General features: G+C 71.2%; 49 protein-coding genes, 2 pseudogenes and 1 riboswitch (2 of these 52 cut by a window edge). Of the genes and pseudogenes, 7 read left to right on the top strand and 44 right to left on the bottom strand.

Annotation, left to right across the window (positions count from 1 at the left end):
* The 10 genes from ACWEFL_RS11125 to ribD all read right to left on the bottom strand — a co-directional run.
* Positions 1-257 carry the beginning of a hemolysin family protein gene (locus tag ACWEFL_RS11125; protein WP_451710360.1) on the bottom strand. 886 nt of this gene lie to the left of the window's left edge, so only the first 257 of its 1,143 coding nucleotides appear in the window; its start codon is at positions 255-257; its stop codon lies beyond the left edge, outside the window.
* Positions 254-1,780 carry a hemolysin family protein gene (locus ACWEFL_RS11120; RefSeq protein WP_451710358.1) on the bottom strand — a complete coding sequence of 509 codons (1,527 nt, stop codon included), beginning with the start codon at positions 1,778-1,780 and terminating at the stop codon, positions 254-256. The genes ACWEFL_RS11125 and ACWEFL_RS11120 overlap by 4 nt, the downstream gene beginning before the upstream one ends.
* A 211-nt stretch (positions 1,781-1,991) precedes the next feature.
* Entirely contained in the window at positions 1,992-2,495 is a 504-nt protein-coding gene (locus ACWEFL_RS11115; RefSeq protein ID WP_451710442.1) for a PH domain-containing protein, read from the bottom strand.
* Positions 2,496-2,540: 45 nt separating this feature from the next.
* Positions 2,541-3,389, bottom strand: coding sequence for an ATP phosphoribosyltransferase (gene hisG / locus ACWEFL_RS11110; RefSeq protein ID WP_451710356.1), 849 nt, complete (start codon positions 3,387-3,389; stop codon positions 2,541-2,543).
* A 73-nt stretch (positions 3,390-3,462) separates the two neighbouring features.
* Positions 3,463-3,744, bottom strand: a complete 282-nt coding sequence (locus ACWEFL_RS11105) for a phosphoribosyl-ATP diphosphatase (RefSeq protein ID WP_451710355.1) — start codon at positions 3,742-3,744, stop codon at positions 3,463-3,465.
* A gap of 33 nt (positions 3,745-3,777) precedes the next feature.
* A complete protein-coding gene (gene ribH, locus ACWEFL_RS11100; RefSeq protein ID WP_451710353.1) occupies positions 3,778-4,263 on the bottom strand; it encodes a 6,7-dimethyl-8-ribityllumazine synthase in 486 nt (161 codons plus the stop codon).
* 174 nt (positions 4,264-4,437) lie between these two features.
* Positions 4,438-5,766, bottom strand: a complete 1,329-nt coding sequence (locus tag ACWEFL_RS11095; RefSeq protein ID WP_451710351.1) for a bifunctional 3,4-dihydroxy-2-butanone-4-phosphate synthase/GTP cyclohydrolase II — start codon at positions 5,764-5,766, stop codon at positions 4,438-4,440.
* Entirely contained in the window at positions 5,763-6,407 is a 645-nt protein-coding gene (locus ACWEFL_RS11090) for a nicotinamide mononucleotide transporter family protein (protein WP_451710350.1), read from the bottom strand. The genes ACWEFL_RS11095 and ACWEFL_RS11090 overlap by 4 nt, the downstream gene beginning before the upstream one ends.
* Positions 6,404-7,012, bottom strand: coding sequence for a riboflavin synthase (locus ACWEFL_RS11085; protein ID WP_451710348.1), 609 nt, complete (start codon positions 7,010-7,012; stop codon positions 6,404-6,406). The genes ACWEFL_RS11090 and ACWEFL_RS11085 overlap by 4 nt, the downstream gene beginning before the upstream one ends.
* Positions 7,013-8,104 carry a bifunctional diaminohydroxyphosphoribosylaminopyrimidine deaminase/5-amino-6-(5-phosphoribosylamino)uracil reductase RibD gene (gene ribD, locus ACWEFL_RS11080; protein ID WP_451710346.1) on the bottom strand — a complete coding sequence of 364 codons (1,092 nt, stop codon included), beginning with the start codon at positions 8,102-8,104 and terminating at the stop codon, positions 7,013-7,015.
* 156 nt (positions 8,105-8,260) lie between these two features.
* Positions 8,261-8,391, bottom strand: a riboswitch (FMN riboswitch).
* A gap of 822 nt (positions 8,392-9,213) precedes the next feature.
* On the opposite strand from ribD, the gene ACWEFL_RS11075 reads away from it, so the two are divergent.
* Both ACWEFL_RS11075 and ACWEFL_RS11070 read left to right on the top strand, forming a co-directional pair.
* The gene (locus tag ACWEFL_RS11075; RefSeq protein ID WP_451710344.1) at positions 9,214-9,861 is read left to right on the top strand and encodes an SDR family oxidoreductase; all 648 of its coding nucleotides are present in this window, start codon (positions 9,214-9,216) and stop codon (positions 9,859-9,861) included.
* A 72-nt stretch (positions 9,862-9,933) separates the two neighbouring features.
* A pseudogene (locus ACWEFL_RS11070) lies at positions 9,934-10,141 on the top strand (nucleoside-diphosphate sugar epimerase); the annotation flags it as partial.
* Between the two features lie 62 nt (positions 10,142-10,203).
* Here the strand turns inward: ACWEFL_RS11070 and ACWEFL_RS11065 are convergent.
* The gene (locus tag ACWEFL_RS11065) at positions 10,204-11,166 is read right to left on the bottom strand and encodes a D-2-hydroxyacid dehydrogenase family protein (protein WP_451710342.1); all 963 of its coding nucleotides are present in this window, start codon (positions 11,164-11,166) and stop codon (positions 10,204-10,206) included.
* Between the two features lie 538 nt (positions 11,167-11,704).
* Positions 11,705-12,871 (bottom strand): ROK family transcriptional regulator, encoded by a 1,167-nt coding sequence (locus ACWEFL_RS11060; RefSeq protein WP_451710340.1) that lies wholly within the window; start codon positions 12,869-12,871, stop codon positions 11,705-11,707.
* Between the two features lie 113 nt (positions 12,872-12,984).
* Between ACWEFL_RS11060 and ACWEFL_RS11055 the strand changes: the two genes are divergently transcribed.
* The gene (locus ACWEFL_RS11055; RefSeq protein ID WP_451710338.1) at positions 12,985-14,205 is read left to right on the top strand and encodes an MFS transporter; all 1,221 of its coding nucleotides are present in this window, start codon (positions 12,985-12,987) and stop codon (positions 14,203-14,205) included.
* Positions 14,206-14,478: 273 nt separating this feature from the next.
* Positions 14,479-15,255: a DUF5995 family protein gene (locus tag ACWEFL_RS11050; RefSeq protein ID WP_451710336.1), complete on the top strand. Its 777-nt coding sequence runs from the start codon at positions 14,479-14,481 to the stop codon at positions 15,253-15,255.
* A gap of 140 nt (positions 15,256-15,395) precedes the next feature.
* Here the strand turns inward: ACWEFL_RS11050 and ACWEFL_RS11045 are convergent.
* The 5 genes and pseudogenes from ACWEFL_RS11045 to ACWEFL_RS11025 form a co-directional block, all read right to left on the bottom strand.
* A pseudogene (locus ACWEFL_RS11045) lies at positions 15,396-15,476 on the bottom strand (oxidoreductase); the annotation flags it as partial.
* 13 nt (positions 15,477-15,489) lie between these two features.
* Positions 15,490-17,196, bottom strand: a complete 1,707-nt coding sequence (locus ACWEFL_RS11040) for a flavin monoamine oxidase family protein (RefSeq protein ID WP_451710334.1) — start codon at positions 17,194-17,196, stop codon at positions 15,490-15,492.
* A 495-nt stretch (positions 17,197-17,691) separates the two neighbouring features.
* Positions 17,692-18,165 (bottom strand): Lrp/AsnC family transcriptional regulator, encoded by a 474-nt coding sequence (locus ACWEFL_RS11035; protein ID WP_451710332.1) that lies wholly within the window; start codon positions 18,163-18,165, stop codon positions 17,692-17,694.
* 116 nt (positions 18,166-18,281) lie between these two features.
* A complete protein-coding gene (locus tag ACWEFL_RS11030) occupies positions 18,282-18,701 on the bottom strand; it encodes a roadblock/LC7 domain-containing protein (protein ID WP_451710330.1) in 420 nt (139 codons plus the stop codon).
* Positions 18,694-21,210, bottom strand: a complete 2,517-nt coding sequence (locus tag ACWEFL_RS11025) for a sensor histidine kinase (protein WP_451710328.1) — start codon at positions 21,208-21,210, stop codon at positions 18,694-18,696. The genes ACWEFL_RS11030 and ACWEFL_RS11025 overlap by 8 nt, the downstream gene beginning before the upstream one ends.
* Before the next feature lie 310 nt (positions 21,211-21,520).
* Between ACWEFL_RS11025 and ACWEFL_RS11020 the strand changes: the two genes are divergently transcribed.
* Positions 21,521-21,700: a hypothetical protein gene (locus ACWEFL_RS11020; RefSeq protein WP_451710326.1), complete on the top strand. Its 180-nt coding sequence runs from the start codon at positions 21,521-21,523 to the stop codon at positions 21,698-21,700.
* 316 nt (positions 21,701-22,016) lie between these two features.
* Here the strand turns inward: ACWEFL_RS11020 and ACWEFL_RS11015 are convergent, their stop codons facing one another.
* The 3 genes from ACWEFL_RS11015 to rpe form a co-directional block, all read right to left on the bottom strand.
* On the bottom strand, positions 22,017-23,459 hold the full coding sequence (locus ACWEFL_RS11015) for a GuaB1 family IMP dehydrogenase-related protein (protein WP_451710324.1): 1,443 nt from the start codon (positions 23,457-23,459) through the stop codon (positions 22,017-22,019).
* Between the two features lie 517 nt (positions 23,460-23,976).
* A complete protein-coding gene (locus ACWEFL_RS11010) occupies positions 23,977-25,020 on the bottom strand; it encodes a sugar-binding transcriptional regulator (protein WP_451710322.1) in 1,044 nt (347 codons plus the stop codon).
* 134 nt (positions 25,021-25,154) lie between these two features.
* Complete coding sequence (gene rpe, locus ACWEFL_RS11005; RefSeq protein ID WP_451710320.1) at positions 25,155-25,841, bottom strand: ribulose-phosphate 3-epimerase; 687 nt, start codon at positions 25,839-25,841, stop codon at positions 25,155-25,157.
* Positions 25,842-26,317: 476 nt separating this feature from the next.
* Here rpe and ACWEFL_RS11000 point away from each other — a divergent pair, with 476 nt between their 5' ends.
* Positions 26,318-26,665: a hypothetical protein gene (locus tag ACWEFL_RS11000; protein ID WP_451710319.1), complete on the top strand. Its 348-nt coding sequence runs from the start codon at positions 26,318-26,320 to the stop codon at positions 26,663-26,665.
* Between the two features lie 36 nt (positions 26,666-26,701).
* On the opposite strand, the gene ACWEFL_RS10995 is transcribed toward ACWEFL_RS11000, so the two are convergent.
* The 12 genes from ACWEFL_RS10995 to fmt all read right to left on the bottom strand — a co-directional run bounded on the left by ACWEFL_RS10995 (position 26,702) and on the right by fmt (position 41,981).
* Positions 26,702-27,565 carry a hypothetical protein gene (locus ACWEFL_RS10995; RefSeq protein WP_451710318.1) on the bottom strand — a complete coding sequence of 288 codons (864 nt, stop codon included), beginning with the start codon at positions 27,563-27,565 and terminating at the stop codon, positions 26,702-26,704.
* 38 nt (positions 27,566-27,603) lie between these two features.
* A complete protein-coding gene (locus ACWEFL_RS10990; RefSeq protein WP_451710316.1) occupies positions 27,604-28,206 on the bottom strand; it encodes a DUF6445 family protein in 603 nt (200 codons plus the stop codon).
* Positions 28,203-29,126 (bottom strand): MsnO8 family LLM class oxidoreductase, encoded by a 924-nt coding sequence (locus ACWEFL_RS10985; RefSeq protein ID WP_451710314.1) that lies wholly within the window; start codon positions 29,124-29,126, stop codon positions 28,203-28,205. The genes ACWEFL_RS10990 and ACWEFL_RS10985 overlap by 4 nt, the downstream gene beginning before the upstream one ends.
* Entirely contained in the window at positions 29,119-30,477 is a 1,359-nt protein-coding gene (locus ACWEFL_RS10980) for a TfuA-like protein (protein WP_451710312.1), read from the bottom strand. The genes ACWEFL_RS10985 and ACWEFL_RS10980 overlap by 8 nt, the downstream gene beginning before the upstream one ends.
* The gene (locus ACWEFL_RS10975; RefSeq protein ID WP_451710310.1) at positions 30,474-31,718 is read right to left on the bottom strand and encodes a YcaO-like family protein; all 1,245 of its coding nucleotides are present in this window, start codon (positions 31,716-31,718) and stop codon (positions 30,474-30,476) included. Before ACWEFL_RS10975 ends, ACWEFL_RS10980 begins: the two co-directional genes overlap by 4 nt.
* 26 nt (positions 31,719-31,744) lie before the next feature.
* Entirely contained in the window at positions 31,745-32,470 is a 726-nt protein-coding gene (locus ACWEFL_RS10970) for a thiopeptide-type bacteriocin biosynthesis protein (RefSeq protein WP_451710308.1), read from the bottom strand.
* Entirely contained in the window at positions 32,454-34,811 is a 2,358-nt protein-coding gene (locus ACWEFL_RS10965) for a lantibiotic dehydratase (protein ID WP_451710306.1), read from the bottom strand. The genes ACWEFL_RS10970 and ACWEFL_RS10965 overlap by 17 nt, the downstream gene beginning before the upstream one ends.
* Positions 34,808-36,619, bottom strand: a complete 1,812-nt coding sequence (locus tag ACWEFL_RS10960; protein WP_451710304.1) for an MBL fold metallo-hydrolase — start codon at positions 36,617-36,619, stop codon at positions 34,808-34,810. The genes ACWEFL_RS10965 and ACWEFL_RS10960 overlap by 4 nt, the downstream gene beginning before the upstream one ends.
* Before the next feature lie 45 nt (positions 36,620-36,664).
* Positions 36,665-37,825 (bottom strand): cupin domain-containing protein, encoded by a 1,161-nt coding sequence (locus ACWEFL_RS10955; protein WP_451710302.1) that lies wholly within the window; start codon positions 37,823-37,825, stop codon positions 36,665-36,667.
* Positions 37,826-37,851: 26 nt separating this feature from the next.
* Entirely contained in the window at positions 37,852-39,291 is a 1,440-nt protein-coding gene (locus tag ACWEFL_RS10950) for an MBL fold metallo-hydrolase (RefSeq protein ID WP_451710300.1), read from the bottom strand.
* 254 nt (positions 39,292-39,545) lie between these two features.
* Positions 39,546-40,982, bottom strand: coding sequence for an RsmB/NOP family class I SAM-dependent RNA methyltransferase (locus tag ACWEFL_RS10945; RefSeq protein WP_451710298.1), 1,437 nt, complete (start codon positions 40,980-40,982; stop codon positions 39,546-39,548).
* Between the two features lie 54 nt (positions 40,983-41,036).
* Positions 41,037-41,981 carry a methionyl-tRNA formyltransferase gene (gene fmt, locus ACWEFL_RS10940; RefSeq protein WP_451710296.1) on the bottom strand — a complete coding sequence of 315 codons (945 nt, stop codon included), beginning with the start codon at positions 41,979-41,981 and terminating at the stop codon, positions 41,037-41,039.
* Between the two features lie 272 nt (positions 41,982-42,253).
* Between fmt and ACWEFL_RS10935 the strand changes: the two genes are divergently transcribed.
* Complete coding sequence (locus tag ACWEFL_RS10935) at positions 42,254-42,790, top strand: hypothetical protein (protein WP_451710294.1); 537 nt, start codon at positions 42,254-42,256, stop codon at positions 42,788-42,790.
* Between the two features lie 192 nt (positions 42,791-42,982).
* Here ACWEFL_RS10935 and ACWEFL_RS10930 read toward each other — a convergent pair whose 3' ends face one another.
* The 12 genes from ACWEFL_RS10930 to ACWEFL_RS10875 form a co-directional block, all read right to left on the bottom strand.
* Positions 42,983-45,127, bottom strand: a complete 2,145-nt coding sequence (locus ACWEFL_RS10930; protein WP_451710292.1) for a primosomal protein N' — start codon at positions 45,125-45,127, stop codon at positions 42,983-42,985.
* 154 nt (positions 45,128-45,281) lie between these two features.
* Complete coding sequence (gene metK / locus ACWEFL_RS10925; RefSeq protein WP_451710291.1) at positions 45,282-46,499, bottom strand: methionine adenosyltransferase; 1,218 nt, start codon at positions 46,497-46,499, stop codon at positions 45,282-45,284.
* A gap of 265 nt (positions 46,500-46,764) precedes the next feature.
* The gene (coaBC, locus tag ACWEFL_RS10920) at positions 46,765-47,967 is read right to left on the bottom strand and encodes a bifunctional phosphopantothenoylcysteine decarboxylase/phosphopantothenate--cysteine ligase CoaBC (protein WP_451710289.1); all 1,203 of its coding nucleotides are present in this window, start codon (positions 47,965-47,967) and stop codon (positions 46,765-46,767) included.
* Positions 47,968-48,141: 174 nt separating this feature from the next.
* Positions 48,142-48,414 carry a DNA-directed RNA polymerase subunit omega gene (gene rpoZ, locus ACWEFL_RS10915; protein ID WP_005319902.1) on the bottom strand — a complete coding sequence of 91 codons (273 nt, stop codon included), beginning with the start codon at positions 48,412-48,414 and terminating at the stop codon, positions 48,142-48,144.
* Between the two features lie 80 nt (positions 48,415-48,494).
* The gene (gene gmk, locus ACWEFL_RS10910) at positions 48,495-49,067 is read right to left on the bottom strand and encodes a guanylate kinase (protein ID WP_451710287.1); all 573 of its coding nucleotides are present in this window, start codon (positions 49,065-49,067) and stop codon (positions 48,495-48,497) included.
* Positions 49,068-49,105: 38 nt separating this feature from the next.
* Positions 49,106-49,429 (bottom strand): integration host factor, encoded by a 324-nt coding sequence (locus ACWEFL_RS10905; protein WP_003956414.1) that lies wholly within the window; start codon positions 49,427-49,429, stop codon positions 49,106-49,108.
* Between the two features lie 316 nt (positions 49,430-49,745).
* On the bottom strand, positions 49,746-50,600 hold the full coding sequence (pyrF, locus tag ACWEFL_RS10900; RefSeq protein WP_451710285.1) for an orotidine-5'-phosphate decarboxylase: 855 nt from the start codon (positions 50,598-50,600) through the stop codon (positions 49,746-49,748).
* Complete coding sequence (locus tag ACWEFL_RS10895; protein ID WP_451710440.1) at positions 50,597-51,709, bottom strand: quinone-dependent dihydroorotate dehydrogenase; 1,113 nt, start codon at positions 51,707-51,709, stop codon at positions 50,597-50,599. The genes pyrF and ACWEFL_RS10895 overlap by 4 nt, the downstream gene beginning before the upstream one ends.
* Before the next feature lie 53 nt (positions 51,710-51,762).
* Entirely contained in the window at positions 51,763-55,074 is a 3,312-nt protein-coding gene (gene carB, locus ACWEFL_RS10890) for a carbamoyl-phosphate synthase large subunit (RefSeq protein ID WP_451710283.1), read from the bottom strand.
* Entirely contained in the window at positions 55,067-56,242 is a 1,176-nt protein-coding gene (gene carA / locus ACWEFL_RS10885; protein WP_451710281.1) for a glutamine-hydrolyzing carbamoyl-phosphate synthase small subunit, read from the bottom strand. The genes carB and carA overlap by 8 nt, the downstream gene beginning before the upstream one ends.
* Positions 56,239-56,811, bottom strand: coding sequence for a PH-like domain-containing protein (locus ACWEFL_RS10880; RefSeq protein ID WP_451710280.1), 573 nt, complete (start codon positions 56,809-56,811; stop codon positions 56,239-56,241). The genes carA and ACWEFL_RS10880 overlap by 4 nt, the downstream gene beginning before the upstream one ends.
* Positions 56,808-57,671: the 3' portion of a dihydroorotase gene (locus ACWEFL_RS10875; protein WP_451710278.1), read on the bottom strand. Its footprint extends 450 nt past the window's final position; 864 of the gene's 1,314 nt are visible here — the last part of the coding sequence; its start codon lies beyond the right edge, outside the window; it ends in the stop codon at positions 56,808-56,810. Before ACWEFL_RS10875 ends, ACWEFL_RS10880 begins: the two co-directional genes overlap by 4 nt.

The following is a 57,671-nucleotide window of genomic DNA, read 5'->3' as shown; positions in this document are numbered from 1 at the left end:
TCCAGCAGACGCGCCACGGTCGGTTCGGCGACCGCCCCGAGGGTGAGCGAGCAGATCGTGATCCCGAACTGGGCCGCCGCCATCATCCGCGGCAGATTCTCCAGACCGTGGAGCACCTGCCGGGCGCGGGAGGACCCGGCCGCCGCCAGGGGTTCGATCTGGCTGCGGCGTACGGAGACGAGAGCGAACTCGGCCCCTACGAAGAAGCCGTTGGCGAGCACCAGCAGGCCCGCGAACACGAGTTGCAGAGCGCTCATCGGACGGCCTCCGCCGACGTCCGCGCCTCGGCCTCGGTCCGGGTGCCGGTCCGGGTGTCCGCCCGTAAGCCGATCTGTGCCTCGGTCCGTACGCCGGGCCGTGCGCCGCCCCCTACGCCGGCCCGTACGCCGGCGGAGTCCGGTGGCGCGGCCACCGGGGTCCGCGCCCCGGCCGCCGGCTCGGCCGGGACCGCGCCGGACCCGCCGCCCTCCGCCGTACTGCGCACCAGGCGCACGCGCTCGGCGCGGTAGCGGTCGACCTGCCGTACGGAGAGCCGCCAGCCGGGCAGTTCCGCGCGGTCGCCCGGAGCGGGGATCCGCCCCAGGAGGTCGGCGACGAGCCCCGCCACGGTCTCGTACGGCCCGTCGGGAACGTCGAGCCCTATCCGGCGCAGGGTGAGGACCCGGCAGCTGCCGTCGGCCTCCCAGACGGGTCTGCCGTCCTCGGCGGGGGCGGGTGCGATCTCGGGCCGGGCCTCGGACTCGGCGTCGTGCTCGTCGCGGACCTCGCCGACCAGTTCCTCGACGATGTCCTCCAGGGTGACGACCCCGGCCGTGCCGCCGTACTCGTCGACGACCACGGCGATCGGCTGCTCCCCGCGCAGCCGCTCCAGCAGCCGCTGTACGGGCAGCGTCCCCGGCACCAGCAGCGGCGGCACGGCGACCGCCCCGACCGGGGTCCGGGTCCGCCGGTCGGCCGGCACCGCGAGGGCGGCCTTCAGATGGACCATGCCGACGATCTCGTCGATGCGCTCCCCGTACACGGGGAAGCGCGAGAGTCCGGTCGCGCGGGTGAGGTTGAGTACGTCCGCGGCGGTGGCGTCCGTCTGGAGGGCGCTCATCCGCACGCGCGGGGTCATCACATGCTGTGCCGTGAGATGGCCAAGCGAGAGCGTGCGGACGAAGAGATCCGCGGTGTCCTGTTCCAGCGCTCCGGCCCGTGCCGAGTGGCGGGCGAGAAAGACCAGCTCACCGGGGGTGCGAGCGGACGCCAGCTCCTCCGTGGGCTCGACGCCTATCAGGCGTACGAGACGGTTGGCGACGGCGTTCAGCAGGGCGATGACCGGGCGGAACGCGGTGGAGAACAGCCGCTGGGGACCGGCGACGAAGCGGGCGACCTGAAGCGGGCGGGAGACCGCCCAGTTCTTGGGGACCAGCTCGCCGATCACCATCTGGGCGGCGGACGCCAGCAGTATGCCGACCACCACCGCGATCCCGGAGACGGCCCCCTCGGGCAGTCCGGTCGCGGTGAGCGGGCCGTCGAGCAGTCCGGCGAGCGCGGGTTCGGCGAGCATGCCGACGACGAGCGAGGTGATGGTGATGCCGAGCTGCGTGCCGGACAGCTGGAAGGACAGCTCCCGCAGGGCCTCGACGACTCCGCCGGCCCGGCGGTCACCTTCGGCCGCGGCCCGTTCGGCGTCGGGCCGGTCCACGGTGACCAGGCCGAACTCGGCCGCCACGAAGAAACCGTTGGCGAGGATCAGGAGGAACGCTGCGCAGAGCAGCAACAGGGGGGTGATCATTCCGCCGCCTCCCGTGGGAGGGCGGCGCGGGTACTGCCGGACGATCCGTCCATTGCCGGAGGGAGTCACTCCTCGGGTCGCAGGTGTCCCACGGGCGGCCGGCGGCGGGCAGCCGCCGGGGGCCGGATGCGGATGGGACGGGGCGCGCTCGGCGCCGCCACGACCAGATTAGCCACCCGTGTCGGCTATGCGGCAGGGGCGACGCCGTGGATCACCGCGCCGGACGCGTCCGCCCGGTGGCGTCCGGGGGCTCGGTCCGGTTGGGCGTGCCATGGGTCTCGGCGAGCGCCCGCAGCGCGCGGGCGTCGCCGATGGCCTTCTGCCGGGCGATTCCCGGCTGGATGCCGAGCGCGGGCAGGCTGGTGCCGTCGCTGAGATCGAGGAAGACCCAGGGGTCGCCCGGACGGAGGTTGACGCGCAGGATCTCCGCCCACTCCAGACGTCGGACGCGGGTGATGTTGACGACGGTGACACCGGATTCGTCGGCGACGACCTTGGGCCTGCTCAGCAGGTACAGCACTCCGAGGAAGAGCGCGGCGGTGAAGACGAAGCTGATCCGCTCCCCCGGGCTCAGCCGGTCCAGGGTCAGACCGACGGCGCTGATCACGGAGAACATCACCGTGCCCACGGCCAGCAGGACGACGCGGGTCCGGTTCGGCCTGAAGGTGGCCGGGAGCGCGGGGGCTTCGGGGGTGTGGGGAGCGGAGGCGGGCATGGTCTCGGTCATCTCTCAGAAGTCTCCGAGGAGCACGGTCGTGCCTCAGAGCCGGCAGGCGTGGATGGCGGTGGTGAGGATGGCCCTGGCGCCGAGGTCGTACAGATCGTCCATGATCCGCTGCGCCTCCTTGGCGGCGACCATCGAGCGGACCGCGACCCAGCCCTCGTGGTGCAGGGGCGAGATGGTCGGGGATTCGAGGCCGGGAGTGAGGGCGACGGCCTGTTCCAGGTGCTCGACCCGGCAGTCGTAGTCCATCATCACGTAGCTGCGGGCCACCAGGACGCCCTGGAGGCGGCGCAGGAACTGCTGGACCTTCGGTTCGGACGAGTCGGCGCCGGTGCGCCGGATGACGACCGCCTCCGACGTCATGATCGGCTCGCCGATGACTTCGAGGCCCGCGTTCCGCAGGGACGTCCCGGTCTCGACGACGTCCGCGATGACCTGGGCGACGCCCAGCTCGATCGCGGTCTCCACCGCGCCGTCGAGGTGCACGACGGAGGCGTCGATGCCGTTGTCGGCGAGGTGCTTGGCGACGATTCCCTCGTACGACGTCGCCACGGTCATTCCGCCGAAGCCGTCGACGCCTTGGGCGGTGCCGGGCTTGGTGGCGTAGCGGAAGGTGGAGCGGGCGAAGCCGAGCTGCATGATCTCCTCGGCGTTGGCGCCGGAGTCGAGCAGCAGATCGCGGCCGGTGATACCGATGTCGAGGCGGCCGGAGCTGACGTAGATCGCGATGTCGCGCGGGCGCAGATAGAAGAACTCGACTTCGTTCCCGGGGTCCACGAGCACCAGCTCCTTGGACTCCTTGCGCTGCTGGTAGCCGGCCTCATGGAGCATCTCCGACGCAGGTCCGGACAGTGAACCCTTGTTCGGGACGGCGATGCGCAGCATGAGGTCGGCTTCCTTACGTGAGGTGGGGGGGGTGGCTGAGCGGTGCGGTGTGGCGGCGGGGCCGTCGGGCCGTTCAGAGATGGGTGTAGACCTCGTCGAGCGAGATCCCGCGCGCGACCATCATCACCTGGACGTGGTACAGCAGCTGCGAGATCTCCTCGGCGGCGGCTTCCTTGCTCTCGTACTCGGCGGCCATCCAGACTTCGGCGGCCTCCTCCACGACCTTCTTGCCGATGGCGTGGACGCCCTTGTCGACCAGCTCGGCGGTGCGGGAGGTGGCGGGGTCGCCGGTCTTCGCCTTGTGCTGGAGCTCGGCGAAGAGCTCTTCGAAACTTTTGCGAGTCGTGTTCGCCATGATGGTCTCAGAGTACGGGGTGCGGGGGACGGCTCAGCGCCAGGGCTCGCTGACGGAGCGCAGGGTGGCGGCGGTGGCCACCGCCGCCGTGACGGCTTCATGGCCCTTGTCCTCGCGCGATCCCTCGATTCCGGCGCGGTCCAGTGCCTGCTCCTCCGTATCGCAGGTCAGGACGCCGAATCCGATGGGTACCCCGGTGTCGACGGCCACCTGGGTGAGTCCCTGGGTGACGCCTTGGCACACAAACTCGAAGTGGGGGGTGCCGCCGCGGATGACGACGCCGAGGGCGACGACCGCGTCATAGCCCCGGCTCGCGAGGACCTTCGCGACCACCGGGAGTTCGAAGCTGCCGGGGACCCGCAGGAGCGTCGGCTCGTCGATGCCCAGTTCGCGCAGGGCGCGCAGCGCCCCGTCGACGAGGCCGTCCATGACCTTCTCGTGCCACTGGGCCGCGATGACCGCGACACGGAGGTCTCCGCAGTTACGTACGGACAGTTCGGGTGCGCCCTTGCCGCTCACGCTTCTCCTCGGTTGGTGGTGCTGGTGGGTGGTCGCTGGTGTCACTGGTGTCACTGGTGTCGCTGGTGTGCAGGGGGTGACCGGTCGCCGGCGCCGCGGTGGCCGCCGGTCGGCCGGAGGCCGGTGCCTGTACCGGTCTCCGGTGCCGTGCCGGTGGGGGATGTCCCGCGTGGCCTACTGGTTGCCGCAGGTGGATGCGCCCGCGGGGTCGAGCCAGGGCAGGTCGTGGCCCATCCGGTCCCGCTTGGTCCGCAGATACCGCAGATTGTGCTCGCCCGCCTGGACGGGCATCGGCTCGCGGCCTTGGACGGTGAGGCCGTGCCGGACGAGCGCGCTGATCTTGTCGGGGTTGTTGGTCATCAGCCGCAGGCTGCGCACGCCGAGGTCCGCGAGGATGCGGGCGCCGGCCGCGTAGTCGCGGGCGTCGGCGGGCAGCCCGAGTTCGAGGTTGGCGTCGAGGGTGTCGCGGCCCCGTTCCTGGAGCTCGTACGCCCGGAGCTTGGAGAGCAGGCCGATGCCCCGGCCCTCGTGGCCGCGGAGGTAGACCACGACACCGCGGCCTCGGCCGGTGATGTGCCGCATGGACGCCTGGAGCTGGGGGCCGCAGTCGCAGCGCAGCGAGTGGAAGACGTCGCCGGTCAGGCACTCGGAGTGGACGCGGACGAGGACGTCCTCGCCGTCGCCGATGTCGCCGTGGACGAGGGCGACGTGCTCGACGCCGTCGACGGTGGAGCGGTAGCCGTAGGCGGTGAACTGTCCGAAGGCGGTGGGCAGATTGACCTCGGCCTCGCGTTTGACGGTCGGCTCGCTGGTGCGGCGGTAGGCGATCAGGTCTTCGATGGAGATGATCGTCAGCCCGTGCTTGCGGGCGAAGGGGATCAGCTCGGGCAGCCGCAGCATCACCCCGTCCTCGCCGGCGATCTCCACGATCGCCCCGGCCGGGCGGAGGCCGGCGAGCCGGGCCAGATCGACGGCGGCCTCGGTGTGGCCGTTACGGGTCAGCACACCGCCGGGCTTGGCGCGCAGCGGGAAGACATGGCCGGGGCGGACGAAGTCGGAGGGCCCGGCGGTGCCGCCGGCCAGCAGCCGGAGGGTGGTGGCGCGGTCGGCGGCGGAGATTCCGGTGGTGACGCCGTACGAGGGTCCGGCGTCGACGGAGACGGTGAACGCGGTCTGCATGGACTCGGTGTTGTGTTCGACCATCTGCGGCAGTTCGAGCCGGTTCAGTTCGTCGCTCTCCATCGGGGCGCAGATCAGTCCGCGGCACTCGCTCATCATGAAGGCGACGATCTCGGGGGTGGCCTTCTCGGCGGCGATGACGAGGTCTCCCTCGTTCTCGCGGTCCTCGTCGTCGACGACCACGACGGGGCGGCCCGCCGCGATGTCGCGTATGGCGTTCTCGACGGGGTCGAGGGCGAAGTCCTCCGCGTTGTCCGTGGAGTACCAGGTGGGGGTGGCGGGGTGTTGTGTGGGGGCGGTGGGCGGAGACGGGTGGACGGTCATGCCGGTGCTCCTTCCAGAGCCGGGGTACGGGTGCGCAGCCACCAGTCGCGCAGGCCCCACAGGACGAGCGCGAAGTAGACCACGTAGACCAGGCCGGAGAAGGCCAGGCCGCTGCTGAAGGCGAGCGGCACGCCGACGAGGTCGACGAGCAGCCAGGCGAACCAGAACTCGACCAGGCCACGGGCCTGGGCGGCCATGGCGACGAGTGTGCCGACGAAGATGTACGCGTCGGCCCAGGGGCTCCAGGAGAGCGACGGATAGAGGGTGAACAGCCCGCCGACGGCCAGGGTTCCGGCGATCGCGGTGGCGGCGAGGATTCCGCGTTCCCTCCAGGTGGCGAAGCGCACCGCGATGGAGCCGTCCCGCGTCTGTCGCGAACCGCGGGTCCACTGGCGCCAGCCCCAGACGGCGACGGCGATGACGACGAGCTGTTTGCCGACGCCGCCGCCGAGTTGTGCGGAGGCGTAGGCGGCGACGAGGATCACGCCGGAGGCGAGCTGTGCGGGCCAGGTCCAGACGGAGCGCCGCCAGCCGAGGGCGAGGGCGGCCAGTCCGACGCTGTTGCCGATCATGTCGGACCACATGATGGGCTGCCCGAAGGCCGTGAAGGCTTCGGAGTTCAGCCAGGACAGGGCGCTCACCGGGGCGTCTCCCGCGTTCGGTCGCCGAGCAGCCTCTCGACGTACTTGGCGATCACGTCGACTTCGAGGTTGACGGGGTCGCCGGGCCCCTTGATGCCGAGCGTGGTCAGCGCGAGGGTGGTGGGGATGAGGCTGATGGTGAAGTAGTCCGGGCCCGCGTCCACGACGGTGAGGCTGACGCCGTCGACCGTGATGGAGCCCTTCTCCACGACGTAACGGGAGAGGTTCGGGGGCAGGGAGACCTTCACGATCTCCCAGTTCTCCGACGGGGTCCGCTCGATGATCGTTCCCGTGCCGTCGACATGGCCCTGCACGATGTGTCCGCCGAGGCGGTCGCCGACGGCCATCGGCCGCTCGAGGTTGACGCGGGAGCCGGTGGCGAGCGCGCCGAGGCTGGAGCGTTTGAGCGTCTCGGCCATCACGTCGGCGGTGAACTCGCCGTCGCCGGCGGCGACGACGGTGAGGCAGACGCCGTTGACGGCGATCGAGTCGCCGTGCGCGGCGTCTTCGGTGACGAGGGGTCCCCGCAGCCGGAAGCGGCAGGAGTCGCCGAGGTCCTCGACGGCGGTGATCTCGCCCAGCTCTTCGACGATTCCGGTGAACACTCAGCGCTCCTTGGGTGCGGTTGCGGGGACGGCGGTGACGCGCAGATCGGGTCCGATGCGCACGGTCTCGGTCATGTCGAGCCGCAACGCTTCGCCGATCGTGGTGATTCCGGCGCCGGCGAGAGCGGGGGGTCCGGCGCCGAGGAGTACGGGGGCGAGATAGCCGACGACCTTGTCGACCGCGCCCGCGGAGACGAAGGCCCCGGCGAGGGTGGGACCGCCTTCGAGGAGTACGGAGCGGACGCCGCGGCCGTACAGCTCCGCCAGCAGGGCGGGGATGCTGACGCCTTTCCCGGCCGCGGGGAGTGCGACCACGTCGACGCCCGGCAGATGGCCCGTGTCGGCGCTCTCCCCGACGGCGATGAGCGTCGGCGCGGCGCCGTCGAGAACGCGGGCGGTCGGCCGGATGGTCGCATGGGTGTCGACGACGACCCGCAGGGGCTGGGTGACGCCGTCGAGGCCCCGTACGGCGAGGTGCGGGTCGTCGGCGCGCAGGGTGCCGGATCCGACGACGACGGCGTCCGCCTCGGCGCGCAGCCGGTGGACGTCGGCGCGGGACTCGGGGGAGGTGATCCAGCGGCTGCTGCGGTCCTCGGCGGCGATCCGGCCGTCGAGGGTGGCGGCGTACTTCCACAGGACGTGGGGGCGGCCGGTCCGTACGGAGGTGAGCCAGGCGGTGTTGCCCGCTTCGGCCTCGGCGGCGAGCGGGCCGCGCCCGACCTGGACGCCGGCCGCGCGCAGGGTCTGGGCACCGCCGGTGGCCTGCGGGTTCGGGTCGGCGACCGCGTACACGACCCGGCTGACGCCCGCGTCGATGAGCGCCTGCGCGCAGGGGCCGGTGCGGCCGGTGTGGTTGCAGGGTTCGAGGGTGACGTACGCGGTGCCGCCGCGGGCCCGTTCGCCCGCGGCGCGCAGAGCGTGGATTTCGGCGTGCGGGCCGCCGACGCGCTGGTGGTATCCCTCGCCGACGGTCTGTCCCGAGGCGTCCGTGATGACGCATCCGACGACCGGGTTGGGGCTCGTGGAGCCGAGTCCGCGGGCGGCGAGCGCGATCGCTCGGCGCATGGCGGCGGTGTCGGCTGCGGTGGCCACCGGGTCCTCCTGCCTCTTCGGGCACGGACTCCGGGGCCTGTCGATGGCGACAGAGAGCGGGATGCCGATGTCGCGACGCCTGACCTGTCGGCTCGCCGATCGCCCTCACTGGGCGTTCAGCCGCCGTACGGCCGGCGTGCCGGAAAGGGCCGCCCGCCGCGCACTGCCTCCCATCCGGACTTTCACCGTCGGTCCAGGAATTTCACCTGGTCAACCGCCCACTGGATGCGGACGGGTCGCGGACTATAACCGCCGGCTCGGAATTTCACCGACCCCGGAGTGCGCTGCTGTTGGTACATGAACATTGTGCCACGAGTGACCGAAGACCATGCGAGTCGGCGGCTGTGCGCTGACTCACAGGCGACGGGAAGGCGGGGATCCACGGGGTCGGCTGGGGTCCGCCGAGCACGTTCCCGTGCGGTGGCCGCCCGAGTCCCGCCGCCGGGAGCCGAGTTCGGGTTTCCGTTGGAATTCGGGTTTCCGTTGGCGCGGGTCCGGGGCGGCTCGGGTCGGTTTTCCGCCCGTCGCCGAGCCGCGCCAAGGCGGGTCGGGCCGGTGGTCCCAGCCCGCTGCCAAGCCGCGCCGGTCGGTCGAGGTCGATCCCGGTGGACCGGGTGGACCGGGCCCGCCGCCAAGTCGCGACGGTCGGTCCCGGTCATCCGGGTCGGTCCCGTTGGACTGGGCCGTCGGCCCGGGTCGCTCCGAGCCGCTTCAGGGCAATCCCGGTCATCCGGGTAGTCCCGGCCCGTCGCCGAGCCGCGCCAAGGCGGGTCGGGTCGGGTCGCCCGAGCCGGTCCCGGCGGCCCCGTCCGCCGGCCGCGCCGCGCCGGGCCGGTCGAGGTCGGTCCCGGCCCGTCGCCGCGTGCGGTTCCGGAGCCTTTCGCGGCTGGTCGGCCCACCGTTCGCGTGTACCTCTCCGTCGCCCACGAGCGTCCGGCCCCGCCGTCGACCTGCTGATCGTCTCCTCGCCCGTGGACACGACTATTGACGAAGTGGTCTAGTCCTTTTAGTCTCTGCCCATCTCCGCTCGTGCGCGGGGTGCGGACGCCCGGCGGCGGAGTCCCGGCCCTTGCCGCCGTCGGGCTTCCGGCATCTGGCGGTCTGGCGCCATGGCCTGCATCTTGGCGACCGGTGGCACGGGAACGCTGGGCAGTCTGGTCTGCGACCGATTGCGGGGCACGGGCCACGACGTACGGGTGCTCAGCCGCCACTCCCCTCCGTACGCCGTCGATCTGCGCGACGGTACGGGGCTGGACGCGGCGGTCGAGGGCGTGGACACGATCGTCCACTGCGCGTCGACCCCGCGCGGCGGTGACGACGCGGCGGCGGCGAAGCTGCTCGCCGCGGCCCGGACGGCGGGGGTCGGGCATCTGGTCTACATCTCGATCGTCGGCGTCGACCGGCTGCCGCTCGGCTACTACCGCGTGAAGCACGAAATCGAGCGGCTGGTCGAGCGGGCGGGCTCGTCCGGAGGTCCGGACTGGACCCTGCTGCGCACGACCCAGTTCCATGACCTGGTGCTGCGTCTGCTCTCGGACATGGCCCGGCCGCCGGTGCTGCCGCTGCCGTCCGGGGTGAGCGTCCAGCCCATCGACGCCGGTGAAGTCGCGGACCGCCTGGCGCAGTTGGCGCTTGCCCCACCCGCGGGCCGGGTCCCGGACCTAGGTCGTTTCTGGTGGATCAGGCTGGATCAGGGAGCGGGGTCTGGTGCCGTGGATCGCAAGGCGGAGGAGGGAGTCCATGCGGAGCATAGGTGACCGACGACAACGCGGCGAGGCGCGGTGCCAGGGCACGCGAGCCCAGCAAGATCCATCAGAAGCGGCCTAGACGGTCCCGAGGTCCGCCCGCTGCCCGACCTGGCCCGCGCCCTGCTGCGCGCGACCGGACGCCGCCGGGCGGTACTGCCGGTTCCGCTGGCGGGCAAGGCGTACGCGGGCTTCCGCGCCGGGGCGCATCTGACGCCCGATCAGGCGGTCGCGGAAGATGACGTTCGAGGAGTTCCTGCGGCGGAGGGCGGGCGGCGGACGGACTGGGTGATCAGCCGGAACGACCCGGCAGCCGCGGACCGCGCCGCGCGTTGCCACACGCGGTTCGCGTGCTCAGGTCACGAGCCGGATCGGGTCGCCGGCCAGATACGCGTCGATGTCCTCGACCGCCTCCCGGAAGTAACCCTCGTAGTTGCGCCGGGTCACATATCCCAGATGCGGCAGGGCCAGGAAGTTGGGGGCCGTCCGCAGCGGGTCGTCGGCGGGCAGCGGCTCCGTCTCGAAGACGTCCGCCGCGGCTCCGGCGATCCAGCCCTCGCGCAGGGCCCTGAGCAGCGCGGCCTGGTCGACGATCGCGGCACGCGAGGTGTTGACCAGATAGGCGGTACGGCGCATCCGACGCAGTTCGGCCTCGCCGATCAGCCCTCGGGTCCCCTCGCCGAGCACCAGATGAACGGAGACGAAGTCGCTGCTCTCCAGCAGCGCTTCCTTGGAGGGCGCGGCGGTCACTCCGGCCTCGGCCGCCCGCCGGGGGTCGAGGTTACGGCTCCAGGCCGACACCTCCATCCCGAAGGCGGTGCCGACGCGGGCCACCTTCAGGCCGATCTTCCCCAGGCCCAGCAGGCCGAGGCGGTGTCCGTGCAGATCGGCGCCGAGGGTGTGCTGCCAGGGGCCGCCCGTGCGCAGGGCGTTGTTCTCGGGGACGACACCGCGGGCGAGCCCCAGGATCAGCGCCCAGGTCAGCTCGGCCGGCGGTTCGGAGTTGCTGACGGTCCCGCAGACGGTGACTCCGTGGCGGGCGGCGGCCTCCAGATCGATCGAGGCGTTGCGCATACCGGAGGTGACCAGCAGCCGGAGCCGGGGCAGCCGGGCGAACAGGCCGGCCGGGAAGGGAGTGCGCTCCCTCATCACGACGACGATCTCGCAGTCGGCGATGGCGTCCACGAGCGCGTCCTGTGACGCGAGGTGGGTGGTGAGGAATCGCGTCTCGACGCGGGACTCGATCCTCGGCCACTCGCCGAGGGACCGGGCGACCTCCTGGTAGTCGTCCAGCACGGCGCAGCGCAGTCTCGTCAAAGCGTCTCCCGAAGTCGCCCGGATCCGGGGAGCGTAGTACACACGGAGGACCGGACTCCGGTGACGGTCGCCGCCGCGGGCCGCGGGCGGCCGTCGCCTTTCCCGGCGGGCGGTTCCGCGAGCCGGTGCCGGGGCGGGTGGTGCGCGGGTCTGCCGACGGGTGGCCGTGCGGCGTACGGTTCGCGGTCGCGGCGGCCCGTAGGCGGAGCGGGACGGCCGCTTCCCTCACCGGGAAGCCGCGCTCTGACGGCCGGCGCGCAGAGCCGGTACGCGGCCCGCCGCCGGAGACCCGTTGTCTGCCGATGGCCGGCCGCACGGCCCGGAGGAGCGGGGCCGGATCCGCCCGTCGCGCGCCGGAAGCGCGGTGCTTCGCCGGAGGCGCGGTGCTTCGCCGGTGCCCGTCGGAACATCGCTCCGCGGCCGGGGGAGATCCGGGAACGCGGACAACGGAGGCCGATCGTCGGCCATCGGTCCGCCGTCCGACGGCGACTCGGCGAGGCCGCGCGGGTTCGATGAGACGGGCCCAGAGGGCAGCGGCTCAGCGCTCCGGAGCGAAGAGGTCTTCCTGGGCCGTGTCACGAGCCGCCAGCAGTGCGCCGTGGAGGACCGCGCCGCCGCCCAGTTCGCCCGCCCGGACCCGTGTCGGCAGCGGAGTCAGCTCGGACAGCCGGGATTCGACGCGGGAGGCCAGGTCCGTACCCCCCGCGTGGCCGACTTCGCCGCCGAGGACCACACAGCCGGGGTCGAGGACGGCGGCGACGGCGGCGGCTCCGAGGGCGATGCGGTGGGCGAGTGCGTCGAGAAAGGCGTCCTGGCCGGTTCCGGCCGCCTCCCGGACGAGGGCCGCCGCGGCGGGTCCGGGGGAATCGGGCACGTCGAGGCCGTACTCCCGCGCGAGGGCGCAGATCGCCGGTGAGCTGACGAGGGAGTGGAATCCGCCGTCGCAGCCGGAGGCGGACGGAAGCCCTCCGGTGCCGGGTACGGGCAGGAACCCGATCTCACCGGCGCCGCCCGACGCACCCTTGCGGAGTCCGCCGTCGAGGAAGAGCGCCGCGCCGACGCCGTGACCGAGCCAGAGGAAGACGAAGGTGTCCCGGTCCCGGGCCGCGCCCGCGCGCTGTTCGGCGACGGCAGCGAGATTGGTCTCGTTCTCCAGAACGATCCGGGCGGGGAGGCGTTCCTGCAGCGCGGCGACCAGACGGCGGTGCCAGGCGGGGAGCCCGGAGTCCCGGAGTTCACCGGTGACCGGGTCGATCAGGCCCGGTACGCCGATGCCGACGCTGTGCAGCCGGGCCGCGCCCGCCTCCCGCGCCGTCCGTTCGAGGAGCGCCGCCGCCCGCTCCACCGCGGGCTCGGTGCCGGTGTCGCTGCCGATGGGCAGGGACGCCTCGGCGATCGTGACGCCGAGGAGATCGGCGACGACGAGCGAGACGCCCTGGGTGCGTATGTCGAGGGCGGCGAGATGCGCGCGGTCGGCGACGATCCCGTACACCCGCGCGTTGGGCCCGCGCCGCTGCGCGCCGCTCTCGCCGACGATGTGGATCAGTCCGGACCCCTGGAGCCGCTCGACCAGATCCGCGACGGTCGGCCGGGAGAGACCGGTCATCGTCTTCAGCTGAGCCGCCGTCAACGGGCCCTCGCTCTGCATCAGTTGAAGGGCCAGCCGGTCATTGATGACCCGTGCGGTGCTCGGGGATGCGGGCATGCCGAAATCCTTCCAGATCCACTCCCGTGCCGTGATGCCAGGGGCTAACTATCAGGCAGGGTTCCTGATAGTTTACGCCCGGACTACGCGGCGAACCGGGGAGGGGCACAGGCATGGCGGACGAAGCGGACTCGGGACCGGGGCGGTTGAGAAGGGCGCGGTTCGCCGTGGCGGCGGTCTTCTGTGTGCACGGCGCGGTGACCGGCAGCTTCGCGACCCGGATCCCCTGGATCCAGGAGCACACGGGCGTGAGCGCGGGACAACTCGGGCTGGCGCTCGCCTTCCCCGCGCTCGGCGCGGCCGTGGCGATGCCGCTCGCCGGGGCGATCAGTCACCGTTTCGGCGCGCGGAACGCCCTCCGCGGACTTCTCACCCTGTGGACCCTCTCCCTGACGCTCCCCGCCCTCGCGCCGAATCTGCTGACGCTCTGCGCGGCGCTGTTCGTGTACGGAGCGACGTCCGGCATGTCGGACGTGGCGATGAACGCGCTCGGCGTGGAGATCGAGAACCGGCTGGACCGCTCAATCATGTCCGGCCTCCACGGCATGTGGAGCGCGGGCGCGCTGATCGGCTCGGCCGGCGGCACCCTCGCCGCGCATCTGGGCGGCGACGCCCGGCTGCACCACGCCCTGGCCGCCACCGTCCTCACCCTGCTCGGGCTGATCGCCTGCGGGGGTGTGCTGGATCTGCGCAGCGCGCCCGACGAGGAGCCGCCGCCGCGGTTCGCGCTGCCGCCCAGGTCCGCGGTGATCATCGGCGCGATCGGGTTCTGCGCGGTGTTCGCTGAGGGCGCGAGCCTGGACTGGTCGGCGGTCTACCTCCGGGACGTACTGGACACCTCGCCGGGGCTGGCCGCCGCGTCGACCACGGCGTTCGCCCTGACGATGGCGGTGGCGCGGCTCTCGGGCGACCGGGTCGTGGACCGCTTCGGTCCGGTGCCTACGGTACGGGCGGGCGGATGCCTGGCGACCGCGGGCGGAGCGATGGTGGTCTTCGCGCCGCACGCGGCCCTGGCGCTGACCGGGTTCGCCCTCATCGGGCTGGGGGTCGCCGTGGTCGTACCGCTCGCGTTCGCGGCAGCCGGGCGCAGCGGTCCGCGCCCCAGCCAGGCGATCGCGGGCGTCGCCACCATCACGTACACCTCGGGGCTGATCGCCCCCTCGGCGATCGGCGCGGTCGCCGACGCGACGAGCCTGGTGGTGTCCTTCGGGCTGGTGACGGCCCTCGCCTTCGGGCTGGTGCTGGGCGCGGGGGTGCTGCGCTCGGCGGGGCGGGAGGCCCCGAAGACGGAGTCGAGCGCGATGGGCGGGGCGGCGCCCGAGCTCCGGCCCTGAGCGGGAGCCGCTCTCCCTCGTCCTCGCCCGCGAGCCGCGCACGGCCGCTGGTCGGTGCGGCCGCTGGTCGGTGCGGCCGCTGGCGGAGCCCTGGGCCCGGCGCACCCGGCCGGAGCCGTGTTTCCTTTGATCGCCACCGCGCCGGGTACGGGCGGCCGGCGACCGGGACGGGAACAGCGGTACCGGCCGCGCGGGATGACCCCCGTCCCCCGTTCCGGGGAAATTCCGGGGCGGTACGCTCCGGGCGGCCGATCGGCTGGGAGGCTGCCTCACATGGCGCAGACTCACATGGCGCAGACGGAACAGCTCACGGCGGCTCGGGCGGCCACGGTCCCACCACAGGCAGCCGCGGTCCGCACGGAGGCCCCCAAGGAGGCGGTGCCCCCGGTCGACACGGTCGACGAGGTGGTCGAGCGCCTGCGTACGCTCGGCTCCCGCTGGCCCGCCACGGACGGCGTCGCCGTCTTCAACCGTGTCTATCTGGCGGTGACGAAGGAGATCGGCCGGCGCATCGACCGGGGCGAGTTCCCCGACCGCAGGGCCGCCGCCACCCTGGACGTGCTCTTCGCCCGCCGCTATCTGACAGCCGTGGACCGGGCCGAGGCGGGCGCGCGTCCTCCGGCCTGCTGGCGGCCGCTGTTCCAGTACCGCCGCCATCCCGGCGTCCGCGCGACGCAGTTCGCGCTGGCCGGGATCAACGCCCATATCGGGCACGATCTCGCGCTCGCCGTGCTGGACGCCTGCCGGGCGCTGGAGTGCGGACCGGAGGATCTGGAAGGCGAGTTCGACCGCGTCGGCGACATCCTCACACTCATGGAGGAGCACATCCGCGAGGATCTGATGCCCGGCCCCGATCTGCTGGAGATCGCCGATCCGCTCACCCATTTGCTGGGTTCCTGGAGTTTGGACCGGGCTCGCGACAGCGCCTGGTCGACGGCGCGGCTGCTCTGGGGCGTACGGGAACTCCCCGGTCTCGCCGAGGAATTCACCGAACGGCTGGATCAGGGAGTCGGACTGGTCGGACGCGTTCTGCTCACGCCCCTGCCCTGACCCGCACCCCCGATCCTGTTTCCCCCACCCCGCATCCCCGATCCTGTATCACCGATCCCCGAGGCGGATGCCTCGAACCCCCTCACCGAACTCAGACGTTGGAGCCCGCATCGATCGTGAGGAAGGCGCCGGTGATCGGACCGCACCAGATTCGCCGTGATGCCCCGCGGACCCAGTTCGCGCGCCGGCCCGTGGGTGAGGCCGCCCAGCGCCGCCTTGCTCATCGGGCGTGATTCAGTCCTCCGGCAGTTCGACCGGCGCGATCGTCTCGTACACATCGCCCGGTCCCGGATTGGTCGGATCACTCGCCCCGCCGAGCTGGGTCATCACGCCCCACACCGCGTTCAGCGCGGTCTGCACGGCGCCCTCCGCCCAGCCCGCCGTCCAGGAGATGTCGTCACCGGCGAGGAAGATCCCGCGCTTGTCCTCGGGCAGCCGGTCCTGCATGAAGTGGGTGAACAGCCGGCGCTGATAGCGGTAGTGGCCCGGCAGGTTCGCCTTGAACGCGCCCATGAAGTACGGCTCGTTCTCCCATGAGACGGTCACCGGGCTGCCGATGATGTGCCCCCGGATGTCGACGTTCGGGTAGATCTCGCCGAGCGACTTCAGCATCACCTCCATCCGCTCGTTCGCCGAGAGGGGCAGCCACTTCAGGCTGTCGTCGCACCAGGTGTACGAGAGGCAGATGACGGCCGGCTTGTCCGGACCGTTGTCCAGAAGATACGTGCCCCTGGTCATCCGGTCGGTCAGCGTCATCGACATGACATCACGCCCTGTCGGGTTGCCGTCGCCGTCCACGGCCTTGTCCAGCCAGAACGGCCGGTCGACCGGGACGAACAGCTTCGAGGACTCCATGTAGTGGGTGCGCTCGATCGCCGTCCAGTGGTCGATGGGGAAGAGCGCGTCGTCGCAGGCGATCTTGGACAGGAGCATCCAGGACTGCGCGGTGAAGATCGCCGCCTCGTAGGTGCGGATGTCCCCCGACGCGTCGGTGACGGTGATCCGGTTGCCCGCCGTGCGGTTGAGCCGGGTCACGGCGGGCCGGGGCTCACCGCCGTGGAGGGAGGAGAGCGAGGTGCCGGGCGCCCAGTGGACGATCTTCGCGGGCTCACGCTCCCAGAGCCGCAGCGGCAACTGCCGGCTGCCCTCGACGATGCCCCGGTGGTGGTCGTCGGCCTCCGAGTACACGACCCGGAGGATCTCCAGGATCGAGTTGGGGAAGTCGGTGTCCCAGCCGCCCGTGCCGAAGCCCACCTGACCGAAGATCTCCCGGTGCCGGAAGGAGTCGAAGGCCACGGAATCGCAGAGGAATCCGTAGAACGTCTGGTTGTCGAGCTTCTCCACCAGCCGCGCCCAGATCTCCCGGATCCGCGGCACATCGCGCTCCCGCATGGCGCGGTTCATGGCCGAGAAGTCGGCGCCCTCCTCCAGGGCCGCGTTCCACGCGTTCATCACATCGCGGTACACCTGCGGCAGATCGTCGATGGTCTCGGCGTAGTGCGACTCCCCCTTGAGGTCGACGACGGTCGACGGGGTGCTGGGCGCGAGCGGGTTGGGGAACGGCTCGGTCGTCAGCCCCACCAGGTCGATGTAGTGCTGGAGCGCGGTCGAGGAGGGCGGGAAGCGCATCGCCCCCATCTCGGCGCTCAGCTCCGGATCGCAGCCGTCGAAGCCGACCGTCCGCAGCCGTCCGCCCAATCGGTCCGCCTCGTAGACGACCGGCTTGAGCCCCATCTTCATCAGCTCGTACGCGGCGACCAGACCCGAAAGGCCGCCCCCGACGACCGCGACCTCGGTGCCGTGCGCCGTCGCCGGGATCTGCCCCAGGCCCGCCGGATGGGCGAGGTAGTCGTCGTACGCGTACGGGAAGTCCGGACCGAACATGGTGATCGGCGGCTGCGCGTCGGTGTGCTGGACGGCGGTGGGCACCGTGGACGTCATGGGGTACGGACTCCTTGCGGGGAACAGCGGCACGGGGATGTCTCTCGGCGCCGGTGCCGGACCCCGGCGCCGAAGCCGCCACCCGGACCGCCGGGCGCACGGCCGCCCCGGTCGGGGGGGGGAGACCGGGGCGGCCGTGCGGGATGGCGGTGTCCGCGGTGAAAGACGAATACGACGGTACGGTCCGGGCGCGTACAGGGACAAGGCGTGACCATTGCGCCTCAATGGGTGATTCGTTGCGTGCTTGGCGCTCTGTCCGGCGAATCGTTGCGCGGGGCGTTCCGGCGGGCACTCCGGCGGATACGCGGAAGGCGTTCCGGTTCCGGCAGGTACGCGCCAGGTGCTCCGGCGGATACGCGGCGGGTGTTCCGGCGGGCGGGCAGCGGCGGAGGCCGGAGGGTCGGACGAGCCACGGCCGGAGCCTCGGGCGGACCGCCGAGGCCCGAGCCTCGGGCAGGGCGAGGCCCAAGGGTCAGGCGGGCCGAGGCCGGAAGGTCAGGCGGGCGAGCCCGACCCGAAACGCCGCAACAGCGGGGAGAGCACCAGGACCGACTTGGTGCGCTCCACGAAGGGCTCTCCCGCGATCCGCTCCAGCACCCGTTCGAAGTGGCGCATATCGGAGGCGAAGACCTGGACGATCGCGTCGGCCTCTCCGGTGACGGTGGAGGCGGAAGCGATCTCCGGGTAGCGCTTGAGGCCGCGTTCGATCGCCTCGGGCGAGGTGTTGCTGCTGCAGTAGATCTCGATGAACCCCTCGGTCTCCCAGCCGAGCGCGGCCGGGTCGACGCGTACGGTGAAACCGGTGATCGCCCCCACCGCGCGGAGCCGGTCCACCCGCCGTTTCACCGCGGGGGCGGACAGCCCCACCGCCGAACCGATGTCGGCGTAGGAGCGGCGGGCGTCCTCCGCCAGGGCGTGGACGATGCGCTCGTCGAGGTCGTCGAGTCTGTCGAGGGTTCTGCGTCGCACTGCGGGTGGGTCACTTCTCTGCCGTGGCCGGTTCAGGTCGGCGAATGCCGTATCCGCAGTAGAACACGGTCCGGGCCCGGAACCCGACCGGCGGGTCACGCGTCGAGAAGGCCCGGTCAGGTGTCGGCGGCGTCCGAGCGGGTGGGCACCGCCATATGACGGCCCACCCGCCCGACCAGGAGCGCCATCTCATGGGCCAGTTGTCCGACGTCGGTCTCGATGTCGGACAGGACGGCGAGCCTGCTGCCGTCGCCCGCCGGGGTGATGAAGAGGAACGCGTGGTCGAGCATCACCATGGTCTGGCGGACCTCTCCCGCCCGGAACCGGTCGCCCGCGTCCTTCGCCAGGCCGTGAAAGCCGGCGCAGACGGCGGCGAGGTGGTCGATGTCCCGTTTGACCATGCCGCGGGACGCGCTGCCGACCAGGCCGTCCGCAGTGAGCAGCACGGCCTGGCGCACATGGTCCGTTCTCGCCACGAGGTCGTCGAGCAGCCAGCCGAGCCCCGCGCTGTCCGAGGCGGTTTCGTCGTCAGCCATCGTCGTCGGTCCCTTCGTCCATGCCGCGGGGTCGCGGTACGGCACCGTTCGGTCGGGGCGTCTCACCCAGCCGGACGCCTCGTCTGCCGCGGTCGAGCCCCTCCTGGAACGACCCGAAGATGGAGCGCACCTCCTCGGCGGACACATCGCGCTCGCGGTCCTCCGGCCCGGAAGCGGGCGCTTCCCTGAGCGGGGGCGCGAGGGACGCCTGGCGCACGCGCGTGGGCAGGACTCTCAGCGGGCGGACGTCGGCGGCGTCCGCCGCGGTCGGTGCGGGCTCTGCGGGCGGCGGCTGCGCGGGCCCGGACGGAGAGGCGGGGGCGGACGCGTCGTCGCGGGGCATGGCTTCCTCCGGTGTGTGGTCGTCCTTCAGCGGTACTGAGGTGAGCGTGCGCGGAAAGGGCACGGGCCGCATGGGACGGAGCCGGTCCTCCGGATCCGGGCCGTGGTCCTGGGCGCTTCCGCCGGCCGCCCGGCGGACCGGCCCGGGTCTCCCCCGCGAGCCCGCGCCGGATTCCGTACCAAGGCCCGGTCCGGGACCTAGTCCCGCGCCCGGTCCGGCACCCGGTCCCGCGCCCGCCCTGGCTCCCGCGCCCGCTCCCGCGAGGGCGTCGGCGCCGGTGTACCGCTCCTGGGGGTCGACGGCCGCGATCACCGAGTTCGGCAGCAGCACCACGGCCGTGGTCCCGCCGTAGGGAGAGCGGGTGAGGGTGACCCCGATGCCGTGCCGCTCGGCGAGCCTCCCGACGACGTACAGTCCGAGGCGCTCGTCCCGGGCCGGGTCGAAGTCCCGTGGACGCGCCAGCGTCCGCCGCGCCTGCTTCAGTTCCTCCCCGTCGAGGCCCAGCCCGCGGTCGTCGATCTCCAGGACGAAGCCGTTGCCGACCCGCCCGGTCCGCAGGACGACCTGGGTGTGCGGGGGCGAGTAGACGGTGGCGTTCTCGACCAGTTCGGCGACGAGGTGGACCACGTCGGCGACGGCCTCGGCCCCGATGCCCACCGGAGGCATCGGCGGCACCACGACCCGTGTGCGGTCCTCGATCTCACCGACCGCCGCCGAGACGATGTCGGCGATCGGCACGGGGTTGCGCCGGCGTCGCCCCGGTGGGGCCCCGGAGAGGACGATCAGCCCCTCCGCGTGGCGGCGCATCCGGGTGGTCAGATGGTCGATGCGGAACAGGGCCTCCAGGGTGTCCGGGTCGCTGGTACGGCGTTCGAGGGTGTCGACCAGTTTCGACTGCCGGTGAACGAGGGCCTGATGGCGGCGGGCGATGTTCAGCAGGACGGTGAAGACCCCACGGCGGAGGGCGGCCTGCTGAACGGCCGCCTCGACGGCCGCCCGGCGGGCCGAGTTGAGCGCCTGGCCGACCCGGACGATCTCGTCGGGGACGCTCCTGTCGTCGAATGCGAGGGGCGGGGCGGCCTCGGCCGCGTCGACCTCCTCGCCCGCCCCGAGCCGTTCCATCACCTCGGGGAGCCGGCGGCCGGCGAGCAGATCGGCGGCGTCGCGGAGTGCTTCCCAATGGCGGAAGAAGCGCCGTCCGCCGGCCACCGTGAACCAGATCGAGAGTCCGACCGCGATCAGTCCGGCCACGCCCACGACCGAAGCCCTGACCGTCTCGCGGTGGGCGAAGGCACCGCCCCGGTCGGCGGCGTTCTGCGCGGACCGAGTGGACAGCAGTGTGTAGCGCCGGACCGCACGGTCGGTGGTGTCGCGCCAGGAGTCGGCGGCCATCGCCCGTCCGGCGCCGACCGCGCCGGCGCGCAGCAGTGCGTCCTCCTGCTCGACGAGCGCCCGGTACTCCTCGCCGCGCTCGAAGTCGGTGAACAGCTTCCGGGAGTCGCCGGGCAGGTCGGGGACGTACGTCCGGTGGAAGACCCGCCGGTCCTCGATGGTCGCGGTGAGGGTGTCGTACTGCCGGTCGGTGAGCCTTCCGGAGGAGCGCGCCCCGGCCACGAGGGCGTCCTGGCGGGAGACGAACTCCCCCAACCGCACCAGTTCGACGACGACCTGTGCCTCGCGGGCGAGCCGGCCGGTCTGGAGGGCGGTGAGCGCGGACCGCACGTCGAAGGCCGGGTCCACCATCGCCGCGTACTCCTCGACGGCCCTGTCCCAGGTGATCGTCCTGGCCATCACCTTCGCCCGCAGCGCCTGAAGGCCGTCGGCGGAGCGGGCCATCGCGTCCAGGGCCCCCCGCTCGCCGTCGGAGAGGTCCGCGCGGTCCCCGTCCTCGATCGCCTCGCGCATGGCGCGTACGGCACGGTCGGTGGCACGCTGCTGCCGGACCACCTCGGCGGCGGACGGGGTCACGTTGGGGCCCGCGCCCAGGTAGGCCGCGGAGACGCGGCGTTCGGTCTGGAGCTGTGCCACAGCCGTGTCGACCGGGGTGCCGAAGGTCTCGTACACGTCCTCGATGCGTATCAGAGCCCGCAGATCGCCGGTGACCGACACCATCGCGAAGGTCCACAGAGAGATGAGGGCTATGACGGGTATGACCGTCAGTGTCACGATCCGTCCGCGGATCGTGGGGCGGCCCGTTCGCCGGCGCATGGTCTCCCCAGAGCACGAGAACTACTGAACGGCGGTGCTTACCCTCGGGTAGGGGGCAGACAAGTTACGCCACGCGACATGGCAGCGCAATGTTCCTGTAGGAAAAGGGGAGTTGTGAAGGCGCGATAGTGTCTTGACACCTCGTCAGATCCGATGCCTGACGCCATGGCGCGTCGGCCCGCGTCCGTCCATCCCGATGTTCCTGATGTTCCCCGCTGTTCCCAGCCGCCCCGGAGGCCCTCCGGTGAAGTGGCCGGATCCGCATCCCTTGCTCCGTGCAGTGGCCTGGCCGGACCAGGGGCGCGCGGTGCGCGCGGATCCGGGCCATTCCGGCAGGCTGTGGCAGGACGTACGCGAGCGGGCGGGCCTGCCCGTCAGCGTACGGCTGGAGTTCACGGCAGCGGCCGGAGTTCACGGCGCGGGAGCGCGGGCGGCCGAAACCCGCTGACGGGCCGCCACTGAGCCCGCCGGGTAACCGTCCGGCTGCTTCGCACCCCGGCGGGGGGACGCACTCGTCGGCGAGACCTTCATCCAGCCGGAGAAGGAGACGGTGGTCGCCCTTCCGAACCTCGCGCCCTCCACACTGTTCACCGCTTCACCCCGGACGTTCACGGTCCACCCACCCGAGGCATGGGCTCCGGAGTTCCCGGGGCCGCGGGCGATCGGCGGCGGCATCGCGCCGACGGCGGTGGTCGTCGGCGCGCTGGAGCCGACGGTGGACGGCCCGCACCCGCACCCGCACCCGGGGCGGGCCACGGCTCCCGTCAGTTCCAGCTGGCGTGCAGCGGCTGGCCCTCCGCGTAACCCGCCGCGCTCTGGACACCGACGATCGCGCGTTCCGCGAACTCCGCCAGCGACCCCGCGCCCGCGTAGGTGCAGGAGGAGCGGACGCCCGCGATGATCGAGTCGACCAGGTCCTCCACGCCGGGGCGGTCCGGGTCCAGGAACATCCGCGAGGTGGAGATGCCCTCCTCGAAGAGCGCCTTGCGGGCCCGGTCGTACGCCGACTCCTCGCTCGTGCGGTTGCGGACGGCGCGCGCGGACGCCATGCCGAAGGACTCCTTGTAGAGGCGGCCGTCGGCGGTCTGCTGGAGGTCGCCCGGCGACTCGTACGTACCGGCGAACCAGGAGCCGACCATGACGTTCGACGCGCCCGCGGCGAGCGCCATGGCGACATCGCGCGGGTGGCGGACCCCTCCGTCGGCCCAGACGTGCTTGCCGTACTTCCTCGCCTCGGCCGCGCACTCCAGTACGGCGGAGAACTGCGGCCTTCCGACACCGGTCATCATCCGGGTGGTGCACATGGCGCCGGGGCCCACGCCGACCTTGACGATGTCCGCGCCAGCCTCGATCAGGTCGCGCACTCCCTCGGCGGCGACGACGTTGCCCGCGACGACCGGCACCTTCGGGTCGAGCCCGCGGACCGCCTTGACCGCGGAGATCATCGACTCCTGGTGGCCGTGCGCGGTGTCCACGACGAGCGTGTCCACACCCGCGTCCAGCAGCTGCTTGGCCTTGCCCGCGACATCGCCGTTGATGCCGACGGCGGCGGCGATGCGGAGCCTGCCCGCGGAGTCGACGGCGGGGGTGTAGAGGGTCGCGCGGAGCGCTCCCTTGCGGGTGAGGACGCCGACGAGCCGGCCCTCCTCGTCCACGGCCGGGCTGTAGCGCCGGTTGGCGTTGTCGAGCCTGGTGAACGCCTCGCGCGGATCGATGTCGGCGTGGAGCAGCACCAGGTCACGGGACATGACCTCGGAGAGCTGTGTGAAGCGGTCCACCCCGAGGAGGTCGGCGTCCGTGACGACGCCGACCGGCCGGTGGTCGGCGTCGACGACCACGCCCGCCTCATGCGCCCGCTTGGGCAGCAGGGCGAGGGCGTCGGCGACGGTCTGGGCGGGAGTGAGCACGATCGGGGTGTCGAAGACGAGGTGCCGGGTCTTGACCCAGGCCACGACGTCCGCGACGACGTCGATCGGGATGTCCTGGGGGATGACGACGAGCCCTCCGCGGCGGGCGAGGGTCTCCGCCATCCGGCGGCCCGCGATGGCGGTCATGTTCGCGGCGACCAGCGGAATGGTGGTGCCGGTGCCGTCGGGCGAGGAGAGATCCACGCCGTGCCTGGAGCCCACGGCCGAACGGCTCGGCACCATGAACACATCGTCATATGTCAGGTCGTACGAGGGCTGAAGATCATTGAGGAAACGCACGTGCTGAACATCCCAGTCGATCGGAGGTGACCCCCGGTCATCTCAGCCGGGGAAACGCACGTACTTCATTCTCCCATGCGGGGCCCGATCCCAGCCGAATCGATTCCTCCAGGTCATGGAGGGCACATTGGTGCGATCATCCAAGCGGCCGAGTCCCCCACCACGCCCGCCCGGCCGTCCGTCGTTCGGGGAGGGACCGGGCCCGAGCCGAACAGGGCGCGCCCTGGAGCCCCCGGCGACCGCCGGCTCCCGCGTCCTTCTCGCAAGCGGGGCCGGTCCCGCCGAGGGCCGCTTGTGTGTTCCTCCGCATCCGCCCGCCGACCGCCGACCGCCGTTCGGGAACCGGCCTCGGCGCACACGGGCTCCTCGGAACGGACGCCGGCACCGGGCGCGGACATCCCGGCCGTCCCGCAGTCGAGGGCGGCGGAGGCATCGGGCCCGCGCGGTCCGGGTGCCCGTATCCGTACCGGTGACGCCGACCGGCCAGGCGCGTACCCCGTGGCCGCCGGGCGGCCCGTCAGCCGTCGGGGTCCGCCCGCTCCAGCGCCGGCCGCGGCCCCGCGGGCACCGTCAGCAGATGGTCCGCCGCCGCCGTGTCCGTGACCAGGCTGGTGACCAGCCCGGACCGGAGTACGGCCCCGATCGCCTCCGCCTTGCGGTGGCCGCCCGCGATCGCCACGACCTCGGGGATACGGCGCAGCCGGTCGGCCTCCACCGTGATGCACCGCTCGCCCAGATCGCGGCCGACCCGGCGGCCGTCGCGGTCGAAGAGGTGCGCGGACATCTCCGCGGCGACGCCGTACGAGGCGTACCGCGCCCGCTCCTCGTCGGAGAGCATGTCGTGCACGGTGGAGATCCCCGGCTCCCAGGAGCCGATGGAGACGGCCGCGACGGTCACCTTGTCGAAGTACTCGAAGGCGCGGGCGATACCGGTCTGGTGGCGCAGCGCCGCGGCGGTCGCCGCGTCGGGCAGCAGCATCGGAGCGTAGATGGGGTGGGCGTCACCGCCCGACACCTGTGCGGCGCGCCGGACGGCCTCCACCGAGCCGCGCTCGGCGGTGCCCGCGTCGTACACACCCGTGAGCTGGACGACCGTGCACGGCGGCAGCCGGTCGAGCGCGGCGGCCATGTGAATGGTGGAGCGGCCCCAGGCCAGCCCCAGCACATCGCCCTCGTTCACCAGCTCACCGAGCAGATCAGCGGCCACCTCGCCGAGGTTCTCCGGGTCGGGGGACTCGTCGGCCGCCTCCGCGGGAGACTCGACGACCACCGCGTGCCGGAGTCCGAAACGGGCGCGGAGCGCGTCGGAGCGCTCCGCGTCCAGCTCCGCCGGAACACGGATCTCGATGCGTACGAGATCGCGTTCCAGCGCCGTCTCCAGGACCCGCGCGACCTTGAACCGGCTGACGCCGAACTCCTCGGCGATCTGGATCTTGGACTTGCCCTCCAGATAGAAGCGGCGTGCCATGGCAGCCGCCTGCACCAGCTCCGCGGGTCCCATCCGCAGGGCAGACCGTCCCGCCGACCTAGCAGACACCGCGATCTCCTCACTGCTGTTCACACTTCGGACTCGTCATCCTGTCAGATCCGGCGGATGTGGATCAGCCCCGTCGGGCCGAGTTCACTTGCCGGCCGCCCAGTGGTCGCACGGGGTGATCGCACGGGCCGTCTCCGTGTGCCGGAACGCGCTCCGGCTCAGTGGGCGCACGCCCAGCCGGCCGTGGCGACGGTCTGCTCCGCCTTCGCGCGCAGCGACCGGACCGCCTGGGCGGGGTCGGCCGCCCCGTAGACCGCCGATCCCGCGACGAACACGTCCGCGCCGGCTTCGGCACACCGCTCGATCGTCGAGTCCGCGACGCCGCCGTCCACCTGGAGCCAGAGTTCGAGGCCGTGCTTGGAGATCAGCTCACGGGTGCGACGGATCTTCGGCAGCATGATGTCGAGGAACGCCTGACCGCCGAAGCCGGGCTCCACGGTCATGATCAGCAGCATGTCGAGTTCGGGGAGCAGATCCTCGTACGGTTCGATCGGCGTCGCCGGCTTCAGCGCCATGGAGGCGCGGGCGCCCTTGGCTCTGATCTCCCGCGCCAGTCTGACGGGGGCGGCGGCGGCCTCCACATGGAAGGTGACGGATCCGGCGCCGGCCTCGACGTACTGAGGCGCCCATCGATCGGGGTTCTCGATCATCAGATGACAGTCCAGCGGGGTGTCCGTCGCCCGGCTGAGGGATTCCACGATCGGAACGCCCAGCGTCAGATTGGGCACGAAATGGTTGTCCATCACATCGACATGGAGCCAGTCGGCGCCTTCGACGGCCTTGGACTCTTCCGCCAGGCGGGAGAAGTCGGCGGAGAGAATGCTCGGGTTGATCTGTACGGCCATGGCCCAAGCCTGCCATGCTCCGGGCGTCTTCCCGGCCTCGGTTCGGTTTCCGGTACGAACCGGGATGCGGCCGAGGAAGCGCGGTCCGCGCAATCGCCGCGTTTCCGGCACCGGATGCCGCCGGGGGAGCACACCGGGTGCCGCCGGGAGAGCACAGCCGGGGTACGGCGCCGCCGCGGTCTCCGGCGAGACCCCTGGACCGCTGTCACGAGGTGCGCGCCCGTTCCATGGCTCGCGGCAGGCAGCGACCGCGGGCGACGCACCGGCCCGGGGCATCCGAGACCGGGCGTACGGCGGATGCGCGGCAGAGCCGGAATTCCCGATTTCCCCTTCCGGAATAACGCTGCGGCTGAATGGGAGCCGACATCACCCCGATGCTTCAGACACAAGGGAATATCACTGCGCGTATCTCTGACAGGACTTAGAGTGACGCCATCGCACACTTGATAGATCGCACACTTGATAGGAGGCATGTCATGCCCAAAAGAACCGACGCCGAAAAAATGACCTTCGAGAAGTTCTGTCGGGACTACATTCCCAAGCACCCGGAACTGGGTCTCGGTACCGACGAACTCAGCACGTCCGAGTTCACGAAGGTGGCGATCGAGGAAGGGCGCAAACTCGGATTCTCCTTCTCGGAGGCCGAGGTCCAGGCCGTTCTCGGCGAGCACCGGGAGGTACGGCTCCAGGTCGCGAATCTCGGCGGGGAGATCAAGGCGAGCGCGAACGGAACGGCGATGTGCTGGCAGGGCCACATCACGACCGACGAACCGATCGCGGCCGACTGGCTCGTCATCCGGTCGGACCCGACGGAGCGGCGGTGACGGCCACACCGTGAGACGTCCAGCGCCGGCCGGCACTCATGCGGACAGCGAACGCAGCTCGCCGAGTGTCATCACCGGCGGCTGGATGTCGAGCGTGTCGAGATACTGCTCCATCTCTCCCCAGAACCTCACCCCCAGCCTCTGGGCGACGGCGCGTGGACGGAACCTCTCCTGCGGCCGGTGACCGCGGGTGGACAGAGTGACGGTGACACCGGACTCGGGGATCTCCGCACGGTGCCACCAGCGTCTGCCCCAGGTCACCATCTGCCCCGGCACGAGGTCGGCCCGGCAGGCGCCGGTCCCGTCCGAGAGCCACGCGTCGGGCACGGGCGAGGTGTACATCGGGCTGAACCTCCGGCAGAGGTCCCACACCGGAAGCCGCGGCACACGCCGGCAGGACGGGGGAACGAAGTCGAACCGCTTGCCGCCGCGTACGACGAGGTTCCACCGGCCGTGCACCATCTCCCCGTCATGGTGCAGGGGGGTCACATAGCCGCCGCTGCCGATCCACAGCAGCGCGAATCCGTACGGGTCGAGAGCCAGTCGCCGGTGAATTTCCAGGACGACGGCACGCAGGGGCGCTCCGAAAGCCTGCACGGGGACGACGGCATACGGCTTCAGCCGCCGAAAGGCGGGGTCATGGATCACGTCGAACGCCGTCCCGGCGGTCGTCACCGCCTTGGTGCGCCTCTCCCACGCGAGGAGTTCGGCCGTGTCGAACCGATGGGTGCGGGGGAACATCTGCCGGGTACGGAACACGCCGAGAATGAGTTCCATCCCCTGTCCTCGGTAGGACTCGCGCAGCGCCTCTTCACTGAACTCCGGCAGGAGATCGGCGATCGCATCGTGCTCGTCCCGCACGAGGGGGCGGGGCAGCGGCAGGGGGCGTCGGTCGATCACGGTGTCGCCCCGCCGCGGAGTCGTTTCGGACTGAGATTTCACCCTGCTTGTCCCTCACTGTCGTCCTGGGCCCGGTAGAAGAAGAAGTTCTGGGTCATCCGCCCGCCGGCCAGATCGGCTCCCGCGAACCGGCGAGCACCCGAGTGGAAGTACTTCCCGTCGAAGATGAGCAGGCGGTTGTACTTCATGGGCACGCAGTGCACGATCTCCCACGCACCCGGATCCAGGGTGTCCCTTTCGATCGCCCGCCGTACTTCCGGGCGGCCGTTGTCCTCGGGCGACACCCGGTCGATGCCCAGCTCTCTGTGACGGTAGAAGTACGTTCCCTCGGTCTCCGTCTTCGACAGGTGCACGATCGCGCTGAAGTCGGGAGTGTCCACATGGACCATCGAACTGCGCAGAGCCATGTCGGCGGCCGTGGTGATCCGGAACGCCCCCTGAGCCCGCTGGTACTTCAGGTCGATTCCGCCCAGCAGCTTCGAGAAGCGGGCCATCGTCGCGGAGACGTCGTCGGCCCCGCCCGCCATGACACCCGGATAGTTGACGCCTTCGGGACGCCGGTACTCCAATCGGAGCGCGCTGTCGCGCACCGCGTCGGGATCGTCGTAGAAGTCGTCCACGACGAGGACGCAGTGCCTCATGGCCGAATCCCCAGTGCCTGTGCGAGCAGTTCCACCGATTTCATCCGGCTGAGCCCGTCGGGGGCGATGTCCAGCAGAATCACCTCGTTCACTTCGTATTCCGCACAGAATCGCTCGATCCTTCTTCCGCACTGCTCCGGGGTCCCCACCACGCTCGGCACATAGTTGGGATTGGGAAAGCGCTCCCGCATGGCGCGCGCCTCCGCCTCGGTCTCGGCGCACACACCGGCGACGGCGATGGCCGCGCGGGGCTCGGCGAGTTCGCCGGAGGGGACGAACTCCTTCCGGTACCGGGCGAGATGGGTCGGCGGGGCGATGCCGCCGTGGAAGAGGGTGCCGCAGAACCGCGTGCCGGTGCGCGCCGCGTGCCGTGCCGCGCCGGCGGATCCGCAGACCCACACCTCCGGCATGGCGGCACTCTCAGGGATCACCGGCGCCCCGCGATGCGGATGGCGAGGTCCCAAAGAGCCCCGCAGGTGACCGACGAGTTCATCGAACTTCGCGGCGTAGTCCCGGTCGTCGAGCATCCCGTCGCCGGCCGGGCGCCCGTCCAGCAGCGCGCGGTGTGAGGCCAGGCTGTCCGCACGGCCTCGGCCGACCCCCAGGTCGACGCGGCCGAACAGCGTCTCCAGTAGACGGAAGTCCTCGGCCAGTTTGAGCGGGGCCCAGTAGTGCAGGAGCATCGCCCCGACTCCGACCCGGATCCGGTCGGTCGCCGCGGCGAGAACGCCGGCCAGGATCTGAGGACTGCCGCAGGCATGTCCCTCGACATGATGCTCACCGAGCCAGTAGCGCGAGTACCCCAGTTCCTCGGCTCGCGCTCCGAGCGCCAGTGTGTCCCGGAGCGCCTCGCCCGGGGACCGGCTGGTCCAGGCCCAGCTGAAATCGAGGAGTCCGATCCTGATGGGCTGGTCAGCCATCGGCCCGCACCGCACTGGCTCCGGGGGCGCCCTGCCGGATGTACTCCGAGAGCAGTTCGCAGACGAAGCGGCTGCCGTCGTTGAACCGGCGTGCGCGCAGATGATCGTCGAACGACGTGCCGAACGTGCGGTACCGGTGCTCGTACCAGTCCAGGAGATCACCCGTCGTCGTTCCGACGTCCTCCGCCGAGGGAAAGGTGTTGCCGAACTCGGTCAGGGCTTCGCGCTTCTCGGCGATGGCCGTGGCCACCGGTTCGAACCGGCCCCGCCGTTGCAGCTCGGCGGGAAGGAAGGCGTCGAGGCTGGTGGAGTGGTGCTTGGCCACGCCCTCGACGAGTGCGAGGACCTCCATGAGGGCGGTGAACTCCGCTTCTCCCAGCATGTTCCTGCTCAGCCAGTCCTGTGTCGTCTCCGGTGTCAGACCCCGCGTCCCTTGGAATCGTTCCGTGATGCGCGCGACCTGCTCCGGGTCGGTCCGGATTCCGACCCGGTGGGCTTCCTTCACGGCCAGGTACATCGTCAGAGCGCCCTCGAAGACCGCTTCGGCGTCGTCGTCCACGACGCCGACATGGCCGCGGATCGCTTCGATGGGAACGGAGGCACTGGCTCCCGGGCCTGCCCGTACGCCGCTGACCAGCTGATCCCAGAAGACCGTCGCCTCGAAAGCGAAACCGGGGTGGAAGGGAACCTCGAACCTGGGGCCGGAGTCCGCGATGTCCGTGAGCAGCTCGAGGGCGTCGAGCCGCTTCCGGTCGGGCTTCTCGTTCTGGACGAACTTGGCGAGCGCGTCCGCTTCCGTCAGCGGAAGGCCGGTGCTCAGCGCGATCTCCGGCAGGAGCGACCAGGTGCGCTCCGCGTAGTGACGCCTCTTCATCTCCCCCAGGACGGTGTCGTGCGTCGCCCGCCCGATGAATCCCCGCCTGAGCGCGTGCCGCAGCCCTTCGCGGATGTTGACCATCGCTTCCGACAGCACCGCGAAGCCCGCTTCCTCTCCCGCGTGGATGACGGCGACCTCGTCGTCGTCCTCGTACACGCCGTCGCGGTACGCCTCGAAGATCTGCCCGACGCCCGCCATGCCGAAGGGGGCGAGTTCAGCGGCTCGCAGCGCGCCCATGCTCGAGGCGCCGAGGACGTGCACGCCCTCGGAGAGCGCGTAGAGGATCTCCTTGTGCCAGACCGCGGGGACCTGTTCGAAGTATCCGTCGATGATCGCTACGGCCTTCGCGCCCCTGTTCACCGCGGTGTAGACGTCACCGGCCTTCACCGGCGGCGAGTACGTCGCGGCGGGAAGCACCGCGCGGGCGTCCTTCCGGCTCAGGCTCGGGCCGAGAAACACGTGGACTGTGCTCATGACTTCCCTTCCCGGGCGGCACGGGCGCGACGGCCTTCCACATAACCGGGAACGAAAGGCGCTGACTCGAACCCCGGCACGATCACCTTCACGACGGGGACCCCGATCTCCGGTCTCGTCAGATCGACCACCACCACTTGGTCGACGCCCACCGTCCGGAGGGCGTCCAGCATCACTTCGAGGTCTCCCTCGAAGGTGTCCGTCTCGGCGCGCCGGGCCCGTGGCAGGAACGGCCGGGTGCCGGGGGCCGTGAACCGGCTGTCCCGGAAGGTCTCGGCACTCCAGACGCCCTGGGATCCCGTGTACACCCCCGGCGGATTGTCGTCGCGGCTTCCGGCGATGACGGTCAACCGCGCCTGTGCCGCTTCGGTGACCGCACGACTCAGCGCCACGGTCGGCGACAGATGCGTGCCGCAGCCCCATTCGGCGCCCAGCCGATTCCACTGGCCGCGCCCCTCGCGCTCCAGCAGTCCGGCGCGGAACGTCGCCACCCCGACGTCGGAAGTCAGCTCGAAGACGGCCAGTTCCATGTCGGCGGCACGGCACACGTCGATCAGATCCCTGAGTGACGGTTCGTCGACCGTGTCGAGGTCGATCTTCGCGCCGGGCGAGTCGGTGGTCCCCCGCGCGCTGGTCACGGCGTGCGCGTCCCGTTCGATGACTTCGCACAGTGCGTGCGCGACGGCCTCCAGGAGGTGGTTTCCCGACGCGAGACCGTTGGAGGTGGCCAGAAATGTCATGGTCGCCTGGCCGACTCCGACGGTGTTCATGCTGACGACCTCGAAGGGAACCCAGACCTGCTCGTCGGAGAGTACGTCCCAGCCGGGCAGCCAGGACCGCTGCTGCTCGGGCCGTACCCTCACCCCCCTGACCAGCGGGAGTTGATGCGGGTCGACCAGTCGGTGCCGGTTCCGAAGCCCGTTGTAGGAGCCGTGCAGACACGGAATCTCGATGTGCTCGGCGTGCCAGAGTTCGATGGCCTCCATCATCGCCGAGGCTTTCGCGGACTCGGCGTCGGCTCCTTTGCCCTGCGAGACCGACAGAGAACGGGAGTTGGGGCGGATGGCCTGCACGACAGGGATGCCGATGACGTCCAGGCCCGTGACGTCGGCCAGGCGGGTGATGCCGAGCCGGGGCATGTGCCGGCCGAAGTCCCGCAGTGTCTCGGCGGCAGGGCGGCTGCGTCGTGTGCCGGGCAGGAATACCTTCGGTTGACGGTGGTCCCCATCGAAGATGCGCATGTTTCCTTCGGTCCTACTGGCCGGGGTCAACTGGCGTGCGGTGACCATGCGTTCGTCATGGCGGTGAACATGAGGGCACGATCGGACGGCGCGAAGCCGTAGCGATTCCAGTGGTAAAGAGCAATGTGCGGCAGGACGAACCGGTAGGCGAACAGAAGTCTGCCCTGCTCGTGCAATTCGCCGAATCGCGTTGCCATTGTGGCATTCGCCAAAGAATAGTCATGCAGAATCGCCGACTCTTCCGTACCAACGCGGCTGATAATTCGTTCCATCGTCGGTACGGGGACGGCACCTCCTTTCTCTGTGACGGAAGCACCGTGCAAGGAGGCGATGCGGCACCACACGTCCCAGATTTCCTCGGGATGCTCGAGAAATCTCAGGAACAAGTCGTTCAGCACCGCCACCGAGAGCAGCCGTGTGTCGATGGCCGCTCCTCGCGAAACCCGCTCCCATCGCCACCACGCCCGGCTGTCCGCCGAGAAATGGGCGTGGACGGCTTCGACTGCCTCCGGTCCGCCGAGCTTGAACACCTCGGCCTCGTAAACGCTCGCGAACCAGCGTTCGACGAGACGGCGTTCGACGAGGCCGTCGCAGCATTCCCTGATCCTGCCCTCGGTGGCACCGCGGGGTCCGGTCAGCTGGAAGCGCAGCCTCAGCCCAGGGGGCTTCCGGACGAAGAAGAAACAGGAAATCCGCTTCCGGTCCGTCGATGCGTCGATCATTTCGAATACGGCGTCAAAGATGCCGGGCATCGGGTCGGCGCCCGGCGTGGGGCCGCCGGGGAGCACCAGGTTGACCTGATGCCAGTCGGGACCACGCGTGTCGGCGGCGCAGAAACGGCACGATGAACTCAACGGTGAACGCCTCGCCCTCGTCAGTGGAGAGTTGCGCCTGCTCACCGGGTTCCTCCACGCAGAGGAAGCCGGTCCGGTCGCTCAGCCCTCGCAGCACCGCTTCCACCGCGAGCGGGCTGTCACGGACGACCGGCAGGGGTGAGCCGACATCTCGGCTCACGAGCACGAGTTCGGGCCAGTCGTGCCTGCGTGCCAGGTCCTGCCAGAGAAGGAAGCGCTGCGGGCGCCGGGCGGCGACGAGCTCCGCCAGAGTGGTGCCGTGAAGGACGGTCCGCCTGGGCTTGACGGAGTTGCCGCTCGGGAGGAGCAGTGCCGGCGAAGGGGCCGACTGAACCAGCTCGGCTTCCATGGGGAGCTCCGGAGCGAACCAGTCGGGCATGTCCCGAAACGATGACAGCAGCAGTGCTTCGAGCCGGGGTTCGCTGTAGCCGACGTTGGCCGGGGAGAAGCAGCAGATCGCCATCGGGCGGCTTCGCCCCCGCGCGGTGGCGAGCACGACCGGCGCACCGTCCGTCGCCGGGCCCGCGCCGATCTGATCGGTGCGGTAGGACGACAGGGTTCCCCATCGATCCCACTGCCGGAAGGGGAAGCGCGGCCGGGCGAGCATGTTGGGCATGGCCTCGCACGGGCCGACGTATTCGACGATTTCGAGGTCCGCTTCCCCTGCGGCCCGGGTCAGGGTCCGGTGGTACCACTCGTGTAAGGGGTGCTGGTCGAACCGCAGGCGCCCGCTGTTCCCGATCCCGTACCACAGATGCCCGAACCGGCCGTAGGCGGCGGCGATCTCGGAGGTGCTTCCCATGATCCGGTAGCTCCCTCCCGCCGGGCGAACGATCAGTCCGCCGATGGGCGGCGGCGGCATCTCCTCGGCGGAGCCTTCGGGCTCGTGGGTACGGGGGAACGCGGCTCCTGACAGCCATGCGGACCAGCGCAGAAGCCTCCGGCCGACCTCGTGGTCGGAGCCCGCGGCGCGCCACGCCGACTCCTGTGTCCACACGTGTCCGTCACCGGCGGCGCTGTCGCGCGGCGTCCCGCCCCGGCCCGTGACGACCAGCGTCCGGTGTGCGGCGCGCGCTGCCGCCGTGACGCCGTGACGCCGCTCGAAGAGATCGAACTCCGTCACGGCGGTGTTCAGACGCGCCTTCTCCTCGGGCCCCAGGACGATGCTGAAAGGAGTGCTCGTGTCGCAGCGCAGGACCGAGCGGGGCATGGGCGGAGTCGGGACGTCCAGTTCGGCTGCCAGCTCACGCGGGACCGCACGGGCCTCGTCCAGCGCGTGGTGGAGCCGTCCGAGCGGAATGGTCCCCATCTCGCCCTCGAGGCGACGGCAGATCCGGCGGAGCCGCAGCACGGCCGACCGCCAGGGCGGCGCGTGCTGTTCGTCCAGGGAGGCCGGGACAGCCGTCAGGGCGTCCCAGGCAGAGTCGAAGGCGCGGGGGAAGGCAAGGCCGCCCACCAGCAGACCCGCACGCGTCAGGGCCTTGAGCATGTCGTGCAGTTCGGGGTCACGGAAACCACGTTCGCGCAGCTCGGCGGCGGTCACGGACAGCGGTGCCGGCCGCAGCTGCGCCAGGGTCCGCAGGAGCGCGTCGATCCCCGGACTGCGCCCGCGCTCCATGGAGGCGATCGACGAGAAGATCCGGACGGTGTACCGCCAGCGGTTCCGCTCCTCGTCCAGGGTCAGGGTCGGGTTCAGCTTGTACGTGCCCCGGTCGACATAGCTCCCCGTGTGGGCCAGTGACTGCACGATGCACTGGTACGGGCGCAGGTCCGGCGCGATCGCGTGGCGCGCCGGCTCCGCCCGGACCCGTGTGGCGTCCCCCCAGCCCGCGACCGTGACGCCCGCCCACAGATCGCACGGCTGGGTCCGCCACACCGCGCGGGCGAGGTAGCGGTACAGCGTCGCGTCGAGGCGACGCGCTCGCTTGTCCCTGGGAGCCTCCCTGGGCGCCGTCTGCGGGCTCCGGGTCGTGATCCAGCGGCTGAGCGCGTCGTTCGTCAGACAGAGCGCTCTGGCGAATCGGGGGTCGCCGACGGTCGCCTCGAGGAGCGCCCGGCGCTGCCGTTCCACGCCGGCCAGGTACGCCTGTTCGAATGCCGGGGTGGGTCGGGTGCCCACCTCGGTGGAGAGGGCGGCTAGTTCGCTGTCGCGCAGCCCGAGGAGTGTGCGGACGGGGAACAGCGCGGCGCGCACGACGACCGCCGGCGCGAGTTCCTCGACGCAGTCGTCCGGTGTCATGCGAGTCCCGCGTCACGCATGGTGGCGAAGGCCCGCTGACCCGCCAGGCTCTTCTCGATGAGATCGGACATGGTCTCCTCCAGGCGGAGGACCCCCTGCCACTCGCTGAGGATCTCGCAGTACTCGGCCATGCCGAGGCCCGCGCGGTCGAGCCAGGCGACCATGTCGGCATGGGCGGTCAGGCCGTTCTGGCGCCGCAGATCGTCGCTCATGTCGGCGACCTGCTGGGTGCTCACGGTCAGACCGCGACGCCGCATCTCCTCCTTGGCGAGGAGCCGCAGGAGGACCCGCTTGCGCGACAGTCCCACCGGCTCCCGCACGGAACCGGGCGCGGAAAGCACGGCGTCGCCGTCGTTGTAGGACCAGACGTGCCCCTGGTTGGGGACCACGGCGGCCTCGCCCCGGCCGTCGAACTCCAGTGACTCGCCCGGCCTCATGAGCAGCGTCCTGACGGGTGAGGCGACCGCGCTCACCCCGTTCTCCGAGCGCTCCGCGGAAGCACGGACCACCGCTTCGGGCAGCGGATCGAAGTGCGTCGCCCCGGGGGTCGCGGTGCCGTCCGCGGCGGCGCCCAGCCCGAGTTGCCAGTACCAGGGGGCTCCCCCGTTCGCGTACGGGACCACACAGCGCGCGTGCCACCGTTCCGCCGTGTCGAGCAGCGCATGGTCGTCGCTCATGATCGTCTGCCGGGTCTGCCACAGGGATCGCGGGGTGTACAGCAGGAACTGCGGGACGGAACTCGTCAGATACTGGATCGGGTACATCCGCCACGGCCGGTATCCGCCGAAGAGCACGTCGAGGGGCCCGTACCGCTCGTAGGCGGCCGTCGCCAGCGATCGGACGTCGCCGAGGTGGTCGCGGCCGGCGTCCGCGACGAAGGCGTAGCGGCGTCCCTCCCCCTCGATGAGATACGTGTTCCCGGTGTTGCGGATGTCGGGGGGAAGCGGTGCGTCGGAAGTGGGCTGCTCGCCGTACATCGGCAGGGCGATGACACGGAAGTCGCCGATGACCGTCTCCTGGTTCCAGCCGAGTGTCCGCACGGCGGTGAAGCCGAGTTCTCCCAGCCGGTACGCCATGTCGACGGCCAGCGCGGATTCGCGTGCCACCTCGGGCACGAGGACGGGTGTGTCCCGGCCGAGCCGCAGGAGGCTGTCGACGTGGAAGTGGTCCATGTGGGAGTGGGTGACGAGGATGGCGTCGGGCGCGAGGTCGCCGTGGGTCAGCGGCTGGTAGCCGGCCGGAAACCGCTCGTCGCGCGGCATCAGGAACGGGTCGATCAGGATCTTGGTGCGTGGGCTCGACAGCAGCACCGTCGCATGGCCGACGAACGTCGCGGCGCCCCGCGTCCGGGTCGGCTCGCGGGGTGCCGCGAAGCACTGGAGTTCGGACAGCGCTTCCCACAGGTCGCGTGCGGGGCCGGGGGCGGGCCTGCCGGCGGTGTGCTGCCACTCGCCGATCCGTGCCGCGAGGTCGCCGGCGAGTTCCGGCGCGACGGGAAGCCGCACCGGACCGCGACCGCGGAAGACGACGATCGCCGCCGGACGGGTCTTCGAGGGCACCGGAAAGCTGAGCTCCTCGCGCATCGACGACGCGTCGAAGAACTCGCCGGAGCCGTCGAGCCCCAGCCGGTCCAGGATCTCCGGAGCACGCTCGACCGTGTCCCGCACATCACGCCGCAGCGCTTCGATCGCGGGCCGGAAGCGCTCCTTGAGCGTCCTCTCCAGTCGCCCGGAGACCGTCGTTCCGAACGGGCTGTCGTCCTCGTATTCCATGTGCAGCTCGACATCGCCGCTGAGTGAGAGTTCCATGCGCCACCTTCGGTCGTGGGCCTTCGGTCGTGCGCCTTCGGTCCGTCAGATCACCGCCGCGACTCCCGAGGCGACGAGTTCGGAGACGAGAGAGCCGGTCGCGGGTCCGCGGAACGCGTCGGCGCCGATCGGTCGTCCTTCGACGAGTGCGCGGAGACACGGCTCGGCGTCGGCCGGAGCCCACCACTCGTCACCGGCTACGACGAGGGCGACCCCGCCGTCACGACGGCGGATCTCGGCTCGTGTGCTCAGCAGAACCACCTGCGAGTCCGCCTCCCACGTCCCCGGACCGATGTGGTCGACCGCTTGCAGCGTCGGTCTGGGGTCGAGGTAGTGCGTCTCGGACTGCGCGGCTTCGTAGCGTTCGAGCGCCGACGGGGCGAGCCATTCGTCCAGGACCGAGCGCAGCGCCGCCGCGTGCTGTACGCGCGCCTGTTCGTCCCGTACGACGGGGAAGTCCTGGCGCATCAGGTCGGACTGGTTGGCGAGCCGCAGCAGCCAGGTCATGAAATCCGCGTTGGTGGGCCGGAGCACACCGATCGTCAAGTGCAGTGAGGGCTCGCTCAGCGGAGTCACCTTGTGCCACCAGCCGCGGGGCAGATAGAGCACGCTGCCCGGGGTGAGCGTCCAGTCGTTCGCGTACTCGGTCGGCGGTTCGCCGGTGTCCTCCGGCATCGGCCACTTGCGCGTCGGCTGCTGCACTCGCCAGTTCTTGCGGCCCAGGAGCTGGATCACGAACACATCGTGGTCGTCCCAGTGCTCGGGGAATCCGCCCACATCGCCCCAGCTCGCGTACATGTTGACGAAGGCGAACACGCGCAGCGCGCGCTCGACCTCCCGCTTCAGGGCGTCGATCGGTGGATGAGCCTGGTCGATGGCGTCCCAGACCATGGTGGCGCCCCCGCGGATCTCTGCCAGCAGGCGGGCGGTGTCGAGCATTCTGAGCGGACCGCGCAGTGTGTGGACGGTGCGGTGGTAGGCCGGTTCCGGTACGGCTCGCCCGGACTTCACCAGCCGGAACCGGGGGCCGGCCGGCCGCCGGTAGCGGATCAGTTCGTTCAGGCTCCGCCACGACAGCAGGTCTTCGAAGCGGCCGGATCTCCCCTTCCGGAACCATTCGCGCACGCCGATGACGTCCTGCTCGAATTCCTCGGCGCTGAGCGGCTCGATCAGGGACGAGAAGGCGGAACGGCCGGTGTTCGTCATGGATCGCTCGCCACCGCTCATTCCGGTCATAGCGGAGAACCCTGCTTCTCTGACTGTCCGGACGGCTGGTCGCAGGCCGTCCGGACCGCTTTCCCCCGGTCTAGCGAGATCCGGTCACCCGGATTCCAGGGGATCGCCTCCGTCGGAATTCCCTCACGCTGGAAGCGAGCCGCCAGATAAGCCATCAGATCCCATTCCGGAGGCTCACCGATACGCATGCCGACGTCTCCGATCGAATTGCCGACACCCTCGAACCCGTTTCCGTAGGGGAGGTAATAGCGTGGACTGCCGGCTCTGCAGACATCGAAGATGCCGTCGGGCCCCGGTGTGACACTCGGCAGCTTTCCCGCGCGAAACTGTGCGAACAACTCCCGCAGCCTGTCGAAGGGAAGAGCCAGATAGTAGTGCGGAAGTCCGAAGAAGAAGGGACAGTGAAAACGCGGCAGCGAGCTGAGGAAGAAGTCGGCGGGTCCGTGCTTCTCGCGCGAGTCGCGTACGACGTCCGCCATGTCGCCCAGGGGATCGACACCGCTGTCGATCAGCGAAACCGCCGTGAAGTCGGGTGTCGAAAAGCGATAGCAGCTTCCCCAGTTCCGCAGATCCGGGTCGGGCGCTTCTCCTTCACGGACGGGCTGCTCCCCGAAGAAGGGCAGGACGTCGACGTGAATGTCGCCGATGACGATCGAGGATCCCCACTTCGGCGCGACCGCTTCGAGGCCGAAGAGCCGAAGGCTCCGCACCATGTCGTTGGGAGCCAGCAGGCTGGCGCGGGGCACGGGCGGGACGACCACGGTGGTACGAGCGGGGTCGGCATGGGCCAGGATGGAGGGGACGCTGTAGTGATCGGCGTGCCCGTGCGTGATGAAGACGGCGTCGATCGCTCCGGCGGCGGCGATGGGAGCCCGCGCCCCCTGCGGCATCCAGAAGGAAACCGGATCCAGCATCACGCTCGTCGTGGCGGAACGGATAACCACGCATCCGTGCTCGCGGCGGTGGATACCGGGGCGCTCGATGGGCGGGAAACCCGATGCCGGCGCGGAGTCGCGGGAAGCGGGACGGGGAAGGAGATCGGGCGGCAGCCACGAGGGATCGGGCTCCGTTTCCGTGGCGCCGGTGAGCGAGCGAAGTAGCGAGGCCACCTCGACGGCATCCGAACCGCCGAACCGGACGGTCCCCTGGCGCATCCGGCCGCCCTCCCCGAATGACTGGACGCGCAGCGCGTAGTCCGCTTCCGGATGGAGAAGAGCGTGGGTGGCGACGAGACCTCCGTCAGTCACCGCTCGCGCGTCCAGAAGGGATTCATCGACGGAGAAAGAGGGGTCACCGAGCAGGTCCTCGACTGCCCTTCTGCATTTCCTCGGATCGAATTCCAGAGCCATCCACTGTTGCAGCAGCGGACCGACGAAGGGTAATCTCTCCGGCTCGCGCTCGATGATATGCAGCGTCGTTCCACGGGGAACGATCATCTCATTTTCCTTTGCTGGACGGACTCTTCACACTTTCCTCTGCGTAAAGGCGTCGAGGGACCGCAAAGCAAAATAGCGCGATCGAACTCCGATCACGCGGATCACGGCGAGGACCGCATTCACCGTGTCGGATTCAGGGACTCGCCCGGCTCTCGGCGGCTGTGCCTTCCGAAAGCCCCGCGTCGTACCGGAACCGGGCGGTCCTCGCGGCGGTGGCGGACTCCCGCGCACCGCCGATCACGGTCGGACCCGGCTCAGGCCGTGCGCCTCAGCAGGGCCAGATACATCGCGTCCGTACCGTGCAGATGCGGCCACAGCTGGACGTCCGGCCCCTCGCCCAGCGCGGGCACGCCCGGCATCAGGGGCCTGGCGTCCACCCACTCGGCCTCGGCGGGCGGGCCGCCGCGCCCGCGCAGGACGTCCTCCACGACCACCCGTGTCTCGGCGAGATGCGGCGAGCAGGTCGCGTACCCCACCACTCCCCCGACCCGTACGGCACTGAGCGCCTCCCGCAGGAGGGCCCTCTGGAGCGGCGCGAAGCCCTCCAGGTCCTCGGGGCGACGCCGCCAGCGCGCCTCGGGACGGCGGCGCAGCGCGCCGAGGCCGCTGCACGGGACGTCCACCAGTACGCGGTCGAAGCTGCCCGGCAGCCACGGCGGACGGGTGCCGTCCGCGGCCACGACCTGGCAGGGGCCGGGGTTGCCGGCCAGCGCCCGCGCCACCAGTCCGGCACGGTGAGGCTGCTTCTCGGAGGCCAGCAGTGCGGCCCCGCGCCCGGCGGCGAGCGCCGCCAGCAGGGCCGCCTTGCCGCCGGGGCCCGCGCAGGCGTCGAGCCAGCGGGCGTCGGGGCCGTCCAGCGGGGCGTCGGCGAGGGCGATCGCGACGAGCTGACTGCCCTCGTCCTGGACCCCGGCCCGCCCTTCCCGTACCGCTTCCACCGCGCCGGGCTCACCGCCGTCCGCCAGCCGTACGGCATACGGGGACCAGCGGCCGGGCAGCGCCGACTCCTCGCCGAGCAGTTCATCGGGGGTGGAGCGGCCCGGCCGGGCGACGAGGGTCACCTCGGGGCGCTCGTTGTCGGCCTCCAGCAGATCCTCGATCCCCGCGCGCCCGCCGCCGAGGGCGTCCCAGAGCGCGGAGACGACCCAGCGGGGGTGCGAGTGCACCACGGCGAGATGGTCCTCGGCGTCCTCGTCGTACGGCGGCGCCACCTCCTCCAGCCAGGTGTCGAGGTCGTTCCGCGAGATCTTGCGCAGTACGGCGTTGACGAATCTCGCCCGCCCGTCGCCGAGCACCACCCGCGCCAGCTCCACGCTCGCCGACACGGCCGCGTGGGTCGGGATACGCGTCCCGAGCAGTTGGTGCGCGCCCAGCGACAGGACATCGAGGACCGGAGGGTCGACCTCGCGCAACGGCCGGTCGACACAGGCCGCGATGATCGCGTCATAGGTGCCCTGGCGGCGCAGCGTGCCGTACACCAGCTCGGTCGCGAGGGCCGCGTCCCGTGCGTCGAAGCCGCCCTTCTCGCGGGCCTTCCTCAGCAGGGGCGGCAGGACGAGATTCGCGTACGCGTCCCTCTCGTCGACGGCCCGGAGCGCCTCGAAGGCGAGGATCCGCACCGGGTCCTTCTGGGGACGGCGGTAGGGCTTGTGGGAACGGCGAGGCCCGTCGGGGCGTGCCTGGTCTTTCAAAGGTGCTCCGCTGCTCTATCGGTCTCGGGGCTGCTCTGTCGGCCTCGGGTCTCTTCAGCGTACGTCCGGGGAGCCGACCCGCTCGCCCGGGGCGATCCGCATCCCGCGCGCCCAGTCGGCGGCGTGCATCGGCTTCTTGCCCTGGGGCTGCACCCAGAGCAGTTCGACGGCGTGCGATCCGGTGCCCGTGTACACATGGTTCTTGCCGACGGCCAGCTCCCCGGGAGCCAGGTCCGTGTGGTCCGCGAGCAGTCCCACGGAGACCAGTTTGAGCCGCTCCCCCCGGAACACCGTCCACGCGCCGGGGGCGGGGGTGCAGCCGCGGACGAGGCGGTCGACACGGAGGGCGGGCGCCTTCCAGTCGACGTGGGCGTCCTCGACGGTGAGCTTCGGTGCGAGCGAGACCCCGTCGGCCGGCTGCGGAACGGCCTCCAGGGTGCCGTCCTCGATGCCGTCCATGGTCGCGGCGAGCAGACCGGCGCCGGCGAAGGCGAGACGGGTGAGGAGGTCGCCGCTGGTGTCGGTGGGCCGGACCCGCTCGGTGATCACGCCGTAGACCGGTCCGGAGTCCAGGCCCTCCTCGATCAGGAAGGTCGCCGCGCCTGTCAGCTCGTCCCCGGCGATGACCGCGTGCTGGACGGGGGCGGCGCCGCGCCAGGCGGGCAGCAGCGAGAAGTGCAGGTTCACCCAGCCCCGGGCGGGGATGTCGAGGGCCGTCCTGGGCAGCAGCGCGCCGTACGCGACGACGGGGCAGCAGTCGGGGGCGATCTCGCGCAGCCGGGCCAGGAAGTCCTCGTCGCGCGGTCGGCGGGGCTTGAGCACCTCGATGCCGGACTCCTCGGCCCGCTGGGCCACCGGGCTGGCCACCAGCCTCCTGCCCCGCCCGGCGGGCGCGTCGGGGCGGGTGACGACCGCGGCCACCTCGTGACGGTCGGAGGCGATCAGGGCGTCCAGGGCGGGTACGGCGACCTCGGGGGTGCCTGCGAAGACGAGCTTCATGGGTGGCTGACTGCCTCTCACGGCTGGCGTGCTGGTGCGGTGTGACGGGGGCGCACCAGTCTATGGCGGATGGGCTCAGGGGGCGTACGGACGCCGGTGCGCTCTGCGTATACGCGGTTACGCCCCCGCAGCGTGACCACATCGGCGGGTGGAGCGTTGGTCAAGAGAGATTGACCGATCTGCAGAGAGAACGATCTCCACAGGGATCGTCCGAGCGGGCCGCCCCGAAAGCGGCCCGGCCCCTTTTCAACGCCGGTTCGAGAGGCTTTCCAATGGCCGACCACGCAACCCATGACGCCCAAGCTCGGGCAAGTCTGCACCTGTTGGTGCGGGACATCGAGCGGGTCCGCCGGCAGGTGGACGCGTTGCGCACGCTCACCGCTCAGCTGGGCAACGTCTACCGTCCACGCCGCTCCGGTCCTTCGACGGGCTTCGTCGTCTACGGCAGAGCACCGGCTCCGACCGTCCGGCTGGCGCAGGAATTGCGGGACAGCGTCGAGACGCTGGTGACGGCGGCCGTGGACTTCGACCGCTCGCTGGGCTTCTCCTGGGACGCGGTGGGCTCGGCGCTCGGGGTCACCAAGCAGGCCGTCCACCGCCGCTACGGCGCGCGGCGGGCCGGGCAGCAGCCGGCGTCCGCGGAGCTGGACCACGCCCCGGAGCCGGTGACGGCCCACGCGCTGGCCTCCGGGGGCGTGCCCGCCCAGGTCCCGGCGGCCCGCTCGATGCCGACCCGGCCGATGCCCGGCGGACACCCCCTCCGCGAGGACGCCCGCCCGAGCGCCTTCCCCGGCCCGCGCAACGGCTGACGGTCCTCCTACGGTTCCGGCCGCCCCTGCCCGTGAGGGTGAGGGCGGCCGTCCCGTGGGGACGCGCCGGACCGCACCCGGCCGTCCGGGCCTCGCGGACCGACTGTCCACCCGGCGGCCGTCCGGGCACCCGGCGACCATCCGGGCACCCGGCCCCGGGCGGCTGTGGGCGCCTCCCGGAACGCGACGCGCTCAGCCGATGTCCGGCGGGTCGATCCGGATACGGACCTGGTCCGGGCCGCCACGGGCCAGGCGGGTCGCCTGGGCCGACTTCAGCGCGGCGGCCAGGGCCGCGCCGCTGCCCGGAGGGACCCGGAACAGGACCCGGGCCCAGGATTCGCCCACCGGGGGGTCGCCTGGTCTGCGGGGCCTGCCGGGGGCCGCGACGGGCAGCGGCACCGGGCCCAGGACCTCCGTCTCGCCCGGCAGTTCCACCGTGGCCACGAACGAGGCGACCACGTCCGTCCGGCCGGTCGCCGATGCCATCCGGGACACGGGCGGGAATCCCAGCTCGGCCCGCTCCGCCAGTTCGCGCTGGGCGTGACCCACCGGGTCCCAGCGGACCAGGGCCTGTACCGGCCGCAGGCCCGGCTCGGCGACGACGACCACGGTGCCCCCGTCGCTCCGGCTCCTGACCAGGGACGCCGCGTCGATCCAGCGGCGCAGCGCGTCCTCGCCGGCGCGCAGATCCGGCCGCCCGAGCATCGCCCAGCCGTCCAGCAGCAGCGCCGCCGCGTATCCGCCCTCGGCGACGGGTTCGGCTCCCGGTGTGCTCACCACGAGCGCGGGCCGCCCGGGAACGGTGTCCAGCACATGGTCCCGGCCGGAGGTGCGCACCGGGACGGCGGGGAAGGCGCGCCCCAGTTCCTCGGCCGTCCGCCTCGCGCCCACGATCCGGGCTCTGAGCCGCGTACCGCCGCAGGCGGGGCAGTGCCAGTCGTCCGCGCCGCGACCGCACCAGCGGCAGAGCAGTTCGCGTTCGCCAGGGGCTTCCAGCGGCCCTGAGCAGTGGCGGCAGCGCGCGGGCGTGCGGCAGCGCTCGCAGGCGAGCCGGGGCACATAGCCGCGCCGGGGCACCTGCACCAGCACCGGTCCGGACTTCAGCCCGTCCCGTACGGCCTGCCAGGCGAGACTGGGGAGTCGGGCGGCGCGAGCCGCTTCGTCGCGGGCCAGTTCCTCGTCGCCGACGGTGCGGATGAGGGGCGCGGCGGCACGTACCTGCTCGCGGCCGGCGGCGAGCGGGAGCGCCCAGCCGCTCCGGACCAGCTGGGCGGCCTCCACCGTGCAGCTCGTGCCGCCGAGGAGGAAGGCGCACGTGTCGTGGGCGGCGCGCAGTTCGAGGACTTCACGGACATGCGGGAACGGCGCGTTGTCGTCGCTGTGGCTGGAGTCGCCGTCGTCCCAGATCGCGAACAGTCCGGGATCGCGCACGGGCGCGAACATGGCGGACCGCGTCCCGACGACGGCCCGTACGGACCCCCGGCGCACGGCGAGCCACTGCCGGTACCGCTTCTCGGGTCCGGACTCGGCGGTCAGCAGGGCATGGCGGCCTTCGCCCAGCAGTGCGGTGAGCGCGGCGTCGACCCGCGCGGCCCGCCGCCCGTCGGGCAGGACCACCAGCGCGCCGCGTCCCGACGCGAGCGCCGCGACGACGGCACGGGCCAGCTCGTCGGGCCATCCGCCTCCGGGGAGCGCGGTCCACACGGCCCTCGGGTTCCCTCCGGCCGCGAGCGCCTCCAGGAACGCCGTCCCTCTCCCGTACCGCTCCCAGCCGCCCGGCTCGGGTGCGGCGGGCGGCGGCAGCGGCTCCGGCGACGGCTTCCCCTCCGCCCGTCCGTTCCTCGGCGGCACGGCGAGCTGAAGCACGTCCGCCAGCGACCCCGCGTACCGGTCGGCGACCGCGCGCGCGAGGCCCAGCATCTCGGGACTGAGGACCGGCTCCGGCGAGACGACGTAGGCGAGCGCGGCCAGTGCTCCCCCGTAGTCCGAGTCCGCGCGCCGCTCGACGATGAACCCGTCGATCAGCCCGCCGCCTTCCCGCCGCCCCTCCCGCACCCGGTGACCCCCGGCTCCGAACCGCACCCGCACCCGCACCCCGGCCTGCGCGTCCGCGTCCAGCTCCTTCGGCACGGCGTAGTCGAAGTACTGATCGAGATGCAGCAGCCCTTTGTTGACTACCACGCGCGCCACGGGCAGCTCCGCGGCCAGCTCGGCCCCCCGCCAGGTCCGCGGCTTCGCCTTCGGCGCCTGTGCCTTCCGCACACTCTCCCGGATGAGCGCAAGCTGCTCGGGCCCACCGGCGGCGGGCTCGTCGGGCCGCTTGTCGTTGCTGCTCACAGCCAAATTCCTACCAGAAGCCACCGACAGTTCAAGCGGTCGCGGCCCGACGGCGGGCAGGTGGCCGGCGCGGGCAGACGACGGAGGCCCCGGGCGCCTGAAGGGTGCCGGGGGCCTTCGCCGTCGTACGTGTGCTGTCGTACGTGTGCTTGTGCTACAGACCCGTCGCCTTGCGCAGCGCGTCCACGCGGTCCGTGCGCTCCCAGGTGAAGTCGGGAAGCTCACGGCCGAAGTGGCCGTACGCCGCGGTCTGGGCGTAGATCGGGCGGAGCAGGTCGAGGTCGCGGATGATCGCGGCCGGGCGGAGGTCGAAGACCTCGGCGACGGCTTGTTCGATCTTCTCGGTGTCCACGGTGGCGGTGCCGAAGGTCTCGATGAAGAGGCCGACGGGCTCGGCCTTGCCGATCGCGTAGGCGACCTGGACCTCGCAGCGGGCCGCCAGGCCGGCCGCGACGACGTTCTTGGCCACCCAGCGCATGGCGTAGGCGGCGCTGCGGTCCACCTTGGACGGGTCCTTGCCGGAGAAGGCGCCGCCGCCGTGGCGGGCCATGCCGCCGTACGTGTCGATGATGATCTTGCGGCCGGTGAGGCCGGCGTCGCCCATGGGGCCGCCGATCTCGAAACGGCCGGTGGGGTTCACCAGAAGGCGGTAACCGTCGGTGTCGAGCTTGATGCCGTCCTCGATGAGCTGCTTGAGGACGTGCTCGACGACGAACTCGCGGATGTCGGGCGCGAGCAGCGAGTCCAGATCGATGTCGGACGCGTGCTGCGAGGAGACGACGACGGTGTCGAGGCGGACCGCCTTGTCGCCGTCGTACTCGATGGTGACCTGGGTCTTGCCGTCGGGACGCAGGTAGGGGATGGTCCCGTTCTTGCGGACCTCGGAGAGACGGCGGGAGAGCCGGTGCGCGAGGTAGATCGGCAGCGGCATCAGCTCGGGCGTCTCGTCGCAGGCGTAGCCGAACATCAGGCCCTGGTCGCCCGCGCCCTGCTTGTCCAGCTCGTCCCCTTCGGCGTCGGCGCCCGCGACACGCTTCTCGTACGCCACGTCGACGCCCTGCGCGATGTCGGGGGACTGCGCGCCGATGGAGACCGAGACGCCGCAGGACGCGCCGTCGAAGCCCTTCTTCGACGAGTCGTAGCCGATTTCGAGGATCTTGTTGCGCACGAGCGTGGGAATGTCCGCGTACGCCTTGGTGGTCACCTCGCCGGCGACATGCACCAGGCCGGTGGTGATCAGGGTCTCCACGGCCACACGAGAGGCCGGGTCCTCCTGGAGGAGAGCGTCGAGGATGGTGTCACTGATCTGGTCAGCGATCTTGTCGGGGTGACCTTCGGTCACGGACTCCGAGGTGAAGAGACGGCGGGACACATCGCTCCCTGGGGTTGCAGCGGCTGCTGGCTGATCATTGGCGGACCGGCAGGGGGCTGCGCCCCGCGACGTTCCATGACCAGTTTATCCGTCGCCCTCCGCCAGCGGTCCACCCGTCTCGACTCGTGGGAGCCGGGCGGCGGCTCCGTCAGCTGCGGCGGAAGGGCGACGGGCAGGACGATAGTCGGAGAACAGAGCCGAAACGCGGCATGGAATGCCGCGTTTCGCGCGGATTGTCCCGTGGCTCCGGAGGACGGCTCAAGGCTCAGTGGAGTCGGGACGCCACCAGGTCCCAGACCGTGTCCGCCAGGGCCTCCTTGGGGCCGTACGGCACGGGGGTCTCCCCGCCGTCGGCCGCGAGGACCACGGCCTCGCTCTCCTCCGCGCCGAAGGTCTTGCGCTCTCCGACCTCGTTGACCACCAGGAGGTCGCAGCCCTTGCGGCGCAGCTTGTCGCGGCCGTTGGCGAGGACGTCGTCCGTCTCGGCGGCGAAGCCGACGATCACCTGTTCGGGCCGGGGCCGTTCGGCCGAGATCTCGGCGAGGATGTCGGGATTGCGGACGAGTGCGACGGGCGCGGGCTCATGGCCGTCCTGCTTCTTGATCTTGCCGGTCGCGTACTCGGCGGGCCGGAAGTCGGCGACGGCCGCGGCCATCACCACGGCGTCCGCGTCCCCGGCGGCCTTGAGCACGGCCTCGCGGAGCTGGACAGCCGTGCCGATGTGCACGACGTCGACGCCCGCGGGATCGGCCATGCCGGTATTGGCCTCGATCAGCGTCACCCGTGCGCCGCGCGCGGCCGCGGTGCGGGCCAGGGCGTACCCCTGCTTGCCGGAGGAGCGGTTGCCCAGATAGCGGACCGGGTCGAGCGGTTCCCGGGTGCCGCCCGCGCTGATCACGACATGGCGGCCGGCCAGATCGGGTGCGGCGACTCCGCGGGCCAGGACCCTGCGGCACACCTCGAAGATCTCGCCGGGCTCGGGCAGCCGGCCCTTGCCGGTGTCGACGCCGGTCAGACGGCCGACCGCGGGCTCGATGACGACCGCGCCGCGGCGGCGGAGGGTCGCCACGTTCTCCTGGGTCGCGGGGTGCTCCCACATCTCGGTGTGCATCGCGGGAGCGAAGACCACGGGACAGCGCGCGGTGAGCAGGGTGTTGGTCAGCAGGTCGTCCGCGAGCCCGCTCGCCGCCTTGGCCAGGACGTCGGCGGTGGCGGGCGCGACCACGACCAGATCGGCGTGCTGCCCGATCCGTACATGCGGGACCTCGTGGACGTCCGACCAGACCTCGGTCGAGACGGGATGTCCGGAGAGCGCGGACCAGGTCGCCGCGCCCACGAAGTGGAGCGCCGAGTCGGTCGGCACGACGCGTACGTCATGGCCCGACTCGGTGAGTCTGCGCAGCAGTTCGCACGCCTTGTACGCGGCGATGCCCCCGCTGACCCCCAGTACGACCTTCGGCTTCTCCACTGCGTCTCCCCAGGCTCGACGGTCGGCTGTCCATGACACCCGATGGCTCCCGATGACATCCGGGACACCGACGGGTCCGTTGCCCGTGGCGTCCATGGCGTCCGTACCCATGACACACCACAGGCCCGGCGGGCGAGCCGCCGGGCCTGTGGATCGGTGTCAGCAGGACGCGCCCTACTGGGCCGGGCCCTCGATGGCCTCGGAGGTCAGCAGGCCCGCGTTGATCTCCCGCAGGGCGATCGAGAGGGGCTTCTCATGGACATGGGTGTCAACGAGCGGACCGACGTACTCGAGCAGGCCCTCGCCGAGCTGGGAGTAGTACGCGTTGATCTGACGCGCGCGCTTCGCCGCGTAGATCACGAGGCTGTACTTCGAGTCCGTGGCCTCGAGCAGCTCGTCGATCGGCGGGTTGATGATGCCCTCGGGCGCGGTGATGGAAGAGGACACGCTCTACCTTCCGAAGAATGGGAACAGATCGAAGGGTGCGAAGCTCCGGGGATCGCTCTCCGGACGCACCGCCGAGTCTTTCACTCGTCAGTGGGCACCGCCATCAAGGCTAGCAGCTCGCGCGCCACGTCCTCGACGGAGGTGTTGACCAGGGTGGTGTCGAATTCCGACTCGGCGGCCAGCTCGACCTTGGCGACGGCCAGCCGCTCCTCGATCACCTCGGCCGATTCGGTACCACGGCCGGTGAGTCGGCGGACCAGCTCGTCCCAGCCGGGCGGGGCGAGGAAGACCAGCCGGGAGTCCGGCATGGACTCCTTGACCTGCCGGGCGCCCTGGAGGTCGATCTCCAGCAGCACGGGTTCGCCCGATTCCAGCCGTTCCAGCACGGCGCGGCGCGGCGTGCCGTACCGGTTGCCCGTGAACTCGGCCCACTCCAGCAGCTCACCGTTGGCGATCAGTTTGTCGAACTCGTCGTCGCCGACGAAGAAGTACTGAACACCGTGACGCTCGCCGGGGCGGGGCTTTCTGGTGGTGGCCGACACCGAGAGCCAGACCTCGGGGTGGACCTTGCGCATATGCGCGACGACCGTGCTCTTCCCGACCCCGGAGGGGCCGGAGAGCACGGTCAGCCGCGGACGAACCTCTGCTGCCATGCAGCGATTATCCAGCTTCCCGGGAGTGCCCGGGACCGTCAGGCGGGGCCGCCGCCGAACTCCCGCTCCAGGGAGGCGATCTGGTTCGAGCCGAGGCCGCGCACACGGCGGCTCTCGGAGATCCCGAGCCGTTCCATGATCTGCTTGGCGCGGACCTTGCCCACGCCGGGCAGGGACTCAAGGAGGGCGGAGACCTTCATCTTGCCGATGACGTCGTTCTCCTGGCCTTGCTTGATGACCTCGTGGAGCGAAGCGCCGGAGTGCTTCAGTCGATTCTTGACCTCGGCCCGCTCCCGGCGAGCCGCGGCGGCCTTCTCGAGCGCGGCTGCGCGCTGTTCAGGGGTAAGGGGCGGAAGAGCCACGCCTACGTCACCTCGGATGTCGATCTGTCGGATACGGACCGGTGAGGAACCTAGTCGCCCCACACCAGGGGAGCAACGAGCAACGCAGTGCTCGATCGCTCTTCGACGGAGACTAGCGGCCATGACGGCTCCAGTCAGCGAGAACAGCGGAAAAGTCCTGGTCAGCATCGACTGACTAGTATTTTTCGGACATAACGACCGGCATTTGCGTCAAGATTCTGTCAACAGCGCCGGTACTCAGGTTTCTCAGGAGACTCCCGGCCCGTCGGCCACGATTCCGCTGGTCAGTACATCTATGCTCCGGTCATGGGCGGTCCTACGCCCTCGGCCGGCCGCCCGAGACCGCGTTCGCGATCTCGTCGGCGAATCGCGCCGCCGACTCGCGCAGGGCCGGCGCGTCCGGTCCATGGCGCAGGACGCCCCGGCTGACGCTCGGGACGACGTTGCCGACGGCGGAGCCGAAGACGCCCGGCAGGTCCGCCGGGGCCGCGCCCTGGGCGCCGATGCCGGGGGCCAGCAGCGGCCCGTTGATCTCCGGGTCGACGCCCGCGTCGCCCAGCGTCGCCCCGATCACGGCCCCGACGGAGCCGAGCGGCCGGGCGCCGGCGTTCTCGGCGGCCATGTGGTCGAGCATCAGCTGCGCCAGCGACCGGCCGCCGGGCGTGGTGGCGCGCTGGACCTCCGCGCCCTCGGGGTTGGAGGTGAGCGCCAGCACGAAGACGCCCGAGCCCGCCGCCGCGGCGGCGTCGAGCGCCGGGCGGAGCGAGCCGAAGCCGAGATACGGGGAGAGGGTGACCGCGTCCGAGAACAGCGGGGAGGCCGGGTCCAGATAGGTCGCCGCGTAGGCGGCCATCGTGGAGCCGATGTCGCCGCGCTTGGCGTCCATCAGCACCAGCGCGCCCGCCGCCCGCGCCTCCTCGACCGCCTTCTCCAGTACGGCGATGCCACGCGAGCCGAAGCGCTCGAAGAACGCCGACTGGGGCTTGAGGACGGCGACCCGGTCGGCCAGTGCCTCCACCGTCGTACGGGTGAAGCGTTCGAGGCCCGCGACATCGTCGTTCAGGCCCCAGTCCCGCAGGAGGGACGCGTGGGGGTCGATGCCGACGCAGAGCGGGCCCCGGCTGTCCATGGCCGCGCGCAGACGGGCGCCGAAGGGGGTCACAGGGGTCATGCGGCGGATTCCTTCCGTGCGCGGACGCCGGCGCCCACGGCCTCGGCGATGGTGGCGTGCGGACTGGCCGCGAGACGCGCGGCGAGCCCCTTGTGGATGGCACGGCTCCAGAACGGACCCTCGTAGACGAAGGCGCTGTAGCCCTGGATGAGGGTGGCTCCGGCGAGGATGCGCTGCCAGGCGTCCTCGGCGTTCTCGATGCCGCCGACGCCGACGAGCGTGACACGGTCGCCGACCCGTGCGTACAGGCGGCGCAGTACGGCGAGGGAACGCTCCTTCAGGGGCGCGCCGGAGAGCCCGCCGGTCTCGCCGGTCAGGGAGGGCGAGGAGGACAGTCCGTCGCGGGCGATGGTCGTGTTGGTGGCGATGATGCCGTCCAGCCCCAGCTCGACGGCGAGATCGGCGACCGCGTCGATGTCCTCGTCGGCGAGATCGGGCGCGATCTTGACCAGCAGGGGAACCCGGCGGCGGGGCTCCACACGGTCGGCGGCCTCGCGTACGGCGGTGAGCAGCGGGCGCAGCGACTCGGTGGCCTGGAGGTCGCGCAGGCCGGGCGTGTTCGGCGAGGAGACGTTGACCACGAGGTAGTCGGCGTGGCGGGCGAGCCGCTCGGTGGAGGTGACGTAGTCGGCGACGGCCTCGGACTCGGGCACCACCTTGGTCTTGCCGATGTTGACGCCGACGACGGTTCGGAAGACGGGCCGGCGCTCCCCGAGGCGCTGGGCGACGGCGGCGGAGCCCTCGTTGTTGAAGCCCATGCGGTTGATCAGGGCCCGGTCGGGGACGAGCCGGAAGAGGCGCTTCACGGGGTTGCCGGGCTGGGCCAGCGCCGTGACCGTGCCGATCTCGACATGGTCGAAGCCGAGCATCGCCATGCCGTCGACGCCGAGGGCGTTCTTGTCGAAGCCCGCCGCGAGGCCGAAGGGGCCGTGCATCCGCAGTCCGAGCGCCTCGGTGCGCAGTTCCCGGTGGCGGGGGGCGAGCACGGCGGCGATGAAGGTGCGCAGCACGGGGATCCGCGCTGCCAGCCGGATCCAGCCGAAGGCCAGGTGGTGGGCCTTCTCGGGGTCCATCCGCCGGAAGAGGAGGTTGAAGAGCAGCTTGTACATGGTGGGTGTCCTCATGAAGAGGGGGACACCGTTTCCGGTGTCCCCCTCGTCGGTCACTGGTCGCGGGCCGCGGTCAGATGCCGGGCGTGCTCTTGGAGGGAACGGACGCCGACGTCACCGCGGTTGAGAGCGTCGATGCCCTGGACGGCGGCGGCGAGCGCCTGGACCGTCGTCAGACAGGGGACGGAGCGCGCCACCGCGGCGGTGCGGATGTCGTAGCCGTCGAGCCGGCCGCCCGTGCCGTACGGGGTGTTGACGATGAGGTCGACCTGGCCGTCGTGGATGAGCTGGACGATGGTCTTCTCGCCGTTCGGGCCCTCGCCCTCGCTGTGCTTGCGCACCACCGTGGCGTTGATGCCGTTGCGCTTGAGGACCTCGGCGGTGCCGGAGGTGGCGAGGAGTTCGAAGCCGTGGCCGACCAGCTCGCGCGCCGGGAAGATCATCGAGCGCTTGTCGCGGTTGGCGACCGAGATGAACGCGCGGCCGGTGGTGGGCAGGGGACCGTACGCGCCCGCCTGCGATTTCGCGTACGCGGTGCCGAAGACGGTGTCGATGCCCATGACCTCGCCCGTGGACCGCATCTCCGGGCCGAGGATGGTGTCGACGCCCCGGCCGTGGATGTCGCGGAAGCGGGACCACGGCATCACGGCCTCCTTGACGGAGATCGGCGCGTCCATGGGCAGGGTGCCGCCGTCGCCGTCGGCCGGGAGGAGGCCCTCGGCGCGCAGTTCGGCGATGGTCGCGCCCAGCGAGATCCGGGCGGCGGCCTTCGCCAGCGGTACGGCGGTGGCCTTGGAGGTGAAGGGGACGGTCCGGGAGGCGCGCGGGTTGGCCTCCAGGACGTACAGGATGTCCCCGGCCATGGCGAACTGGATGTTGATCAGTCCGCGGACGCCGACGCCGCGCGCGATGGCCTCGGTGGAGGCGCGCAGCCGCTTGACGTCGAAGCCGCCGAGGGTGATCGGGGGCAGGGCGCACGCCGAGTCGCCGGAGTGGATTCCGGCCTCCTCGATGTGCTCCATGACTCCGCCGAGGTACAGCTCCTCGCCGTCGTAGAGGGCGTCGACGTCGATCTCGATGGCGTCGTCGAGGAAGCGGTCGACGAGGACGGGCCGGGTGGGGCTGATCTCGGTGGACTCGGAGATGTACGACTGGAGGCGGATCTCGTCGTACACGATCTCCATGCCGCGTCCGCCGAGCACGTACGAGGGGCGTACGAGGACGGGGTAGCCGATCTCGTCGGCGATGGCCTTGGCCTCGCCGAAGGTGGTGGCTGTGCCGTGTTTGGGCGCGGGGAGTCCGGCCTCCTTGAGGACGCGGCCGAAGGCTCCGCGGTCCTCGGCGGCGTGGATGGCCTCCGGCGGGGTGCCGACGACGGGGACGCCGTTGTCCTTGAGCGCCTGGGCGAGGCCGAGGGGGGTCTGGCCGCCGAGCTGGACGACGACGCCGGCGATCGGTCCGGCCTGGGCCTCCGCGTGCACGATCTCCAGGACGTCCTCCAGGGTGAGCGGCTCGAAGTAGAGCCGGTCGGAGGTGTCGTAGTCGGTGGAGACGGTCTCGGGGTTGCAGTTGACCATCACGGTCTCGAACCCGGCGTCGGAGAGCGCGAAGGAGGCGTGGACGCAGGAGTAGTCGAACTCGATGCCCTGGCCGATGCGGTTGGGCCCGGAGCCCAGGATGATCACCGCGGGCTTGTCGCGCGGGGCGACCTCGCTCTCCTCGTCGTACGAGGAGTAGAAGTAGGGGGTCCTCGCGGCGAACTCGGCGGCGCAGGTGTCGACGGTCTTGTAGACCGGGCGGATGCCGAGCGCGTGCCGGACCTCGCGGACGACGTTCTCGCGGAGCCCGCGGACGGCGGCGATCTGGGCGTCGGAGAAACCGTGCCGCTTGGCCTCGGCGAGGAGTTCGGGGTCGAGCTTCTCGGCCGCGGTCAGTTCGTCGGCGATCTCCTTGATCAGGAAGAGCTGGTCGACGAACCACGGGTCGATCTTCGTGGCCTCGAAGATCTCCTCGGGGAGGGCGCCGGCGCGGATGGCCTGCATGACGGTGTTGATCCGGCCGTCGGTGGGGCGCACGGCCTCGCGGAGCAGTTCGGCCTTGTCGCCGACCGCGCCGGTGAAGTCGAACTGGCTGCCCTTCTTCTCCAGGGAGCGCAGGGCCTTCTGGAGCGCCTCGGTGAAGTTCCGACCGATCGCCATGGCCTCGCCGACCGACTTCATGGTGGTGGTGAGGGTGGCGTCGGCGGAGGGGAACTTCTCGAAGGCGAAGCGGGGGGCCTTGACGACGACGTAGTCGAGTGTGGGCTCGAAGGAGGCCGGGGTCTTCTCGGTGATGTCGTTGGGGATCTCGTCGAGGGTGTAGCCGACGGCGAGCTTCGCGGCGATCTTGGCGATGGGGAAGCCGGTGGCCTTGGAGGCGAGCGCGGAGGAGCGGGAGACGCGCGGGTTCATCTCGATGACGATGATCCGGCCGTCCTCGGGGTTGACCGCGAACTGGATGTTGCAGCCGCCGGTGTCGACGCCGACCTCGCGGATGATGGCGATGCCGATGTCGCGCAGCCGCTGGTACTCGCGGTCGGTGAGGGTCATCGCCGGGGCGACGGTGATGGAGTCCCCGGTGTGGACGCCCATGGGGTCGAAGTTCTCGATGGAACAGACGACGACGACGTTGTCGTGCTTGTCGCGCATCAGCTCCAGCTCGTACTCCTTCCAGCCGAGGATGGACTCCTCCAGGAGCACCTCGGTGGTCGGGGAGAGCGCGAGGCCCTGTCCGGCGATACGGCGCAGCTCGCCCTCGTCGTGGGCGAAGCCGGAGCCCGCGCCGCCCATGGTGAAGGAGGGGCGGACGACGACGGGGTAGCCGCCGAGGGTGTCGACGCCCTTGATGACGTCGTCCATGGTGTGGCAGATGACCGAGCGCGCGGACTCGCCGTGGCCGGTCTTCTCCCGTACCGCGTCGACGACGCCCTTGAAGAGGTCGCGGTCCTCGCCCTTGTGGATGGCCTCGACATTGGCGCCGATCAGCTCGACGCCGTACTTCTCCAGCACTCCCTGCTCGTGCATGGAGATGGCGGTGTTGAGCGCGGTCTGGCCGCCGAGGGTGGGGAGCAGCGCGTCGGGGCGCTCCTTGGCGATGATCTTCTCGACGAACTCGGGGGTGATCGGCTCGACGTATGTGGCGTCGGCGATCTCCGGGTCGGTCATGATCGTCGCCGGGTTGGAGTTGACCAGGATGACGCGCAGGCCCTCGGCCTTGAGGACGCGGCACGCCTGGGTGCCGCTGTAGTCGAACTCGGCGGCCTGACCGATGACGATCGGGCCCGAGCCGATGACCAGGACGGACTGGATATCGGTGCGCTTAGGCACGCTGGCCCTCCATCAGGGATGTGAAGCGGTCGAACAGGTACGCGGCGTCGTGGGGGCCCGCGGCCGCTTCGGGGTGGTACTGGACGCTGAAGGCCGGCCGGTCGAGCAGGCGGAGACCTTCGACCACGTCGTCGTTGAGGCAGACGTGGGAGACCTCGGCGCGGCCGTAGGGGGTGTCGGAGATCCGGTCGAGCGGGGCGTCGACGGCGAATCCGTGGTTGTGGGCGGTGACCTCGACCTTGCCGGTGGCGCGGTCCTGGACGGGCTGGTTGATGCCGCGGTGGCCGTACTTCAGCTTGTAGGTGCCGAAGCCGAGGGCGCGGCCGAGGAGCTGGTTGCCGAAGCAGATGCCGAAGAGCGGGGTCCCGCGCTCCAGAACCGCCTTGATCACCGTCAGGTCGGCGGTGGCGGGGTCGCCGGGGCCGTTGGAGAGGAAGACGCCGTCCGGCTCGACGGCGTACACGTCGTCGACGGTGGCGGTGGCGGGCAGGACGTGCACCTCGATGCCGCGTTCGGCCATCCGGTGGGGGGTCATGCCCTTGATGCCGAGGTCGAGGGCGGCGACGGTGAAGCGTGCCTCGCCGATGGGGACGGCCGTGCCGTCGGGCGCGATCGCGGGGACGACGTACGGCTCGGCGGTGGCGACCTCGGCGGAGAGGTCCGCGCCCGTCATCTGCGGGGCCTGCCGGACGCGCGCGAGCAGCGTCTCCTCGTCGGTGACGGCCTCGCCGGAGAAGATCCCGACGCGCATCGCGCCGCGCTCGCGCAGATGGCGGGTGAGGGCGCGGGTGTCGACACCGCTGATGCCGACGATGCCCTGACGGGTCAGCTCGGAGTCGAGGGAGCGCCGGGAGCGCCAGTTGGACGGGACGCGGGCGGGGTCGCGTACGACATAGCCGGCGACCCAGATCCGCCGTGACTCGTCGTCCTCGTCGTTGACGCCGGTGTTGCCGACGTGGGGGGCGGTCATGACGACGACCTGGCGGTGGTACGAGGGGTCGGTGAGCGTTTCCTGGTAGCCGGTCATGCCGGTGTTGAACACCGCCTCGCCGAAGGTCTCCCCCACGGCCCCGTAGGCGCGCCCGCGGAAGGTGCGCCCGTCCTCCAGGACGAGTACGGCGGGACCCTCCTTCCTCGCGGTGGCGGTTGCCTGGGTGGAGGTCGTCATCGTGCGCCTTCCGTCGTGTTGATCAGGTGGTTCAGGGTGCTGACCCAGGCGTTGTGCTCGGCCGCCCGGTCGGAGCGGAAGCCGGAGTCGATGAGCGTGTCGCCGTGCTGCCAGGTGATGATCAGGAGTCCCCCCTCGACGAGGACCTTCCCGGCGATGCCCTTGTCGAGGCGGACCTCGCGCAGGGCCGAGGCCGGGATGAAGAAGTCGCTCGCTCCGGGGCGTACGACGTCGAGCCCGGCGTCGGTGTGGGTCAGCTCGACCCGGCTGCGGACGCCGAGGCCGTGGGCGACGATCCGGTCGAGCCACTGTCCGGCCGTGGTGGAGCCGTGGTAGCGGCCGGTCAGCGTCAGCAGCGGCTCACCGGGCGGTTCGGGAGCGGTGGGCAGTTCGGGCAGGCCCGACTGGAGGCTGCCCCGCCACTTCCAGCCCTGGCGCATCAGCCAGTAGACGAGCGCGATGAAGACCAGCAGCCCGACGACCCAGCCGATGCGGGCCGCCCAGTCGGTGACCTCCGCGGACTTCTGCTCGGCGGAGAACTCGGCTGCGATGGCGGTGAGAGATGTCACGTGAGGTTCCCGTCGATGACCGTTGCCCGGCCCCGCAGGAAGGTGTGGGTGACGCGTCCCGGCAGCTCACGGCCCTGGTAGGGGGTGTTGCGGCTGCGGGAGGCGAAGCCCGCGGGGTCCACCGCTCCACGGTATGCCGGATCCACGAGCACCAGGTTCGCGGGCTCACCAGCCGAGACGGGACGCCCATGGCCCTCCAGACGCCCGATGCGCGCCGGCCGGAACGACATCCGGTCCGCGACCCCGGCCCAGTCCAGCAGTCCGGTCTCGACCATCGTCTCCTGCACCACGGACAGGGCGGTCTCCAGGCCGACCATGCCCATGGCCGCCGCGCCCCACTCGCAGTCCTTGTCCTCGTGCGGATGCGGCGCGTGGTCGGTGGCGACGCAGTCGATGGTGCCGTCCGCGAGCGCCTCGCGCAGTGCCGTCACATCGGCCTCGGTCCGCAGCGGCGGGTTGACCTTGTAGACGGGGTTGTACGTCCGCACCAGCTCGTCGGTGAGCAGCAGGTGGTGCGGGGTGACCTCGGCGGTCACGTTCCAGCCCTTCGACTTGGCCCAGCGCACGATCTCCACCGACCCCGCGGTGGACAGATGGCAGATGTGGACGCGGGAGCCGACGTGCGCGGCGAGCAGCACATCGCGCGCGATGATCGATTCCTCGGCGACGGCGGGCCAGCCCCCGAGGCCCAGTTCGGCGGAGACCACGCCCTCGTTCATCTGGGCGCCCTCGGTCAGCCGGGGCTCCTGGGCGTGCTGGGCGACGACGCCGTCGAACGCCTTGACGTACTCCAGCGCCCGCCGCATGATCACCGCGTCGTCGACGCACTTGCCGTCGTCGGAGAAGACCTTCACCGCGGC

The organism is Streptomyces sp. NPDC004838, from assembly GCF_053600955.1.
This window is presented reverse-complemented; position numbering and strand designations above follow the sequence as displayed.

Bases quoted from the DNA above. Each gene is read 5' to 3' on its own strand.
- ACWEFL_RS11095 (WP_451710351.1), bottom strand. From the start codon at position 5,766: ATGACCGTCCACCCGTCTCCGCCCACCGCCCCCACACAACACCCCGCC.
- ACWEFL_RS10990 (WP_451710316.1), bottom strand. From the start codon at position 28,206: ATGAGGCACTGCGTCCTCGTCGTGGACGACTTCTACGACGATCCCGAC.
- ACWEFL_RS11105 (WP_451710355.1), bottom strand. From the start codon at position 3,744: ATGGCGAACACGACTCGCAAAAGTTTCGAAGAGCTCTTCGCCGAGCTC.
- ACWEFL_RS11115 (WP_451710442.1), bottom strand. From the start codon at position 2,495: ATGCCCGCCTCCGCTCCCCACACCCCCGAAGCCCCCGCGCTCCCGGCC.
- hisG (WP_451710356.1), bottom strand. From the start codon at position 3,389: ATGCTGCGCATCGCCGTCCCGAACAAGGGTTCACTGTCCGGACCTGCG.
- ACWEFL_RS11120 (WP_451710358.1), bottom strand. From the start codon at position 1,780: ATGATCACCCCCCTGTTGCTGCTCTGCGCAGCGTTCCTCCTGATCCTC.
- ACWEFL_RS10965 (WP_451710306.1), bottom strand. From the start codon at position 34,811: ATGACACCGGACGACTGCGTCGAGGAACTCGCGCCGGCGGTCGTCGTG.
- ACWEFL_RS11060 (WP_451710340.1), bottom strand. From the start codon at position 12,871: ATGCCCGCATCCCCGAGCACCGCACGGGTCATCAATGACCGGCTGGCC.
- ACWEFL_RS11075 (WP_451710344.1), top strand. From the start codon at position 9,214: ATGGCCTGCATCTTGGCGACCGGTGGCACGGGAACGCTGGGCAGTCTG.
- ACWEFL_RS10895 (WP_451710440.1), bottom strand. From the start codon at position 51,709: ATGTACAAGCTGCTCTTCAACCTCCTCTTCCGGCGGATGGACCCCGAG.
- rpe (WP_451710320.1), bottom strand. From the start codon at position 25,841: ATGGCCGTACAGATCAACCCGAGCATTCTCTCCGCCGACTTCTCCCGC.
- carA (WP_451710281.1), bottom strand. From the start codon at position 56,242: ATGACGACCTCCACCCAGGCAACCGCCACCGCGAGGAAGGAGGGTCCC.
- ACWEFL_RS10975 (WP_451710310.1), bottom strand. From the start codon at position 31,718: ATGCGCATCTTCGATGGGGACCACCGTCAACCGAAGGTATTCCTGCCC.
- ACWEFL_RS10960 (WP_451710304.1), bottom strand. From the start codon at position 36,619: ATGGAACTCTCACTCAGCGGCGATGTCGAGCTGCACATGGAATACGAG.
- ACWEFL_RS10955 (WP_451710302.1), bottom strand. From the start codon at position 37,825: ATGACGAACACCGGCCGTTCCGCCTTCTCGTCCCTGATCGAGCCGCTC.
- fmt (WP_451710296.1), bottom strand. From the start codon at position 41,981: ATGAAGCTCGTCTTCGCAGGCACCCCCGAGGTCGCCGTACCCGCCCTG.
- ACWEFL_RS11000 (WP_451710319.1), top strand. From the start codon at position 26,318: ATGCCCAAAAGAACCGACGCCGAAAAAATGACCTTCGAGAAGTTCTGT.
- gmk (WP_451710287.1), bottom strand. From the start codon at position 49,067: ATGGCAGCAGAGGTTCGTCCGCGGCTGACCGTGCTCTCCGGCCCCTCC.
- ACWEFL_RS11030 (WP_451710330.1), bottom strand. From the start codon at position 18,701: ATGGCTGACGACGAAACCGCCTCGGACAGCGCGGGGCTCGGCTGGCTG.
- pyrF (WP_451710285.1), bottom strand. From the start codon at position 50,600: ATGACCCCTGTGACCCCCTTCGGCGCCCGTCTGCGCGCGGCCATGGAC.
- ACWEFL_RS11055 (WP_451710338.1), top strand. From the start codon at position 12,985: ATGGCGGACGAAGCGGACTCGGGACCGGGGCGGTTGAGAAGGGCGCGG.
- ACWEFL_RS10980 (WP_451710312.1), bottom strand. From the start codon at position 30,477: ATGAGCACAGTCCACGTGTTTCTCGGCCCGAGCCTGAGCCGGAAGGAC.
- ACWEFL_RS10950 (WP_451710300.1), bottom strand. From the start codon at position 39,291: ATGATCGTTCCCCGTGGAACGACGCTGCATATCATCGAGCGCGAGCCG.
- ACWEFL_RS10970 (WP_451710308.1), bottom strand. From the start codon at position 32,470: ATGCCCGGCATCTTTGACGCCGTATTCGAAATGATCGACGCATCGACG.
- ACWEFL_RS11040 (WP_451710334.1), bottom strand. From the start codon at position 17,196: ATGACGTCCACGGTGCCCACCGCCGTCCAGCACACCGACGCGCAGCCG.
- ACWEFL_RS10935 (WP_451710294.1), top strand. From the start codon at position 42,254: ATGGCCGACCACGCAACCCATGACGCCCAAGCTCGGGCAAGTCTGCAC.
- ACWEFL_RS10985 (WP_451710314.1), bottom strand. From the start codon at position 29,126: ATGGCTGACCAGCCCATCAGGATCGGACTCCTCGATTTCAGCTGGGCC.
- ACWEFL_RS11050 (WP_451710336.1), top strand. From the start codon at position 14,479: ATGGCGCAGACTCACATGGCGCAGACGGAACAGCTCACGGCGGCTCGG.